47 protein-coding genes (1 of these 47 only partly in view) are annotated in these 57,671 nt (G+C 47.0%); 24 read left to right on the plus strand and 23 right to left on the minus strand.

Annotated elements, in window-relative coordinates; all coding sequences use genetic code 11:
* Positions 1-3: 3 nt before the first annotated feature.
* From H8K36_RS04805 to H8K36_RS04825, 5 genes are all read left to right on the plus strand, one after another.
* Complete coding sequence (locus tag H8K36_RS04805; protein ID WP_186914830.1) at positions 4-1,719, plus strand: tetratricopeptide repeat protein; 1,716 nt, start codon at positions 4-6, stop codon at positions 1,717-1,719.
* Between the two features lie 645 nt (positions 1,720-2,364).
* Positions 2,365-2,850 carry a DUF2059 domain-containing protein gene (locus H8K36_RS04810; protein WP_186914829.1) on the plus strand — a complete coding sequence of 162 codons (486 nt, stop codon included), beginning with the start codon at positions 2,365-2,367 and terminating at the stop codon, positions 2,848-2,850.
* Between the two features lie 92 nt (positions 2,851-2,942).
* Complete coding sequence (locus H8K36_RS04815; protein WP_186914828.1) at positions 2,943-3,515, plus strand: dihydrofolate reductase family protein; 573 nt, start codon at positions 2,943-2,945, stop codon at positions 3,513-3,515.
* A 69-nt stretch (positions 3,516-3,584) separates the two neighbouring features.
* On the plus strand, positions 3,585-3,797 hold the full coding sequence (locus H8K36_RS04820; protein WP_222611112.1) for a DUF4287 domain-containing protein: 213 nt from the start codon (positions 3,585-3,587) through the stop codon (positions 3,795-3,797).
* A 121-nt stretch (positions 3,798-3,918) separates the two neighbouring features.
* Complete coding sequence (locus tag H8K36_RS04825; protein ID WP_186914826.1) at positions 3,919-6,090, plus strand: prolyl oligopeptidase family serine peptidase; 2,172 nt, start codon at positions 3,919-3,921, stop codon at positions 6,088-6,090.
* 154 nt (positions 6,091-6,244) lie between these two features.
* Here H8K36_RS04825 and gcvA read toward each other — a convergent pair whose 3' ends face one another.
* Positions 6,245-7,147 carry a transcriptional regulator GcvA gene (gene gcvA / locus H8K36_RS04830; protein ID WP_186914825.1) on the minus strand — a complete coding sequence of 301 codons (903 nt, stop codon included), beginning with the start codon at positions 7,145-7,147 and terminating at the stop codon, positions 6,245-6,247.
* A gap of 150 nt (positions 7,148-7,297) precedes the next feature.
* On the opposite strand from gcvA, the gene H8K36_RS04835 reads away from it, so the two are divergent.
* The 10 genes from H8K36_RS04835 (at position 7,298) to H8K36_RS04880 (ending at position 16,861) form a co-directional block, all read left to right on the plus strand.
* A complete protein-coding gene (locus H8K36_RS04835) occupies positions 7,298-8,191 on the plus strand; it encodes a DMT family transporter (RefSeq protein WP_186914824.1) in 894 nt (297 codons plus the stop codon).
* Between the two features lie 131 nt (positions 8,192-8,322).
* Positions 8,323-9,201, plus strand: a complete 879-nt coding sequence (locus H8K36_RS04840) for a hypothetical protein (RefSeq protein WP_186914823.1) — start codon at positions 8,323-8,325, stop codon at positions 9,199-9,201.
* A gap of 314 nt (positions 9,202-9,515) precedes the next feature.
* Positions 9,516-10,541 (plus strand): OmpA family protein, encoded by a 1,026-nt coding sequence (locus H8K36_RS04845; protein WP_186914822.1) that lies wholly within the window; start codon positions 9,516-9,518, stop codon positions 10,539-10,541.
* Between the two features lie 293 nt (positions 10,542-10,834).
* A complete protein-coding gene (locus H8K36_RS04850) occupies positions 10,835-11,077 on the plus strand; it encodes a DUF4266 domain-containing protein (RefSeq protein ID WP_230404290.1) in 243 nt (80 codons plus the stop codon).
* 41 nt (positions 11,078-11,118) lie between these two features.
* Positions 11,119-12,231 (plus strand): DUF3570 domain-containing protein, encoded by a 1,113-nt coding sequence (locus tag H8K36_RS04855; RefSeq protein ID WP_186914821.1) that lies wholly within the window; start codon positions 11,119-11,121, stop codon positions 12,229-12,231.
* A 31-nt stretch (positions 12,232-12,262) separates the two neighbouring features.
* A complete protein-coding gene (locus H8K36_RS04860; RefSeq protein WP_186915723.1) occupies positions 12,263-13,150 on the plus strand; it encodes an FAD:protein FMN transferase in 888 nt (295 codons plus the stop codon).
* A gap of 51 nt (positions 13,151-13,201) precedes the next feature.
* A complete protein-coding gene (locus H8K36_RS19590; protein WP_186914820.1) occupies positions 13,202-14,341 on the plus strand; it encodes a DUF4214 domain-containing protein in 1,140 nt (379 codons plus the stop codon).
* A 158-nt stretch (positions 14,342-14,499) separates the two neighbouring features.
* Positions 14,500-14,904, plus strand: coding sequence for an SRPBCC family protein (locus H8K36_RS04870; protein WP_186914819.1), 405 nt, complete (start codon positions 14,500-14,502; stop codon positions 14,902-14,904).
* A gap of 278 nt (positions 14,905-15,182) precedes the next feature.
* Positions 15,183-16,106, plus strand: coding sequence for a methyltransferase domain-containing protein (locus H8K36_RS04875; protein WP_186914818.1), 924 nt, complete (start codon positions 15,183-15,185; stop codon positions 16,104-16,106).
* A gap of 194 nt (positions 16,107-16,300) precedes the next feature.
* Positions 16,301-16,861 carry a DUF4124 domain-containing protein gene (locus H8K36_RS04880; RefSeq protein WP_186914817.1) on the plus strand — a complete coding sequence of 187 codons (561 nt, stop codon included), beginning with the start codon at positions 16,301-16,303 and terminating at the stop codon, positions 16,859-16,861.
* Here the strand turns inward: H8K36_RS04880 and H8K36_RS04885 are convergent.
* Positions 16,858-18,204, minus strand: coding sequence for a sensor histidine kinase (locus H8K36_RS04885; RefSeq protein ID WP_186914816.1), 1,347 nt, complete (start codon positions 18,202-18,204; stop codon positions 16,858-16,860). The genes H8K36_RS04880 and H8K36_RS04885 overlap by 4 nt on opposite strands.
* 283 nt (positions 18,205-18,487) lie before the next feature.
* Here H8K36_RS04885 and H8K36_RS04890 point away from each other — a divergent pair, with 283 nt between their 5' ends.
* The gene (locus H8K36_RS04890) at positions 18,488-18,880 is read left to right on the plus strand and encodes a hypothetical protein (protein ID WP_186914815.1); all 393 of its coding nucleotides are present in this window, start codon (positions 18,488-18,490) and stop codon (positions 18,878-18,880) included.
* A 110-nt stretch (positions 18,881-18,990) separates the two neighbouring features.
* Here the strand turns inward: H8K36_RS04890 and H8K36_RS04895 are convergent, their stop codons facing one another.
* From H8K36_RS04895 to clpS, 8 genes are all read right to left on the minus strand, one after another.
* Entirely contained in the window at positions 18,991-20,775 is a 1,785-nt protein-coding gene (locus H8K36_RS04895; protein ID WP_222611114.1) for a DUF885 domain-containing protein, read from the minus strand.
* 167 nt (positions 20,776-20,942) lie between these two features.
* Complete coding sequence (locus tag H8K36_RS04900) at positions 20,943-22,031, minus strand: VCBS repeat-containing protein (RefSeq protein WP_186914814.1); 1,089 nt, start codon at positions 22,029-22,031, stop codon at positions 20,943-20,945.
* A gap of 204 nt (positions 22,032-22,235) precedes the next feature.
* On the minus strand, positions 22,236-22,586 hold the full coding sequence (locus H8K36_RS04905) for a YggL family protein (RefSeq protein ID WP_186914813.1): 351 nt from the start codon (positions 22,584-22,586) through the stop codon (positions 22,236-22,238).
* A gap of 176 nt (positions 22,587-22,762) precedes the next feature.
* Positions 22,763-24,031: an NAD(P)/FAD-dependent oxidoreductase gene (locus H8K36_RS04910; RefSeq protein WP_186914812.1), complete on the minus strand. Its 1,269-nt coding sequence runs from the start codon at positions 24,029-24,031 to the stop codon at positions 22,763-22,765.
* A gap of 127 nt (positions 24,032-24,158) precedes the next feature.
* The gene (locus H8K36_RS04915) at positions 24,159-26,576 is read right to left on the minus strand and encodes an alpha/beta hydrolase family protein (protein WP_186914811.1); all 2,418 of its coding nucleotides are present in this window, start codon (positions 26,574-26,576) and stop codon (positions 24,159-24,161) included.
* 149 nt (positions 26,577-26,725) lie between these two features.
* Positions 26,726-27,985 (minus strand): dicarboxylate/amino acid:cation symporter, encoded by a 1,260-nt coding sequence (locus H8K36_RS04920; RefSeq protein ID WP_186914810.1) that lies wholly within the window; start codon positions 27,983-27,985, stop codon positions 26,726-26,728.
* A gap of 257 nt (positions 27,986-28,242) precedes the next feature.
* Positions 28,243-30,543, minus strand: coding sequence for an ATP-dependent Clp protease ATP-binding subunit ClpA (gene clpA, locus H8K36_RS04925; protein ID WP_186914809.1), 2,301 nt, complete (start codon positions 30,541-30,543; stop codon positions 28,243-28,245).
* A complete protein-coding gene (gene clpS, locus H8K36_RS04930; RefSeq protein ID WP_186914808.1) occupies positions 30,540-30,848 on the minus strand; it encodes an ATP-dependent Clp protease adapter ClpS in 309 nt (102 codons plus the stop codon). The genes clpA and clpS overlap by 4 nt, the downstream gene beginning before the upstream one ends.
* Positions 30,849-31,301: 453 nt before the next feature.
* On the opposite strand from clpS, the gene H8K36_RS04935 reads away from it, so the two are divergent.
* Entirely contained in the window at positions 31,302-31,505 is a 204-nt protein-coding gene (locus H8K36_RS04935; RefSeq protein WP_162021162.1) for a cold-shock protein, read from the plus strand.
* 377 nt (positions 31,506-31,882) lie between these two features.
* Here the strand turns inward: H8K36_RS04935 and icd are convergent, their stop codons facing one another.
* On the minus strand, positions 31,883-33,136 hold the full coding sequence (icd, locus tag H8K36_RS04940; RefSeq protein ID WP_186914807.1) for an NADP-dependent isocitrate dehydrogenase: 1,254 nt from the start codon (positions 33,134-33,136) through the stop codon (positions 31,883-31,885).
* Positions 33,137-33,493: 357 nt separating this feature from the next.
* On the opposite strand from icd, the gene H8K36_RS04945 reads away from it, so the two are divergent.
* Positions 33,494-34,039 carry a pseudouridine synthase gene (locus H8K36_RS04945; RefSeq protein ID WP_186914806.1) on the plus strand — a complete coding sequence of 182 codons (546 nt, stop codon included), beginning with the start codon at positions 33,494-33,496 and terminating at the stop codon, positions 34,037-34,039.
* A 204-nt stretch (positions 34,040-34,243) separates the two neighbouring features.
* On the opposite strand, the gene rpsT is transcribed toward H8K36_RS04945, so the two are convergent.
* Positions 34,244-34,507: a 30S ribosomal protein S20 gene (gene rpsT / locus H8K36_RS04950; protein WP_186914805.1), complete on the minus strand. Its 264-nt coding sequence runs from the start codon at positions 34,505-34,507 to the stop codon at positions 34,244-34,246.
* 319 nt (positions 34,508-34,826) lie between these two features.
* Here rpsT and H8K36_RS04955 point away from each other — a divergent pair, with 319 nt between their 5' ends.
* The 3 genes from H8K36_RS04955 to parC all read left to right on the plus strand — a co-directional run bounded on the left by H8K36_RS04955 (position 34,827) and on the right by parC (position 40,726).
* Complete coding sequence (locus tag H8K36_RS04955; protein WP_186914804.1) at positions 34,827-35,996, plus strand: vWA domain-containing protein; 1,170 nt, start codon at positions 34,827-34,829, stop codon at positions 35,994-35,996.
* Between the two features lie 221 nt (positions 35,997-36,217).
* Positions 36,218-38,209: a DNA topoisomerase IV subunit B gene (locus H8K36_RS04960; protein ID WP_186914803.1), complete on the plus strand. Its 1,992-nt coding sequence runs from the start codon at positions 36,218-36,220 to the stop codon at positions 38,207-38,209.
* Positions 38,210-38,398: 189 nt separating this feature from the next.
* A complete protein-coding gene (parC, locus tag H8K36_RS04965) occupies positions 38,399-40,726 on the plus strand; it encodes a DNA topoisomerase IV subunit A (RefSeq protein WP_186914802.1) in 2,328 nt (775 codons plus the stop codon).
* Positions 40,727-40,854: 128 nt separating this feature from the next.
* Here parC and H8K36_RS19595 read toward each other — a convergent pair whose 3' ends face one another.
* The 6 genes from H8K36_RS19595 to hutU form a co-directional block, all read right to left on the minus strand.
* On the minus strand, positions 40,855-42,498 hold the full coding sequence (locus tag H8K36_RS19595) for a diguanylate cyclase (protein ID WP_186914801.1): 1,644 nt from the start codon (positions 42,496-42,498) through the stop codon (positions 40,855-40,857).
* Entirely contained in the window at positions 42,499-42,891 is a 393-nt protein-coding gene (locus H8K36_RS04975) for a response regulator (protein WP_186914800.1), read from the minus strand.
* 183 nt (positions 42,892-43,074) lie between these two features.
* Positions 43,075-44,286: an imidazolonepropionase gene (gene hutI, locus H8K36_RS04980; protein ID WP_230404291.1), complete on the minus strand. Its 1,212-nt coding sequence runs from the start codon at positions 44,284-44,286 to the stop codon at positions 43,075-43,077.
* Positions 44,273-44,899: a HutD/Ves family protein gene (locus H8K36_RS04985; RefSeq protein WP_186914798.1), complete on the minus strand. Its 627-nt coding sequence runs from the start codon at positions 44,897-44,899 to the stop codon at positions 44,273-44,275. The genes hutI and H8K36_RS04985 overlap by 14 nt, the downstream gene beginning before the upstream one ends.
* Before the next feature lie 100 nt (positions 44,900-44,999).
* On the minus strand, positions 45,000-46,541 hold the full coding sequence (hutH, locus tag H8K36_RS04990; RefSeq protein WP_186914797.1) for a histidine ammonia-lyase: 1,542 nt from the start codon (positions 46,539-46,541) through the stop codon (positions 45,000-45,002).
* Between the two features lie 19 nt (positions 46,542-46,560).
* The gene (gene hutU / locus H8K36_RS04995) at positions 46,561-48,252 is read right to left on the minus strand and encodes a urocanate hydratase (RefSeq protein WP_186914796.1); all 1,692 of its coding nucleotides are present in this window, start codon (positions 48,250-48,252) and stop codon (positions 46,561-46,563) included.
* Between the two features lie 322 nt (positions 48,253-48,574).
* On the opposite strand from hutU, the gene H8K36_RS05000 reads away from it, so the two are divergent.
* The 3 genes from H8K36_RS05000 to H8K36_RS05010 all read left to right on the plus strand — a co-directional run bounded on the left by H8K36_RS05000 (position 48,575) and on the right by H8K36_RS05010 (position 53,395).
* Positions 48,575-50,227 carry a methyl-accepting chemotaxis protein gene (locus H8K36_RS05000; protein WP_186915721.1) on the plus strand — a complete coding sequence of 551 codons (1,653 nt, stop codon included), beginning with the start codon at positions 48,575-48,577 and terminating at the stop codon, positions 50,225-50,227.
* A gap of 143 nt (positions 50,228-50,370) precedes the next feature.
* Complete coding sequence (gene hutC / locus H8K36_RS05005) at positions 50,371-51,087, plus strand: histidine utilization repressor (RefSeq protein WP_186914795.1); 717 nt, start codon at positions 50,371-50,373, stop codon at positions 51,085-51,087.
* Positions 51,088-51,127: 40 nt separating this feature from the next.
* Entirely contained in the window at positions 51,128-53,395 is a 2,268-nt protein-coding gene (locus H8K36_RS05010) for a patatin-like phospholipase family protein (RefSeq protein ID WP_186914794.1), read from the plus strand.
* On the opposite strand, the gene H8K36_RS05015 is transcribed toward H8K36_RS05010, so the two are convergent.
* From H8K36_RS05015 to H8K36_RS05035, 5 genes are all read right to left on the minus strand, one after another.
* A complete protein-coding gene (locus tag H8K36_RS05015; RefSeq protein WP_186914793.1) occupies positions 53,368-54,159 on the minus strand; it encodes a helix-turn-helix domain-containing protein in 792 nt (263 codons plus the stop codon). The two genes, H8K36_RS05010 and H8K36_RS05015, sit on opposite strands and share 28 nt — an antisense overlap.
* A gap of 9 nt (positions 54,160-54,168) precedes the next feature.
* Positions 54,169-54,945 carry a hypothetical protein gene (locus tag H8K36_RS05020; RefSeq protein WP_186914792.1) on the minus strand — a complete coding sequence of 259 codons (777 nt, stop codon included), beginning with the start codon at positions 54,943-54,945 and terminating at the stop codon, positions 54,169-54,171.
* Positions 54,946-55,101: 156 nt separating this feature from the next.
* Positions 55,102-55,488, minus strand: a complete 387-nt coding sequence (locus H8K36_RS05025; RefSeq protein WP_186914791.1) for a hypothetical protein — start codon at positions 55,486-55,488, stop codon at positions 55,102-55,104.
* 348 nt (positions 55,489-55,836) lie between these two features.
* Positions 55,837-56,121, minus strand: coding sequence for a hypothetical protein (locus H8K36_RS05030; protein WP_186914790.1), 285 nt, complete (start codon positions 56,119-56,121; stop codon positions 55,837-55,839).
* Positions 56,088-57,671, minus strand: partial view of a M14 family zinc carboxypeptidase gene (locus H8K36_RS05035; protein ID WP_186914789.1) — the 3' portion only. It continues 111 nt past the right edge of the window; the window shows 1,584 of its 1,695 coding nt (coding positions 112-1,695); its start codon lies off the right edge, out of view; its stop codon occupies positions 56,088-56,090. Before H8K36_RS05035 ends, H8K36_RS05030 begins: the two co-directional genes overlap by 34 nt.

Consider the following 57,671-nt stretch of genomic DNA (forward strand, 5'->3'; position numbering starts at 1 on the left):
AATATGCGCCTCCCTTTCAAGAACACGCAATCCCTACCTCGCCTCTCAGCCATCGCCGTCGCCATCACCGTGATGGCCGCTTGTTCATCGATTCCTTTCCTACCTGACCAACATGCAACAGCGCCGGTACTCGATGGCTTTGGCGGTGGAAATTTGATTCCCTCAAAAGGCAATCTGGCAGCACAGAAATTATTCGCCCAAGGGGTTTCGCAGATGTATGGCTTTAATGGTGATGAAGCGATCCGCGCTTTTAAAGCTGCTTTGGCCAAAGATCCGGAATGCGCCATGTGTGCTTGGGGTATCGCCAATCAAATGGGACCGAACATCAACAACCCTTCGCGAGGTGATTTGACCGAAGCCGTAAAATATGTGGATTACGCCCTCAAACATAGTGCTGGTTCCTCAGCGCGTGATCAAGCATTGATCGAATCGCTCGCACTACGTTATGCTCACGACAGCGTTAAACGCGAGGTGACGCCGTTGATGGGGCAAGTCTGTGCCGTTGCCGGAAAAAGCGTAGAACGTGCCAATCCGCTTGACGTCGCTTATGCCGATCGCATGCGCAAACTTGTGGAACAATTTCCGAACGATCCGGACGTGTTGGCGATCTACGCCGAAGCGGAAATGGTCGCTACCACCGAAGATTGGTGGGACAAACAAGGCAAACCCGGCGGTAGAATTGGTGAGCTCGCCACACGTATTGAAGCGGCCCTAAAGGCCTACCCCAACCACACAGGCCTCAATCACTACATGATTCATAGTGTCGACGCTGTACAAGTGGCGGGCCGCGCCGAAGCGGCTGCGGATCGCTTAGGTGCCCTAGCACCTAAGTCGCCACACTTATTGCACATGCCTTCGCATACCTATGCACAAATTGGGCGCTATGCCGATGCCACACGCGTGAATCAACTTGCGGTTGCCGCCGATGAAGCGATGATGGTCGAACTGAAACGTCAAAACTTCGCCGATACCAAAGACTGGCGTGGTCACAATCGTCACTTCCAATGGTATGGCGCGCTGATGGAAGGTCGTGGAGATCTCGCCATAGAAACAGCCAGAGCCGCTGCCGCAGCCTCGACAGGAGATCATGAATATGGCGAATACGTACGTAGCTTACCAATACTGACACTAATGTATTTACAACGCTGGGATACTCTGCAAACCGAGTCCATGCCAAGCGGTAATCATGGCGTAGCAACAGCCTTAGGCGAAATGGCGCGCGGCACAGCGTATGCGCGTAAAGGTGATATTGCCACCGCCAAAGCATCACTCGCCAAACTAGAACCTGCCGCTGCTGAATTAATTAAGAAGAATACGAGCAATGACTACGTCGGAAAACTAATTCGCAGTATTGCTGGAACAGCCCAACATCAACTTCGCGCGGAAATTGCATTGGCAGAAAAACGTTTTGACGACGCCATCAAAGAACAGAACGAAGCCGTCACCGCTTCGAATGATGCTGATAGTACAGAACCGCCAACACTCGGCGGTGCCACGCGCAGACGCCTAGGCATGATGCAGCTACAAGCAAAACGCTTTGCTGAAGCGGAACACAGTTTCCGTACAGATCTCAAAGAACACTTGCGCAGTGGTTGGTCACTGCAAGGTTTAAGCAACGCCTTAATCGCACAAGGTAAAACGAGTGAAGCACAGGCTGTGAAGCCTGAACTTGAAACTAGTTGGAAGCTGGCAGATGCCGCTTTGAGGCAGATGAAGTAGAAAGAAAGATCCAATGCCAAGATCGTATTGCGTTCGGTATTTCTCCTAATGGAAAATATTTGCCGAAATGCATAACAATGAAACACGCGCTTAATTAAATGCGGCTGTCTCGATCCAAATTCCAAATTTCTCGTTGGGATTTTCCTCAACGTTTAAAACAACTGTTTGAGGAAAATGATGCAAGTGATGCGCTATGCAGACTTCAAGCGTTTTGAAATCGAATTGTCTTTTTGAATATGCCAAGTTAAACTTCAAACTTAACTATTGAACGCCATGACTAGGACTTGGATTTTGATTTCTTTAAAAAAGGCGCAGGTAATAGTCCAAGAAGCGCTCGAATCATTGACGCATTCTTGTGGTCAACAATTCACGCTTCAAACAGAACAAACAATTGAGAGGCCACTTATCTTTGTTTTTCTGCGAGGGCCAGCAATCCCTTAGCGAGGCTTGCGGGTAATACGCGACTACTGGTGGTCGGATCACAAGTGAAGTTCATATTGTAGGCAGTGCTCACCCCCCTGAACATTACATACAAGCGTTAGAGACCGAGCTCGCCGCAAGAATTCAGCTCAAGCAAAGAATTCGGGGTCCCACACGTCGGGCTAACATTTTTAAATACCTTAGATCAAACAGAGGGAATCAACAATGCAATCATTCAAAACAACAATCAGTGCTGCCATTTTGGGTTTGGTTATTTCTTTTAGTGCACAAGGCCAAACTAAAGAAGTGAAAACACCTGATCCGCAAAAAGTCGCCGTCATCAAAGAGCTAATTACCCTCTCTGGCTCGACAAATCTTGGCAATAAAATGGTGACCCAGTTAATTAATTCCTTTAAGCCAGCCTATCCTGGTGTTCCGAATGAAGTGTGGGACCGTTTCGCAAAAAAATTGAATGCAGAAGAATTAGTTGATTCGATCATCGTTGTTTACGACCGCCACTTCTCGATAGAGGATCTTCAAGCAGCAGTTGACTTCTATCGAACTCCATCTGGGCAACGTCTGCTCAAAGAGCTCCCACTTGTCATGTCTGAAGGGGCAGCAATTGGACAGGAATGGGGCAAGAAAAAGGCAGCTGAGCTGATTGAGGAGCTTAAGGCAGAGCGCGCTGCATCGAAAAACATTAAGCAGTGAATATTTTTGTAAAGACTCCTATGGGCATTTTGGATTGATGAGACCCCATAATTCAAACCGTAAACCATCACAATTACATCGAAAAAATCCACATGAGAAAACTCAAAATCATCGAACACATCTCACTCGATGGCATCATCCAACATTCAGATGATGGTGACGGTTTCCCGTTTAGTGATTGGACTGCGCCCTACCGTACACCAACCGGACGAGAAGCGATGTTGGCCGCCTACGGTTCAGAATTAGATTTACTTTTAGGCCGACACACCTACGATATTTGGTCTGGATATTGGCCGACGATGCTAGTAAACCCTATGGGTGACCTGCTGAATGCAGCGACCAAGTATGTCGTAACACATCACCCGGAAAGCCTCTCTTGGGGGCCAGTCGAAGCAGTCGAGGGTGACATTATAGAAAGCGTGCGCCAGATTAAATCACGACCAGGACCCGATATTATTCTAGCGGGTAGCTCAAGCCTTACCTCAAGCTTACTCGAACACGGGGTTGTCGATGAAGTGTGGCTAGCAATCTACCCAGTGCTACTCGGTACAGGAAAACGTTTTTTTGTGGAAGGCACGACAGCGCAAAAATTCACACTCATCAAAACCCTGGCTACTCCTTCTGGCATTGTGTTTAACACCTACCAGGTCAATGGACCGTTGTAAGCCGCAAGAGCGATACTATTCGAAGCCAAGCCATGTAGCCCCCTCGTTCTCCCTCAATTCAAAAGGAAATTGAACATGACAGAAAAAGTAAAAGGCCCCGCCTCCTATTTTCCATCTATCGAAAAAAAGTACGAGCAACCCATGGATCATTGGTTCGCTATCGTTGAAAAACATCTCCATTTAAAACACATGGAAATCGTCAACGTCCTCAAATCTGAGCATGCCATGGGGCACGGACATGCCAATGCGATTGTTGCCTATGTGTTAGCGCAGAAAAAGTAATCCATTCTGGCAATTTAAGAGATACGCCAGACGTGGGTTTGGAAGTCATTTCATTTGATGCATCCGATCTCACGAACATATCACCTACCGCGAGCAAGCTATCGAAAATTGGAGAAAAACCATGACTTATTCGATCACCCGACGACAATTGATTAGCTATGGCATTGCGGCCAGTTTCACTCCAAGTCTTGCCATCGCAGGTTCACAAATTCGTCGCCAGTCAACATTAAATTTACCACCAAAAGCAAGGATTAGCGAAGTCACTGATCAATATTGGGGAGTATCGGTCACAGATCCTTATCGTTGGATGGAAGCGCAACCCAAAACTGCAGAATGGGAAAATTGGCTCAAAGCCCAAGACGTTTATGCGCGTGAAATACTGGCCGCAATGCCGGAACAAAAATCCATACTCAAACGACTTGAATATTATTCATCCGATGTAGATCAACTCCGATATGTGATGCCAGCAGGTGGCAAACTCTTTATCTATAAGAGTCTCAAAGGAGAACAAACGTACAAAGTGTTCATGCGCGATTCGGCAACTTCTTCTGATCAATTACTGATCGATCCAAGTGTGGGAAGATCACCAAGCGAGGCGCCGGCTAGCCTTGACTTTTTTTCTCCTGCACCGAATGGCAAGCACATCGCCTATGGCATATCGATAGGAGGCTCGGAGAAGTCCACCGTTTTCATCAAAGATATAGCGTCGGGAAGTTCTGTCGAAATCACTAGTTTGTTTTCTCGCGGTACTGGGTGGAGTGCTGACGGCAAATACTTCTTTTACTTTAGAGTGAGGGAAGATGCAGTGGCGACGAACGCCGATTTCACCCTGCATTCATCGTGCTGGATGCATGAACTGGGCACCAATCCCAAAAACGACCTTGAAGTTTTACGTGCCGGTCAAACGCCAGATGGTGCGAGTATGCCAGACGATCTACCGATGGTCACAGGAGCCGTGGGTAGTGAGTGGGTGCTCGGTCTGTGCGTATTGAACGAATTCGATATCAACCTCGTTTATGTTGCCAAAGCAGTTGATCTGTACGCGGGTAAACCACAGTGGCGACAAATCGCCGGCAAAGAGGATGGCATCAAAGATGTGGAGCTACATGGTGATCATGTCTATGTCTTAGCCAAAGGCAAGCAAAGCAACGGTGAGATTATCAAGATCAAGGCCGCAAAGGAAAACATAAACACGGGCAAAGTCGTGTTAGCGGCCAGTGATCGCGTGCTCAATAGTATGAGTTGTGCTCGCGACGGCATTTACGTGATTGACCTGCATCATGGAAAGGCGGGACTACACCGTATTGCCAGCAACGACCAAGTGCAAGCAGTGAAGTTGCCGCAAACAGGATCGGTGTGGGGACTCTATACTGCCGCAGATGAGGCTGGCGCATGGTATAACATGGATGAACTGAGTTCACCTGGTATCACCTACAAGGTCGACGCTCGAGATCTCAGTAGTCGCCGTTACGATTTTGTTAGACCTTCCGCTCGTGATTTCTCAGCCTATACCACAACCCGCATACAAGCTCCTAGCCGCGACGGTGTCAAGGTGCCACTCGATATCCTGCACCACCGAAGTATCCAACTGAATCGCCGTAACCCTGTGTTAATGATTGCCTATGGTGCCTACGGGGACATGCTCGACCCTGGCTTCAATCCGAAGAACATGGCGTTTCTCGATGCCGGCGGCGTGATTGTCTATGCACACGTACGAGGAGGTGGCGAACTAGGACGAAGCTGGCACGAAGCTGGAAAAAAAGCGCGCAAACACAATACGTGGCGCGATGCAATTGACTCGGCTGAACATCTGATTAAGCTAGGCTGGACTAACAAAAAACATCTTGCTCTATGGGGCACCTCAGCCGGCGGCATTATGGTCGGCCGAGCTATCACCGAACGCCCCGACCTCTTTGCTGCAGCCATTGGCGAAGTGGGAATATTCAATGCACTGCGTTTCGAACTCACGCCTAATGGGGCTGGCAACGACGCTGAATTTGGCACAATAAAGAAAGAAGATGAGTTTCATGCCTTACTTAACATGGACGCCTATCATGCCTTGAAAGATGGTGTACGATATCCTGCTTGCATGTTACTTACCGGTGCAAACGATATGCGCGTCGAGCCCTGGCAAGTTGGAAAATTTGCGGCTCGCCTGCAAGCAGCATCAACGCATGCTCCCGGTGCGATACTGAGAGTTGACTACGAATCTGGCCATTTCGCAGCCTCGAGGAAAAAAGGCCTAGAGAAAACCGCCGATATTTTTTACTTTGTGCTTCACTCTACAAAGTAAGCCGGCGCTCAAGTTTGCAAAGAGATTGAAGGTTGGTCTGGCTAGCACTCCAACAGGCAAAACGCATGATCTATTGCAGGGCCCCTTCTATACATTTTCAAACGCTAATCTTCGTTTCAAATCAGAAATCGTTGATTGCTCACAAATATTTAGTCTACAAGACTCTCTTGCTCGATCTTACAAAAGCCTTCGCTTCTTTCTTTAGCCAATCGGCGAAGGCTTGTAAGTCATCAGACTTTTGCAAGCCTATCGGAGTCACCAGATAGTAACTGTAGTCAGACGGCGCGACGATGTCGAATAGACGGAGCAAATTACCTGCCGCTATTTCCGCGGCGACCAGACTATGACGGGCGACGGCAATTCCCTGCCCTGCCATGGCTGCAGTCAACATTAAATTACTGTCGCTGAGATGCGACTCAAGTTTGAATTGATGAATATCGATGCCGGCATGATGGCCCCAGTTTTGCCACTCGCGCCCATGTTCGACGCACAGAATGCGATGCTTCAACAGTTGCTGTGGCGTGCGTGGGAATCGACCTTGATTAAAGTTAGGACTACAAACTGGGTAGAGCTGATCGTCGAGTAGCTTCTCTGCATCGTAACCATCCCATTTACCCAAGCCAAAACGAATCGCGATATCGGTTTTCGTTTTTTCTAAATTGACGAGTCCAATCGCCGCTTGAATATGAATCGGTAAATCAGGATGTAAAGCTTGAAACTTGCCGAGACGAGGCAACAGCCAAAAAGTGGCGAAGGATTGCAAGGTCGCCACCTTGATGCCCGGTGAGCGTTTCTCGGTCTGAATCTGACCAAGAGCTCGTGCGATTTGGCGCAACGCGGGTTGAATTTGCTTGAGCAGTTGTGCGCCATCGGCTGTCAACTGCATCTGCCTGCTTTTGCGCTCAAACAGAGCAACGCCTAAGGCTTGCTCCAAGCCACGCATCTGCTGACTGACAGCACTATGCGTAATGTTCAGCTCTTGCGCTGCCAAGGAATAGCTTTTATGGCGCGCCGCCGTTTCGAAGGTTTGCAGTGAATTTAACGATATTGTACTCATGACGTATTGTTAGAAAAACTTACAGCGGATGTCAATAAGTATCGTTGGCTTTTTTTTGTGTTGAGGTCTAGCATGCCAACCTGTTCAGCATATTTACTGCCTTATTTGCACCATTATTGATACTCCATTCCCTCAAATAGCGAAAAATCTATGTCAACTACCAATCTGATCCGTCTACTATCGCTGGCTTTAATATGGGGCACAAGCTTCATGTTGATGCGTATTGCTTCGCCTGTGTTTGGGCCGTTCCTGACGACTTTCGGGCGCGCTAGTCTTGGCGCACTCGCCATTTATTTGTATGCACGCCATCGCCGTATAGAGTTTCAATGGAAGCGCAACGCAAAAACCTATTTGATTATCGGTTTAGGGAATACCGCGATTCCTTTCAGTTTATTTGCCTGGTCGGCCTTGCATGTGCCTTCTGCTTACATGGCAACCATGAATTCTCTGGCACCAATCTTTACCGCGGTGTTTGGCTTCATCATGCTCGGCGAACGTTTGAGTTGGTTGCGCATCTGTGCTTTTATACTTGGTTTGTTTGGTGTCGCAGTTTTGGTCGGAATAGGCCCAGTTGATGTCACGCCTTGGGTGATTGGTGGCGTCTTAGCGGGCATGGGTGCAGCGGTGGGCTATGGTTTCGCAGCCACTTACACTCGTATGTACGCCAAAGAGATTCCTGCCTTAGCGACTGCCACAGGTAGTCAATTTGCTGCGGCGCTTGCCCTATTGCCTTTAGCTGCACCAGCGATCCCACATGCGATTACCCACGGCACGGGCACGGCCTTACTCGCTGTTGCCATCTTGGGCGTAGTCTGCACAGGCATTGCTTATGCCATGTTCTTCCAATTGATTTCAACTGAGGGGGCAAGCAAAGCGATTACGGTCACTTTCTTGATTCCGGCTACTGCCTCCATTTGGGCTTGGCTATTACTGAACGAGCCAATCACCCATGGCATCATTGCTGGCATCTTGATTGTGTTGTGTGCGACAGCGATGTCTTTGGGTTTAATCAAGTTACCTAAACGGACTCAAAAAATCGCATAAAGATTAGACTTGTTGGAAGGAGGTCACAAGAGCCTCCTTCGCTGCTCTCCCCGCACTTGTCAAACCCTTACACAGCACACCGCTCGTTTGTTAAAATAAAGGCATGATGGCAAAGCCTTAAACGAACACATATGCGCGTCCTCAAACAGGTTATCTTAAGCTGTATCGCTGCTTTAATCAGTTTTCATGCTCACGCGCAACTGCGCTCACATCTTTTCGAGCTCTCACGACAATCGATTGAATACACAACGGCGGGAAGCGATAGGAAAGCTGCAGCTCGCATGCTGGTATTCGATGCACTGGCGCAGGATCTTCCTTGGTCAAGACCCTCTTTCAATCATGCCGCGGTTATTTTTCAGCATACGAACACAGAGCACGAACCAGATGACGGTGAACTCTACCGTTCACAAGAAATGCATTTACTGACTTTTTTCTTATTGAAGGAAGAAGCGAGACTTAACAATAGCCTACCACGTGGCTTACTTGGCACCTATCGTTACGTTCGCGTAATGGACTTACCTAAAGAATTGAACCTCGAATGGGTTGACGATCCATTGACCCAAATCCTTGTATTAGCTGTCGATAACATCAGCGACGAAGAACGCTTAAGGCGTGGCTTCCCTTTCGCTCTACTCAAATCATCCAACACCCTCAATCCAAATCCACTCGACCAAACTCTTCGCACTCACAAGCGCGAGCAAGAGACCGAACAACTGTATATCGCCGATCAGCAAACCAGAAGCTTGTTCAAAAAAGAGGAGATGATCTTTAATCGCTATATTGAACGCGTTGGAGATGCTCAACGTCGTGCGCGTCTATACGAGATGACGTCGGAAGATGTGTTATGGGATGCCAAGACACTTTATCGTGCTGCCGTGGTCTTAAATGACACGCCCAGCACCATCAAAAGAAAAGCTAAACCACACTATCAATTGCAGGAAAATCACCTACTCGCTTTTTTCTTTGCACGACAAGCTTTTCTCAAGGGTGAACATAAGCGGCACCATTAGTCGTTAGCAGTCTCAACACTTATCTGAGGGTCAGCCAGATGCCAGACAACTTCGGACTTAAAATCGAAAATACCAATCCTTCGAGAGTCTGCCAAAAAGAGTTACATGTGAGCGTGGAACAATGGGGAAAATACGAATTTCCATTTCATCTTGGGCGCTTGATGAAAGCATTATGCAATCCTGTTTAGATCCTGAAAAACCAAATGCAAAGTGTCATCAAGGACCATTTTCAGGACAAAAAAAATTTGATTATCATCACATCCTTTGGCCAGATTCAAAATTAAAATTATGACTCCTCATCATTTTTTTGAAATATGAAAAAGCAATCTCTCACTTTCATTACCAAACTCATTTCGTCGCTGACGATCACGGTATTTAGTTTATCAAGCCTTGCGCAAAGCAAAGACCTTCCAAATGCTCAAGATCACCCTTTAATTCAGCGCTTCCAAGGATCGTGGATGTCCGGCTACCTGCAAACAGATTGGACTGAAGCAACGCTGCCGCAAGCGAAAACGATTAAACAAGATGGTGCGAAAAGCGTGGAATGGAAAGTCGTTGAAGGCAAAGAAACTCGTCTGCACTATCTATCTCCAGTAGGCAAAACGACTTTAGAGGTACATCGTAATTACCGTGATGCCTTGCTCAAGGCAGGTTTGCAAGTAAGCATGAGCTGCGACCAAAATTGTGACGATCTGTTTAGAGCTTGGCGGGACCAGGCAAAGCCATTTAAACGCCAATTCAAATGGGACGATGGCCACCATAAAGGTTTTAGTCACAATGGGGCTCCAGACAATGAAGAAGGCAGGCTCATCGTCGGTGCTTTCGCGGCAAATGGAAAACATTCCAAAACCTATGTTCTGGTCTATAACTCCATGGCGTTTGGCGGTGGCAGAAAAGTAGACCCCATGGTCTCTACCTTTATCCAGATTATCGAGGAAAAAGCACAGCCCACAGGACAAGTAAGTGTCAACGCCGACTCGCTCAATCAAAGCCTTGATTACTCAGGCCATGTCTCGCTCTACGGTTTATTGTTCGATACCGGCAAAGCAGAATTGAAAACTGAAAGCCAAACACAGCTGGCCGAACTCACCAAAATGCTGAAGTCGCAAAATAATTTGAACGTTATCATTGTTGGCCACACTGATAACGTTGGCAGCATCGACAGCAATCTTAGTTTGAGTCAGGCGCGCGCTCAAGCCATCGTTCAAGGATTGGTTCAAGCTGGCATCGATAAACGTCGCCTCATCGCCAAAGGCGTCGCTAACTTCGCACCGATTGCGACCAATAGCAGCGAAGAAGGACGGGCACTCAATCGACGCGTTGAAATTGTGGTGCAATAAGCTGACATCGCATTATTATTCCCGCCTCTTTGCGCTGTCTTCTCAAAGTCTTCGGCCACAATGCCATGTGGCACGAAGACTTTTTTACTAAAATCTATATTTATTAACAACTACCTCAACTGTGAGCACAAACTAGTGAGCGATGGCCTCATTTGATAATTTTTTTCTCAGATCACGAAAGGATTTGGAAAATTTTTAGACTAAGGTGTAATTCTTTGTAACCACAGTGGCACAGTATTAACTCTTCTGGCACTTTTCCGTTTATGATGAAATTTTTGCGGCGGGAGAATCACTTGAAAACAATAAAAGTCCTTCGTCTGAGCGTAAGCCTTAGCATCATTAGTCTCTCTTTGACATTGAGTGCCTGTAGCACAATACAGACTGTGCAACCATGGGAAAAAGGCAAATTAGCGCGCCAAGACATGCGCTTTGACCGAGACAATCTCGATGCGCGATTTGTCGATCATACCTATTTCAGCAAAGAAGCTTCTTCAGGCGGCAGCGGCGTCGGTGGTGGCGGATGTGGTTGTAACTAAGTGACAACTCAACTTACCAGCAAGATTGAAGAAGACGGACAATGAGCACAAATAGCAAATCCCACGCAAAATTTCTATTGGCAACCTTAGCTGTTCTTAACACTCAAGTTTGTCACGCCGAAGACCCACCCGAAAAAGCTTCGATCGCGGTCAAATATCTCGATTACTTCGATAAACAACCGAACAAAGACAGAATTCGTGTCAAAGCTAGCGCGATCGGTGTGGTTGCGCCAATTTCCCCTGAATGGTCAATGACAGCTACGGCGACAACTGACGGCATCTCAGGTGCATCACCGGCCTATCACAACTCAGCTATCACTAAAATGCATGACAGGCGCAATGCAATTGACGCCGGACTGACACGTTACTTTGGCGATGGCAGCATCACACTTGGTAGTGCTTACTCTAATGAATCTGACTACGTGTCGAAGGCAATTACATTGCAAGGCTCATTAAGCTCAGAAGATCGAAATACCACCTGGTCTGCCGGGATCGGCCTGAGTTTCGACAGCATTAATCCAAACAATAAAATCGTACAAGATCAAAGTAAGCATGTAACTGATTTCTTGTTTGGTGTCTCTCAGGTACTAACTCCAGTCGATATCGTGCAAGTGAATGTCGGTTTAGCGAACGCGACGGGATACATGTCCGATCCATACAAAATTTTCGACAATCGCCCTGATCGTAAAAGCCATACGATGACAGTACGTTGGAACCATCATCTTGATAAGCTCGATGCGACGACACGCTTTAGTTATCGTTACTACGGTGATGACTGGTCGGTGAAGTCACATACTTTCGGTCTCGAGTATGTACAAAACTTAAGTGCCGGCTGGAGTATCACTCCCTTAGTGAGGCTCTATAGCCAAAGTGCGGCCAAGTTTTATGTCGATGCCGGTCCAGTTGGTTTCCCTTTCCCGCCGAATCCGCCTGAAGGTGCGATTTATTTCTCCGAAGATCAACGTCTTTCCGCTTATGGCGCGCACACACTAGGTTTTAAGATTGTCAAGAACCTTGGTGATGATTGGGTGGTCGATTTTAAATATGAGAAATACGAACAGCGTTCAAACTGGCGTCTATTTGGCGACGGCAGCCCAAGGCTCTTACCTTTTTCAGCGCGTAGTTTTCAGGTTGGTTTAGCACGTTCGTTTTAAGCGGCTTGATGTCGATGGATGATACTTTTTGATGGAGATTTTTCGCTTCCCATTCAAGGCTATGGGTTCGGCTTGTGAAATTGTAATTGCTGATATTGATCGGACTATCGCACAAGTAAAAGCCGCTGAAGCAGCACAAGAGGCCTTGAGGATTGAAAAAAAGTATTCCCGCTACCAAGCTGAAAGCGTCGTATCAAGAATCAATGCAGCGGCGGGGAAGCAGAAAGTTGAATGTGACCCAGAAACTTGGGAAATGTTGAACTATGCTGAACAGTTGTACCAGATGAGTGAAGGCTTGTTTGATATTAGTTCGGGTATTTTGCGGCAAGCTTGGAATTTTAAAGAGCCTCGCTTACCCGAAAAAGCACAGCTTGATGCACTATGCGAAAGCATAGACTGGCCTAGTATCGAACGTGAATGCAATCACATCTACCTTCCGAAAGTCGGGATGGAAATCGACTTTGGCGGATTTGGTAAAGAATATGCAGCGGATAAAGCTGGTGCAGTACTTGAACGTTTGAAGGTAAGACACGGATACGTTAATCTTGGTGGCGATATCCGCGTTTTGGGACCTAAACCCGACGGTCAATCTTGGGTTATTGGAATTCAGCACCCTCGTGAGTTGTCGAAAATTATTGCGACCATTCCGTTAAAAGAAGGTGCACTCGCAACCAGCGGAGACTATGAAAAATACTTTGAGCTTAATGGCAAACGGTACTGTCATATTCTTAATCCACGGACTGGAATGCCAGTTGAATATTGGTCATCGATAAGTGTTTTGGCACCGCTCAGTTTAATGGCTGGTAGCTACACCACTATTGCGATGCTAATGGAAGATCGAGGACTGGCTTTTTTGGAAGAGGCAGGTGCGAGTTACTTTACGACCGATTTACAATGCAATATTCGCTTTAAAAAGTAAATGTTACGCACACGGCTAAATATTTAATTTTCATAAATAAGAGGAAGAATCATGCCTACCGTTATTGGAACAAATGGGAACGACAGTTGGAGTGTTGGCGAAGGTGGCACCTACGTCGTTGATGGCTTGGGAGGGATTGATACGCTCAATTTCGGCACATCTCTGAGAAACGAATATACCTTTAAGCAATTAGCGGATGGCGCGATCCAAGTTGATTCCGTGTCGGGTGCGAGTAGCCCATTCCATGCCACGTTATACAACATGGAAAAACTGGTCTTCAATAACAATCGAGACACATTCGATCTGACTCTTGCCTTTCCAGGAGGTATCAATGGCACCAGTGGTAACGATACGCTCAATGGCACCGCCAACAATGACAAGATTAATGGTTTAGCGGGTAACGATACAATTACTGGCGGTGCTGGCAACGATACAATAGACGGCGGCACTGGGACTGATATTGCAGCGTACGCCAGCAAGTTATCGAACTACACTATCACTAAGAGTGGCGCGACTTACACGATCAAAGCGAAAACAGGAACTGATGGTACTGATACGACCACAAATGTCGAGAGTCTCAAGTTCAGTGATATGACAGTCAACCTAGATGTCCATACTGTGGTCGCTAGCGCACCAAGTGCCAATGTGCAAAGCATCATCGAACTCTATGTCGCATTCTTCCGTCGCGTCCCGGATGCTGATGGTTTGGTCTATTGGATAGAGCAAATGAAGGCTGGTCAAACTATCAATCAAATTGCTGATAATTTCTACAACGCGGGTCTGCTCTTCCCAACTTTGACGGGCTTCGATGCCAAAATGAGTAACGCTGATTTCGTCAACCTGATCTACAAGAACGTCTTGGGCCGCACCGATGGTGCAGACGCTGGCGGTTTAGCTTATTGGACCGATCAATTAGCGACTGGCAAGGCTACTAAAGGAAAATTGGTAACCGATATTTTGTTCGCTGCCCATAGCTTCAAAGGTGACGCCACCTTCGGCTGGGTAGCAGATTTATTAGACAATCGCATTGCGGTGGCGAAGACTTTCTCCATCGACCTTGGCTTAGGCTACGTGCTGCCTGATGACTCTATTTTGCATGGTATGGAAATCACAGCTGCAGTAACTCCGACCAATACCAGCACTGCCATCAGCTTGATTGGCATTTCAGCTGCGGACATCATCTTGGTTTAGTTTATCTCTATCACGGGTAGCGAAGTCGTTTGCTACCCGCGCCACTTTTCAAACTCCCATTTTCCTCGCTAAGTTCGATCGACGATTTGTTGATTTGCCTATTATTGAACTTAAAATCCGGTGTAGGATAAACACTCTTTTACTTTAAGCGGACCGTCATGAAAATCACCGTCAAAACCTTAATATCTGCACCTATTTCCAAAGTCTGGAGCTATTACACGACACCCGATCATATCGTGCAATGGAATGCTGCTTCAGACGATTGGCATACAACCCGTGCCTCTGTCGACCTACGTGCCGGCGGTGCATTCTCTTCACGAATGGAAGCCAAAGATGGAAGTATGGGTTTTGACTTTGCTGGAACCTATGACCAAGTCATTGAGCCTTCCTTGATCGAATACAGTTTCGGTGAACGCAAAGCTGTAGTTGAATTCAAAGAAACAGAAGCTGGTATCGAAGTCAGCGTCAGTTTCGACCCCGAAACGGTGTATCCGGTCGAACAGCAGCAACAGGGTTGGCAAGCGATTATCGATAACTTTAAGCGACATGTAGAAACGAATTGATCACGATTTGATCACTTCATATCCCTGCAAGCAACCGGCCCTATCTTGCCCCCGAGCTAAAACCGGTTGCTAGAATCGTTTTTAGCGCAGCGCTCACGAACACCTGCAAACACAGCCACATCGAGAAATAACAGGCAAACACCCCTTTCCTCCGAGCTTCACATTTCACTAGCTCTATCATAATCAACGCTCATGCTCAGACCTTTGCCGCTGATGGAACGCAGCTCGCAAAATAGATGCTTTCCAATGTGAATTAACGCTGAACGAAAGGAATTGTGATGCTGATTGAACGCGAAGCCGAGAGTTGCTATTTAGGGCAATTCATTCCACTGCAATACCATCACAATATGCTGATGGACTCCAATCGTATGGACAATTTCAAAGCAGCGATTCAATACCGCGTATTTGAAGGGGCAAAAGTGTTAGAGCTCGGCGGGGGCACTGGTGTGCTTTCTTGGTTTGCAGCGCAAACAGCGGAAAAGGTCTACTGCGTTGAATTTAACCCGGACATGGTTGCGGAAGCGCGCCGCTTACTTGCATTGAACCACAGAGGTGAACGCGTACAGGTGATTCACGCCGATGCCTTCGAATATCTTCCACCCGAACCTGTCGACTTTGTTATCTGTGAAATGATTCATGTTGCGATGCTGCGCGAAAAGCAGGTCGAGGTCATCGAGAATTTCAAACAGCGCTATGCGGAAAAATTCCCAGGTCATATGCCTATCTTCATTCCCGAAGCAGTAGTGATGGCAGTCCAACCCTTACAGCAGCGTTACGATTTCTTGGGATTTCAAGCGCCGATCATTCAATTCCAATTACCTGGGGCATTTACTGCCGACACCACTGAACTAGGTCAACCGGCCTTATACAAAATTATCGATTTCACTCAAACCAACGAGAAACTGATCGAATGGGAAGGTCAAATTGCAATCGAGCATAGTGGTCAGTTAAGCGCACTTCGTTTTATCACCAAAAACATTTTAGCGATACGCGGAGAAGACAATAGCACCATCGATTGGCTTAACCACTATATGGCCTTGCCTCTCGCACGCCCTATTTCCGTGCGTGCTGGAGATCTCATTCATATTCGATTCGCCTACCGTACGGGTGCTTCAATTGACTCTCTACAAAATGCGATCGAAGTCGAAGTCGATCAAGTACAAAGCCCTTCTCGCTCACAGCCTATTCTGGCGAGCGTCTAAAAAGCACAGTCGCGAGGTCGACGAAGACCTCGCTGTGCTTGTCTATACATGCCAACAATGAGGTTTCAACGCCCAGAACGGCGGCCCATAAACGATCGTACCGAAATCGATGAATGTCAGTATAATTTGCCTTCACGCAATTCAGGTGCAGACAAACACTAGACTGTCTTTTCACATTTTCAAACGCCGACAAAATGGATAAACGATTCTTTACAGCTGCGATCCTTGTACTATCCGCCATCTCGGCAAACGCCAATGCGCAACTACATAAGTGTGTCAATGCTGAGGGGAAAGCGACCTACACTGATCAACCATGCGCCATTAAGTCGGGAGAGAAAAGTGCCGACGCCAATGATGCCGCGATTCGAAAAATTACGGCCATCTCCAAGTTTAAGGACGTAGGAAAGACCTGCTGGCAATTTGAGCATAGGGCGACCCAATGCTACGACGTTCAGAGTCAAGACTTGCGTACGGTTTTTCGCGAAAACTGCACGCTGCCTGCCAAGAAATTCGAAGAAGAGCAATACAAAGATCAACGTCGAACAAAGAAATACAACCAAGAAAATGAAGATGGTGATGATCTGGAGTACTCACATCGATATACAAGAAAGAGTCGTGCCGTCTTGCGTTGTGAATCACTCGACCGTGAGATATGGGATTTTTTAAACCAACAGTTCCCGAACAAAATTACCGACGCCGATCGCAAGATTATTGTCCATCAATTACAAATTACGCCGACAAAATCGAAATACTAGGTACACATTTCACTAGGAATTACTAGGCGCCAACTAGTACCACGTCCTATTTTTGTATCGACCGATATCGTGCCCCCCAATAACTGGGTCACGATATTGTAGGCGATATGCATTCCCAACCCGTTGCCCCCCTGTCCCAATTTCGTCGTAAAAAATGGATCGAACACATGCTTGACGACATGCTCGGGCATTCCACATCCATCATCTGAGAACACAATTTCAATGTGATTCTCTTGATTGACACTGGCGTCCAAGACCATATGTCCTTCAGTCCGTCCCTCAAACGCATGAACAAGCGCATTATTAATAAAGTTCACGATAATCTGGGTAAGTGGACCAGGGTAACTCTTCATCTTCAAATCGGCTGGAACTTGAATATCCAATTTAAATGGCGATCGTCGCAAGGTTGGCCCCATTGCTAATAGAACTTCATCGATCACTTCTACCAATACAAACACGCGTTGCTGCTCAGTCGCTCGATCAACGGCAAGTTGTTTAAAGCCCTGCACCAGTTTTCCAGCACGCTTGAGATTCGAGACTAAGACATCACTCCCCTTGGTCACAAAATCGACATGTTTGTCGAGCAAACTACGCGTCACTTTTTGTGATGAATGGATAGAAAAATGTTCGATCTCTTCACGTAAAGAAGTTCCAACCAAGAGAGCATTTCCAATTGGGGTATTAATTTCATGTGCAACCCCTGCCACCAAAAAACCAAGGGAGGCGAGTTTCTCGCTTTGTACCAGTTGACGCTGCGCCCCACGTAATTCGCTCAAAGCTTGCTCTAAATTTTGATTGGCGAGTAATAAATCATGGGTGCGCTCTTTCACCTTTTGTTCCAATTCAGCGGTACCTCGCATTTCCGTTTCGGCTAATAGCTTTTCAGCACGCTTTCGTTCGCTAATATCTAAACGAAAACCAATCACACCACCATCGGAGGTTTTGCGATCAGATGCCAATATCCACGTATCAGGGCCCATCAAGTATTCATCATCACATTCGTCAGGATTGAGATGCTGTGTCACCCTCGCATTAACATAGGCATCTTCACTCAATTCGGTGCGGCGATGAAATTCACGTCGATAGAAGGTCCGCGCGATTTCGCTATACGGAGTGCCTGGAGTAAGGATATCTGCTATCTCTGGATAAATTTCGCGAAAGCGACGATTACAAAAAACGAGGACGTCGTCTGGGCCATACATCACCAACCCCGATTGCAAATGGTCTAAAGCTTGCAAAATACGTGTTTGCCATGCGCGAGTCTGTTGAAGTTCGCGTCTTAATGTTGCGATCAGTTCGGCGTCTGATTGGGGCACCTGTGAGTTCGAATCTGGTTGCGACATGATCGGTTCCCGACATCTCAACTTTGAATTCACCAATCTGAGCTGAGCCAACAATTGAGCCGCAGATGGTATGATTCGAGTATGCATCAAAATCAAGAATGTCAGGTGATAAAATTTGGAGAATGTCGGTTTTTGCCAATCCCAAGTAGCGATAAACGCAGCAATACCGTAGAAAATCGTGCTGTCTTAAACATTCTAAAAATGTAAATTTTCTTTTTGAAATGCTTTTATATCAATCACCTCAATCGCGCGAGTCCCACCGTATTTTCTAACTTTATCAACCATGCTAAAACGTCTTCTTCTGATCATTTGTTTCGCTGGGATTGCAGTCTATTCAGTCAAGATCTATCAACTAAAAGATACGATATCGTTTCAACCATCCGGCAAAGCAGACTCGCCTTCGATTGTAAAGAAAGCGAGTTTGCTACGATTGAATTTCTATATCGAATCAGATAATGCCGAGTTGCTGCAGCGCTGCCAAAATATGTTCGCGGCAAGTACTGACAAGATCACAATGGAAGCGCACGCCACCAATCCTAAACTCGCGATCCTGCACGTGGTACGTGATTTCGCTCCAGAGAAATTACCTGAAATAGTGCAACTTCAAACTAAAGTAAAAGAGGCAGGATGTCTTGCGGGTCCACGCAATACTTTTATTTACGCACCACTAAGATAATTCGCGTGTAAGCATGGGCGAGAAAAGAAAAACGGCGACTTCAAAATGAAGCCGCCGTTTTTCTTGAATGAATCAAGCGCTCAACTTGCCCTAATTGGCGCTAATTGGCCTTATTTGGAATGCGCAGGAATGAACTCTTGTTGTACCGCTTGACGCAATACTTTTGCTGGCACCAAGCCTTGCGCTAAAACGAAATCGTTAAACGCCTGACGATTGAATTTTTTACGCAAAGCGACCTCTGCTGCCTGACGCGTTTCCATCAACTGCTGATAGCCATAGAAGTAGGAAGTTGCTTGACCTGGAGCGCGGAAAGTATAGCGTTGCATTTCTTGGGTTGCCATCCCTTCAGACAAACCTACCTCATCCATCAAGAAGGATTTCACCGCTTCTGGCGTGATTTGACCTAAGTTGACCATAGGATCGAGGAAGGCACGAGCCGCACGCTGAGCGCGCGCTTGCAAAGCAAATAACTGACCATCGCTAGGTTCAAATGGTTGCATTTCTGCTTCTGCATACAATGCCCAACCTTCAACGTTGACGCTATTAAAGGCAAACACCGCGCGCGCTGTCGATACACCCGCTTCGATCATTTTGGCAAATTGCAATTCATGGCCTGGACGCGCCTCATGTGCAGTCAACGTCCATGTACCGCCTTCGTGCGTAAAGTCGTCGAATGCCAAGGATTTTCCTCCCGCACCTGCGGGAATACCTGTGGTCAACACGAATTCACCATATTCACCAGTATTGCCAATCAAACGTGGTGGGCTCATATGCGGTGCCGGTTGTTGGGCATTTTCTGCATCTGTTGCTAAACGAATTTTCGCTTTGCGATCTGGCAGTGACACAATATGTTGCTGGCGAATTGTGTTTTCTATTTGCAGCAAGCGATCTTCGTACAGAGGCATGACTTTGTCTTTAGCAATTTGCTGCTTCTTCAATTCACGAATCACTGCACGATAGTCAGCGTCTGGCAAGCCACGTTCCTTAGCGATAATGCCTGCCGTGATCTGCATTTGATTACGGATTTCTGCAAACGACGTAAGCGCTTTGCTGATCAATTCTTCTGGACCAATATCCACGCCGAACTGATGCAGATTGTCAGCGTACACCTCGGCTGGCAATTTGTGATCAGTCCGCGCGCGAGGCAAGACTTCTGCTTTGATCATGGCGTTATAGGCATTCAATTGCTGTTCGATCGCAGCAAACGATTTTTCCCAGCCTTTCAGTTCGCTCTTGGTCAGCAAATCTTTCATCCCTGCGATTAAGGCTGGTGCATCACTGAGCGCCTGCTCAACTTCACCTTTAAATGGGCCGATTAATTTTGGATTTGCCTTCAAGCGTTCAAACATGCGCTCTTTCGCCAATTCTGTAAAAGGACGATGCCCCTTCGCCAATCCCGCATATTTATCGATTCGAACTAACAGCGATTTTTGACGATCCTTAGGGACACGTGGGTCCAAGGTTTGACGCATCACGCCGAACAACATGCCAGTGACATCCATATAAGGCAAAAAGTATTTACGGCGCAAACCCTCGCTACGAATACTATCTTCAGCGCTCGAGATCAAAATCATCAAATCCTGCTTGATCTTAGGATCCGTTTCATTGCGCAAACGTTTTTGGTATTCAGCGATCACCGCACGCGTTTCTTTGATATTGATATCGAAGGTGTCACGCGACAAATCGGTGATTTGCTCATCCAAGCCGTCTACACCTAAGGCACCAGCGCCTTCTGGCGAATACTTACCCATCAGATTGAGCAAGATTTTGGCATTGTCATTACTCTTGGCCACCCACGTTTGTTCAGCCGCATACACAGGAGCCACGCTCAAACTGCAAAAGGCGCTTACAGCAAGCGCACCTAGAACGGCGCGCAACATTGTTTTTTTCTTCATGTATTTCTCGCTATTAAATGTAAAAATTAAGGGTGAGATCAATCACCTGCACGATGCAGGCATAGCAGCGAGTATCCACTCAAGCATGGTGAGCGTCAATTACCAAAGGGGTGAGCCGTCAAAAACGCGGCATCAAAGCCTATTTTGGAGGAACGAACGTAAAATGACTAAGCGACGAGGTCAATTTGCTGCAAGCTATGGGCCTGCCCGGCCTCGCTTAACCAAAGTCCACTCGAGCGCAGTTGGGCGAGTGGTTTATTTTGAGTATCATTCATAGAAAAACTGGTATTCACATTACCAAGGAAAAGCGCTCCAACATGCGCTTCTTTCAAGCTGGCGAGATGGTCCTTACCTGTCGCATTTTTTGTCCACACTTGCAATTGTTGATACACGGGATCGTTTTCGTCGATCCAACCGTTATGGTCAATATCGTACTGTTGCAACTCTCCGAAACCATTACCCGACTGTGGCCCGAATAACTCTTTGCCATCATCAATTTTGCCGTTCTTATTTTTGTCCAACGCTAAAAAACCAGCTCCATTGACGAATGAAATATTCTCTTTCTTTCCATCCGCATCCAGATCGAAAGAAAATTGTTGATCACTCAACTGCAAGGGCGATGCTGAAAAATTTAACACCAAAGGGTCAACTTTTTTTGCACTACTCGCAACGATGTCCGTGCTCGACACTTGTTGAAACTCACGCTGTAGTTCAAAGCTCAAATTGAATTTAATTTCGCGATTATCCGACGTTCGCACTACACCACTCGATTGAAATTGGACTTGCTCACTTTCCTTCACTGTCGTGCGCGCGTGATATTCTAATTCCCATGCCTGCGGCGACGGTCTAGATGATCGCACTTGTGGCTTTCTTTCTTCTGCCACATTCGATGCTGATTCACATTGATTGCATGTCGCTCTTGTACCACCAAACAATTTGATGTTTTGCCCCAACATGTATTCGATCAGCGTTTTAATGAGCTGCACACGAGGATCACTGCTTTCCTCTTCCGAGAGCTGCTCTACGTTGGTAGTGGGAGGTGGCGCAGTGAGCGATTGCTCATACTGCTGAAAAATTCTAGCAAGCTCTGAAATAGAGACATCGAGATCAAGATTTCGATTTTCCGCTAGCGAGTTCGGGTTGATTCTTGATTCGGGATTTTTGGTAACTTCAAGCTTCAGACTTTCCTCCACCGTTTTCTGGTAGGAATAGGAGGAGCTCGATGCCATCACAACATCGGACGATGCGATTTTCATAGTAAACCTCCGAACGAGCGGTCTTTAGCTTATCGGAAGCTTTCCAAATTCCTTTAATAGCTTTTTTTGTGGATACTTCCCTCCATCACAGGGAAAAACTATAAGCGAAAAAAAACCGCAAGCTTCTCGCGAAGTTGCGGTTTAATTTGGCGAGAAAAATTAGAACGAATTCAACAGCCCAGTTTTCCTCGACCTCATTTTGTCTTATGCGAATTCAGTATTCATTGGTGAATACCAGGCATCTTTCAATGCACCAACTTGTACGTTTTTGAATTCTGGACGAGCTTCCAACCATGATTTCAATGCAGCACGATCTTCATCTGTTGCAGAACCAGGGCCAAAACGGCAGACGAAACCACTATCAATCCAGCCGCTCAAAGCGAGATCGCGTTTTTCGATGACCTCATCGAGAAAAACGTGAATCAATTGTGCTTCTTGATCTGGGCTCAATACTTCTTTCAACTCAGCGACATATTCGAAACCGAACTCTTGAAATGCACCAACATGCATTTTCTTTTCTTGACGTGGCTTACGGGATTTTTTTGATGGAATCATTTTTTGCTTTCTTGGGAATGGGTCATGAATAGAAACGAAAAGCTGAAAACTCTTCCCCATTCATGATGTGAGGGCCCCATTGTAGTCAGTGTTGGGACATAAAACAAATATAGAAAGCAAAAAAGCATGCATTAAGAGTAACTATCTACCAAATCGATTCCCGATCACAAGAAATTTTACTGTCTTAGCCAATCGCGCAACTCGTAATACCAATAGGTCATCTGCGCACCAAGTAGCCCCAAATAGCCAAAGGTAGTTGGCGAACGATAGCGCTCTAAACCATCAGGAAGGCGCTGAGCGCCAAGAATCGCGCTGGCCAATACTTCCCCTGCCAAAGTCGTTGGCGCAACCCCATGGCCTCCAAAACCCAGCCCATACCAAACCCCATCCGCGAGTTGTCCAATCTGCGGCATTTTATGTCTGCCATAACTCATCAAACCACTCCACGCAAAATCGACACGTGTTCCTGCTAGTTGCGGATAAACCTTCAGCATATCTCGATACAGGAGCTCTTCTACTCGCTCAGGTGTACGCTGGGTTATCGAGATTCGACCACCCCACAAAATACGAGTATCAGGTAAAGGACGATAGTAGTCGAATGCGAAACGTGTATCGTAAACTGCTGCCTGCGTTTGCATGGCGCTGGCCAAGATCTCACCTAAGGGTTCAGTCGCCATCGCGTAGGTCGCAATCGGCAATACCGCACGACTCAACTGCGGATAAAGCTGCTCGATGTAACCACCACATGCGACGACGACATGTTTTGCTCGAATACTCTGCCCCGCATCTGTTTCCACAATTTTCATTGCGCCTTGATGTTTAATGGATCGCACGCGAGTCTGCTCGAATACTAAACCGCCCTGCTTGCTCATCACGCGCGCCAGACCTTGAGCGTATTTAAGTGGATGAAAGTGAAAAGCATTTTTCTCATGCAAGGCGCCGAAATAGCGATCAGTATGTAGCAGCTCACGCAATTGTTCTCTCTTAATCCAATCCCATTCGACGTCGAACGCGGAACGCATAAAGTCACGTTGCGCCAAGAGACTGCGATCATCATCGAACCAATTGGTCAATAAGACACCACTTTCATTCTTATCACAGGCAATGTCATAGCGTTCAATACGCTGGCGAATTAGATTTACCGCATCGATCGTCAATTGATATAGGGCACTCGCTTTCTGAGATCCCAACTGGCGCACAAGGTCTTTGTTATCAAGACTAAATCCGCCGAATACAAAACCACCATTACGACCCGAGGCACCATAGCCAACGTTTTCCGCTTCTAGGATCACGAGGTTTTTTATCCCTCGCTCCAATAAACCTAAGGCAGTTGCCAGACCAGCGAAGCCCGCACCAATAATGCAAACTTCGATATCGAGATCCGTTTCAAGCGGTGGATATGAATGCACATCTGCAGTTGCTTGATAAAAGGTCTGAGAAGTCATACGAAAAAACCTAGCCTGAGAAACTTTGATTGTCGCTCTTTGCTAGTTTCCTTTCAATGAAAATTGATGTAAAAAAAGCGATCATCAGAGACGATCGCTTTTTTCCATTAACGTCGAAATGCCTAAATCACTTCGTTTTCAAATCACGACCTTTCACTTCTTTTTCCATCAATTTGAAAATGCGGCGATATTCATCGAGCCAGCTGGTAGGCTCACGGAAACCATGAGGTTCAATCGGATACACTGCAAACTCAAAATTAGGATTCTTCAACTCGATCAACTTCTGCACCATGCGCACGCTGTCTTGGAAGAAAACATTGTCATCCAAAATACCAGAGCAAATTAAGAGCGGACGTTTCAAACCAGCGGCGAACTCGATTGGTGAACTGCGCAAATATGCATCAGGATCTACGTCTGGCGTATTCAAGATATTCGAGGTATAGCCATGGTTGTAATGCGCCCAATCAGCAACTGGACGTAACGCAGCCCCAGCTGCAAAAGCGTCGGTTTTAAACATCGCCATAAAGGTCATAAAACCACCGTAAGAGCCTCCATAAATGCCTACACGCTGCCGATCAACGTTGGCATTCTCGACTAACCAATCGATACCGTCGAGATAGTCTTCCAGCTCAGGCGTACCCATGCGTTGATAAATCGCATTGCGCCAGTCTCGCCCATAACCAGCCGAGGCACGGTAATCCATATCGATGACCACATAACCTTCTTGCACCAGCAAATTATGGAACATCATTTCGCGGAAATAATTCGACCACCCATAATGCGCTGCTTGCAAATAACCAGCGCCGTGAACAAACATCACGGCAGGTTTCTTCTCTCCAGTTTTTTTAGACGTATCTTGATAAACACGTGAATAAATTGGCGCGGCGCCGTGTTTAGAAGGAACGGCAACCACATCTGGTACGATCCAATTGATTTGCCCAAATTCTTTCGATGTGGAATCAGTCAAACGAGTTGCTTTAGCTTGTGGGCTCGTCGCTTGCACAAATAGGTCAGGTTGACGTGTGATGCTTGAATGCGTCAACAACAAGCGATCTTCGTTTGGAGACAATTCGTAATCGGTACCACCGTTCATATCGGTCAGTGCTTCATCAATTTTGCCATCGGTGGAGAGTCGATAAATTTCATGCTTACCAGGATGTTTTTTATTCGCACGGTAGTAGACCCAACGACCATCGCGACTGGCTTGGATGCGGTTCATCTCATATTTTCCGCTGGTGATTGCACGTACCTGCGCGTCTTGATAGGTGTAAAGTTGGCTATAGCCAGTTTCTTCAGACAAAAACCATAAAGTCTTGTGGTCGCGACTCCATAGCATTTCATTGAAATCACCGTCGTTCACCCATGCTTTATCAGTTAAACGATGTACCAACTGCCACTGATCTTTTTCTTTATTTTGCGTGTCGATTTGCAAGATCCAACGATCTTTGTTGTCCGCACTGAACAGTTGGAAGGCGACTTTCTGACCATTGAGTGACCAACGCGCGCCACGGAAGCCCACATACACTGCACGAGGTACTGCGGCTTTTGGCTCGGCCTTACCTAAGCGTTTTGCCGCATCTTTTTTCAGATCGAGTAAAGGATCTTCGTTAATGCCGGCCAATTTTTCCAGATTCAGTTTTTGCGCTTTATTTGCGGCGATGTCAATCAAATACACAAATTCATTGGCGTCTTCGCCTGTGCCCACTTTACTGCGAACATCATCAATTTTGGTGTAACCATCTGCGCTGACATAATGCGGCATTTTGTCATTACGGCCATCTTTGCGAGGTGCGGAAGTACTCAACAAGATATGTTTACCATCGGGTGACAAACTAAAACTACGGAATTCTCGCCCTTTACCTAAGTAAATTGGCAGGGGCGCACTACTGCTTTGTGAGGCCAATTCATGTTGTCTCGCCTCTACTTCCTTCTTATCAGTTTCGCGCTTCTTAATGATGTCAAACAAACGTGTTTGTTGCAGGGTCAAATAATCGGCATTGTCTTTTTTCGCAGCCGGATCATCATCATTCTTGATATTGACCAAGGTCACGGTCTCGCCGCTACGTAAGTTAAATAGATTTACCTTGCCATCTTGGCGGAAAGCGAGTTGTTCATGACCGACAAAGCCCAACAAGCCGGACATATCACCCGTGCGGCTTATTTGTGACTTCTTACCGTCTTTGATTACAAACAAATTGCCATTTCGCAGCCATGCCGCATAGCTACGATCAGGGCTAAAGAAAACTTGTTCACTTTCGACGCTAACACGCTCAGAAGCTGATAGCTTTACAGCGGGACCACCAGCAACCGGCACACGATAAGTATCACGCACTTCACTCCCATCAGCTTTACGCAGGAAGTAGACATATTTGCCATCGGCGCTGAAATAGGACCGTTCTGGCGCAATTCCCATCCAATCAGTGTTGGACATGATTTTCTCAAGGCTAAGCTGGGTCGGGGCCTGGGCAGCGACATTCGCCATGAAACCCATTTGCATGAGGCTTCCAGCAATTAACAGACAAGCACTTATTTTCTTAATTTTCATTATTTTCGCCCTTGAAGAAAATTGAGACGCCGACACGTTCAACGTATCCACCTCTCTCGAAATCTCACAGCACATAAAAAAACGCTGAGTTCTTTACAAAATTCAGCGTTCATTTGGACAAGTTATCGTAGGAAAAATTCCCGAGAATCTTAAGGAAGTTTTTGATTCGCTAAATCACCATCAACATGCTCACCTAATTCACCCTCCCACTTCGCCACAACGGCAGTTGCTAAGCCGTTACCGATGACGTTGGTCGCAGAACGTGCCATGTCTAAGAAATGGTCGACACCTAACAATAACAACAAGCCAGCTTCTGGGATATTGAATTGCGCCAACGTTGCTGCAATCACCACCAAGGAAGCACGTGGCACACCTGCCATCCCTTTTGAAGTCAGCATCAAAATCAACATCATTGTGATTTGGGTACTCAAAGACAGCTCAATGCCATAAGCCTGGGCAATGAAAACGGTCGCGAATGTGCAATACATCATCGAACCGTCGAGGTTGAATGAATAACCGAGTGGCAAGACGAATGAAGCGATACGATTCTTCACGCCGAAACGTTCCAAACCTTCTAACGTCTTTGGAAACGCTGCTTCTGACGATGCGGTAGAAAATGCCAATAAAGTAGGCATGCGCAACTCGCGCAGCAAGGCACCGATGCGCTTACCTAAGAATAAGTAACCGATGAAGATCAGGGTCAACCACAGTACAAAAATGGACAAATAGAATTCGCCCATGAATACGCCATAGGTTTGCAACACACCTAAACCACTCTTTGCCACGACGCCAGAGACAGCAGCGAATACCGCGATTGGGGCAAAATTCATGACGTAAGCAGTCACCTTCAACATGATGTGAGCCACACCATCGACAGTGTCGATCAAAGGCTTGCTGCGCTCACCAACCGCTGCTGCTGCTGTACCAAAGAAGATTGAGAACACCACAATTTGCAGAATCTCATTCTTAGCCATACCGTCAACGATCGAGGAAGGCACCAGGTGCGTGACAAACTCTTTCATGCTTAAATTCGAAGTGACGATTCCAGAAACCGCATCAGTCGCTGGCAACATCGCATGCATGGCGTCGCCAGGGCGGAAGAAGTTCACCATGACTAAGCCCAGTGTTAATGAGATCAAGGAAGCGAGAATAAACCACCCCAATGCCTTACCACCCACGCGTCCAACCTCCTTAGCATCGCCCATCTTCGCAATACCCACCACCAAAGTGGCGAATACCAAGGGCGCGATAATCATCTTAATTAAGCGCAGAAACATGGTCGTAATTAACGACATTGCATCGGCAAACTCGACGGGCTTTGCCATGTGTGTGTTTACGATGTAACCGACACCAATCCCGAGTACCAGTCCGATCAAAATATAAGTGGTTAAATTAAGGCGTTTTAGCATTTTGAAATCCTGTTTTGGAGTTGTGCTCTGTTGCACTTGTTATTGCTTTATTTACTGCTTCACTTGCGAGATTTTACACATAGTTTCGCGCTAGGTCTTAATACCAGACCACCAATTACAAAAATCGACCCGAGTATACTTGAGTCAGCAACGACAAACCACTTTTTCTTCTCAGCGGCAAAAATATGCCTGTCGAAGGCAAAAAAAAACCTGAATCGGAATTCAGGTTTTTTCAAAGCATGGGTCACGAACAAGATTTATTCAACCTCGACCACTTCTTGTGAAGCGTTCGATGGAGGTGTGTCTCCTTCTGAGAATTCTAACTTGATCTGATCTTTCTCATCCAATTCAACGATTACTCGTCCACCAGTCACCAGGCGACCGAACAAAAGCTCATCCGCCAAGGCTTTACGTATCATATCTTGGATCAAACGCGCCATAGGACGTGCGCCCATCAATGGATCAAATCCTTTTTTCGCTAAGAACTTACGCAAACCATCGCTAAACGTGGCTTCGACTTTCTTCTCATGCAACTGCTCTTCTAGTTGCATCAAGAATTTATCGACCACACGTAAGATAATCTCTTCATCAAGGGCACGGAAACTGATGATGGAATCAAGACGGTTACGGAATTCAGGCGTGAACATACGCTTGATGTCAGCCATCTCATCGCCAGCCTGTTTGCTATTATTAAAGCCGATAGAAGCCTTTTGCAAACTCTCTGCACCAGCATTGGTCGTCATGATAATGATCACATTACGGAAGTCCGCTTTGCGTCCATTGTTATCCGTCAAAGTGCCATGATCCATGACTTGCAACAAGATATTGAACACATCCGGATGTGCTTTTTCAATTTCATCAAGCAACAACACAGCATGCGGCTTCTTGGTGATGGCTTCGGTTAATAAACCACCTTGATCGAAACCAACATAACCCGGCGGCGCACCAATCAAGCGGCTCACCGCATGGCGTTCCATGTATTCGGACATGTCAAAACGAATCAACTCGATACCCAAAGTAAAGGCTAATTGTTTAGCCACTTCTGTCTTACCTACGCCGGTTGGGCCTGAGAATAAGAAAGAACCGATAGGTTTATCTGTTTTACCCAAACCAGCGCGAGACATCTTGATCGCGGAAGCCAATGCTTCAATTGCTGGGTCTTGACCAAACACGACATTTTTCAAATCGCGATCAATCGTTTGTAACTTGCTGCGATCGTCTTGATTAACCGTTTGTGGCGGGATACGAGCAATCTTCGAAATGATGTCTTCGATATCGGCCTTGCCTATCGTTTTCTTTTGTTTGGACTTCGGCAAGATACGTTGCGCAGCACCTGCCTCATCAATCACGTCGATTGCTTTATCAGGTAAATGACGGTCGTTGAGGAAACGCGCAGACAACTCAGCAGCCGTCGTCAAGGCAGCAGCAGAATACTTGACGTTGTGGTGTTCTTCGAACTTGGTCTTCAAGCCACGCAAAATCTGCACAGTTTGTTCAACTGTCGGTTCATTGACATCCACTTTTTGAAAACGACGTGCCAAAGCATGATCTTTTTCAAATACACCACGATACTCAGTAAAGGTCGTCGCGCCTATGCATTTCAATTGGCCATTTGACAGAGCCGGTTTTAACAGATTGGATGCATCCATGGTGCCGCCCGAAGCGGAACCAGCGCCGATAATCGTATGAATTTCATCGATGAACAAGATGGCATCAGGCGTGTCACGTAATTGCTTCAAAACGCCTTTCAGGCGCAACTCGAAGTCACCTCGATATTTGGTACCAGCTAACAATGCACCCATATCCAACGAATACACCACTGCTTGATTCAAAATATCAGGAACATCATTTTGCGTAATACGCCATGCCAAACCCTCTGCAATAGCCGTCTTACCGACGCCGGCTTCACCGACTAGCAATGGATTGTTCTTACGGCGGCGGCACAAGATTTGAATCACTCGTTCGACTTCGCTCTCGCGACCGATGAGTGGATCGATCTTACCTTCAGCCGCTGCTTTATTCAGATTTTGTGTAAATTGTTCGAGCGGATTTTCTTTCGCCTGATTTTCACCTTGCGCATCTTCCGCGCCTTCAGGAGACTTCTGCGGCTCACTGTGATTGTCTTTACGCACACCATGTGAAATGAAATTCACGACATCCAAACGAGTCACGCCTTGCTGGTGTAAGTAATAAACGGCATGCGAGTCCTTCTCGCCGAAAATGGCAACCAAGACGTTGGCACCGTTGACTTCTTTCTTTCCGTTTGACGCAGACTGTACGTGCATAATCGCGCGTTGGATTACGCGTTGAAAACCCAAGGTTGGCTGGGTATCGACTTCGCCGGTCCCTTGCACAGTAGGCGTATTGTCAGCAATAAAGTTCGACAAGGTTTTACGCAAGTCTTCAATATTAACTGCACAGGCACGCATAACTTCTGCCGCCGATGGATTATCGAGCAGAGCTAATAACAAATGCTCTACTGTGATGAACTCGTAACGTGCTTGCCGCGCCTCGACAAAGGCCATGTGCAAGCTTACTTCTAATTCTTGGGCAATCATACTTCCTCCATCACACATTGAAGCGGGTGTCCCGCCTGTTTCGCGTGTGCTAAAACGAGTTCAACCTTGGTTAACGCTACATCTTTTGTGTAGACCCCGCAAACGCCACGTCCTTCAACGTGAACCTTTAACATAATTTGCATCGCGGTCTCTTTGTCCTTATTGAAGTACTCCTGAATGATCGCCACCACAAACTCCATCGGAGTGTAGTCGTCATTGAGCAATACCACTTGGTACATCGAAGGTGGCTTTAACTCCAGAGCCTGCTTTTCGAGTACCGTACTATTTTCATGCTTTATTCCCATACGTCTATTCTAGTACGTTGATCATGCTCGAAGTCGAAAATTAAGCAAATAAAAGTGCTTCTGTTCATTTTAAGTCGCATCGCGTTTTCTTGCAGAGAGTGCTTCAAACTGAATTTGTGACTTTTCGTCAAATTGACTTAAAAACCAGTCGCGCGCCCATCCTGCAAACACCAAAACAACAGCATGTGCATCACTGTCCTATTGGGGCTAGATGGCGCTCTTTTGATAAACATCAATAGGGAAAAGCGTTAATTTCACGTAAAAAAACAACAATGCCACATGGGCAAGCAAATTTTCTTGACTTTAGTTTTTTTTCCGCCAAGAATGATATTTATTGATACTTAACTTAAGTTTTTATTATCAATATGAAGTGGGCAGGTTAAGAAAGGTAGCTTTACAGAGTTTTCTTGCTTTTTCGGCTCGTGTGATTAGTTTATATTTGAAAGATGTATTATGGCAACAGGTACCGTAAAATGGTTCAATGACTCCAAGGGCTTTGGTTTTATCACTCCTGACGATGGCGGTGAGGATTTGTTCGCCCACTTCTCCGCGATCCAAATGAATGGCTTCAAGACTTTGAAAGAAGGTCAAAAAGTAACATTCGAAGTGACTCAGGGTCCAAAAGGCAAGCAAGCTTCTAACATCCAAAATCCTTAATCCGATTTTGCAATGTTTTGAAAAAACCCGCTTCGGCGGGTTTTTTTATGAGTGATTAAAAGATGAGGGCACTTACCCAATTCTCCAAACGCAAAAAAGCCGACAACAGTCGGCTTTTTCAGTAAAACTCACACACCTCTTTAAGCTTTGGAAAATTCAATTATAGGGATGCAGCGTTAGGCGCTTCCCGCAGCAATACACGAGTATTGCGAGGACCGCATTTATAACACCTACAACGCGCCGCGCCCGAAAATTGGATATAACGACGCTTAAACGCAAATTCAATTATGGGGATGCAGATCTAGGCGCAAAGCACAGCCATACAAGAGTATGGCGCGCATTTGCAACAACGAGCTGCGCCCCAGAATTGGATTTGCTTACATGTTTTCGATCATTACATCGCCAAATCCGGAGCAAGATACTTGAGTAGCACCTTCCATCAAGCGTGCGAAGTCATAAGTCACCTTCTTCGCTGTGATTGCTTTCTCTGTTGAAGAAATCAACAAATCAGCTGCTTCGAACCAGCCCATGTGACGCAACATCATTTCTGCGGACAAAATCAATGAACCTGGGTTCACGTAATCTTTACCTGCATACTTCGGTGCTGTACCGTGAGTTGCTTCGAACATTGCGATAGAGTCAGACAAGTTTGCACCTGGAGCGATACCGATACCGCCAACTTGCGCTGCCAATGCATCAGAAATGTAATCGCCATTCAAATTCAATGTCGCGATAACGCTGTATTCCGCTGGACGCAACAGGATTTGCTGTAAGAACGCATCAGCGATGGAATCCTTAACGATAATGTCTTTACCTGTTTTCGGATTCTTGAATTTGCACCATGGGCCGCCGTCAATTAATTCTGCACCGAATTCTTTTTGTGCCAATGCATATGCCCAATCACGGAAGCCACCTTCGGTGTACTTCATGATGTTACCTTTGTGAACGATAGTCACGGATGGCTTGTCATTGTCGATTGCGTATTGGATTGCTTTACGTACCAAACGTTCTGTACCTTCGATCGAAACTGGTTTTACACCGATGCCAGAAGTTTCTGGGAAACGGATTTTCTTCACGCCCATTTCGTCTTGCAAGAACTTGATCAATTTTTTTACTTGATCAGAGCCTTGTGCGAATTCGATACCTGCGTAGATGTCTTCAGAGTTTTCACGGAAGATCACCATGTCTGTTTTTTCTGGCTCACGTACTGGAGATGGTACACCTTTGAAATAACGTACTGGACGCAAGCAAACATAGAGATCCAACTCTTGGCGCAGAGCCACGTTCAAAGAACGGATACCGCCACCAACTGGTGTTGTCAAAGGGCCTTTGATCGATACAACGTAGTCTTTTAATGCAGACAAAGTTTCTTCAGGCAACCAAACGTCTGGGCCATACACTTTTGTGGATTTCTCACCAGCAAAAATTTCCATCCAGCTGACTTTGCGCTTGCCGCCGTAAGCTTTTGCAACCGCTGCATCAACTACCTTGATCATGACTGGGCTGATATCAACACCAGTACCGTCACCCTCAATGTAAGGAATAATTGGATTTTCTGGAACATTCAATGAGAAGTCAGCATTGACGGTAATTTTTTGACCTTCTGCAGGTACTTTAATATGTTGATACATCGTTTTCTCCGTGGATACGTGCAATCAAGCGTTGAACTTTGGGTTGCGCTTTGCGTGCTATTAACATGCCTTGATGTCTTAATTGAGCAATATTTGAGGCAACTTCCCTTACAAACAAAAAGCAATGTTCGCTGTGGTGAAATCATCAAAAATAGAGTCTTATATAAGACAGAAGACCACCATTTCGTATTATGCACTACTATTTTACTTGATGCCATCATTTTGCGACACTCGCAAACAGTGATTTATCAAGCATAATCTCGACTTTATGCGTTCTTATTGACCTGTTCGATACAAGATCAACGATGAACGCTATCAATATTGCATCAACTCACTTTTTTCTCAATAAAGTTTTCAATGAAACTGATTTTATTCAACAAGCCATTTGATGTGATGTGCCAATTTTCAGAGCATCCAAGCCGAGCGACCTTGGCTGATTACATCAAAATTCCCAAAGTATATCCAGCCGGCCGCCTCGACGCCGATAGCGAAGGCCTGATCCTACTGACCGACGACGGCAAGTTACAGCACAAAATCAGCCACCCAGACTGGAAGGAAAATAAAACTTATTTGGTGCAGGTTGAGGGCGCCGTGTCGTCTGAACAACTCGAAAAGCTGCAAGCACCGTTAAATCTCGGCGACTTCATCACTCTACCCTGCAAAGCCTTTGAAATTACAGAACCCGATTGGATATGGGAACGCCATCCACCGATACGCCAACGCGCCAACATTCCTACCAGCTGGTTATGCATTATTTTGTCAGAAGGAAAAAACCGCCAAGTTAGGCGCATGACTTCGGCGGTGGGTTTGCCAACTTTGCGCTTAATTCGCAGTGGTATTGGTGATTATTCGCTGGCCAGCCACCCAATTTTGCCCGGGGAACTGATCGAGCTAAAAGTATAGTTCAGTTGCCGATAAAGGCCCGGGGCAGTGGAAGGCAGGAGGGCCACCTACCCTACCGCATCAAAACGGGAAATAAAAAAGACAAAAACCGCAATAACAATTGCGGTTTTTCATTGTCGCGATGATTTGCCAAGTATTAAACTAACTAAGTTTACCCTTGACCGATCAACACAGCGCCGGTTTGACAGGCGCTAGCAAAAACTATTAAGCCAATGCTTTCAAAGCAGAAGCTAAACGGCTCTTATGACGAGCTGCTTTGTTTTTGTGAATGATTTTTTTGTCAGCAATACGATCGATCGTAGAAACAGAGTTTTGAAAGATCAATGCAGCAGCTGCTTTGTCGCCTGCTTCGATAGCCTTACGAACAGCTTTGATCGCTGTACGCAAAGTCGAACGTTGACTAGAGTTGTGCGCATTTTGTTTAACTGCTTGACGAGCACGTTTGCGTGCTTGTGCGGTATTTGCCATGAGATTTCCTAAACGTGGTCAACGCGACGGGTTCAAGATGTAAGTCAACATACTTACATGGCCTCGCCGCAAAATTCTGTACAGCTTTGCAGTATAACCCGTTTTGAAACCTCATGCAAGCACCCTGTTGATTTATCTCAGAAGCTTGCTATCCAGTAAATTAAAGCCTTAAAAATCAAACAATAAGCCAATAGCGTAAAGATGGGGCTAAACTGTCCCTACTCATGACCTCAGCTTTTAGGGGATCTACTCTGACCGCAATATTTCACTCAGTGCTAGACTAAGCACATCATAATTGCAGCTTTTTTCGACAATCACCGTGCTTATCGACTTTTTCTTCATACTCAAGGACGCCAAGGTTCCCGTTTCAATCAAGGAATTTTTGCTCCTACTTGAGGGCTTACAACGAGGTGTCATTGGCACCTCAGTTGATGATTTTTACGTCATTTCTCGCACCATCTTGGTCAAAGACGAGGCCAACTACGACAAATTTGATCGTGCTTTCGGTCTGTATTTCAAAGGCATCAACACGATTTTCGAGAAGAACCCTGAAATCCCGCTCGAATGGTTGAAGAAACGCCTAGAGCGCGAACTCACGCCAGAACAGCGCGCAGCAATCGAAAAGTTCGGTTACGAGAAGTTAATGGATAGGCTCAAGCAACTACTCGAGGAACAGAAAGAAAGGCACGAAGGCGGCAATCGTTGGATCGGTACCGGTGGCACCTCTCCTTTCGGTAATGGCGGCACGAATCCAGAAGGTATCAGAATTGGCGGCCAAAGCCAGCGTCGTTCCGCGGTAAAGGTGTGGGAAGCGCGGGCTTTCAAAGATTACGATACTGAACGCGAACTCGGCACGCGCAATATTAAAGTTGCCTTACGTCGCTTGCGCCGCTTCGCTCGACAAGGCGCAGCTGAAGAGCTCGCCCTCGACGCCACCATCAAAGCAACGGCCAATAATGCAGGCTACCTTGATATCAAGATGCAGCCAGAACGCAAAAACAATATTAAGGTGCTGATGCTGCTCGATGTCGGCGGCACCATGGATGATCATATTGAACAAGTCGAGGAATTGTTCTCGGCGGCAAAGACCGAATTTAAGAACATGGAGTTCTTCTACTTCCATAACTGCGTCTATGATTACTTATGGAAGAACAACCATCGTCGCCATTCGGAAAAATTCCCCACTTGGGACCTTTTACGCAAATATCCCGCCGATACCAAGATCATCTTCGTTGGCGATGCAACGATGAGTCCGTATGAAATCCTGCAGCCGGGTGGATCAGTGGAATATAACAATGAAGAAGCCGGAGCGACTTGGATACAACGTTTCACCTCGCATTTCCCCAAATATGTTTGGCTGAATCCTGAACCGGAAGGCATTTGGCAATATCGCCAATCGATCGATATCATGCGGCAGTTAATGAGCAACCGTATGTTTCCAATCACCTTATCGGGACTGGAACAAGGCATGCGACTATTAAGTAAATAGCTATTGAATGTCACAATTCAATAGAACATTCGCACAACAAATTCGAAGCAAAGCCGAAACCGAACGCAAATAACTGTATGCATGTTCAGTATTTCTCTTTACAATTATTCGTCAAAGCAGCCCTTTTCCGTGTAGGATAAAAAAAGAGCGTTGATGGGCAATACATGATTTAACATCAACTGCAACCTAATTTCATTACTTTATTCACCGATTTACATCGCATGGCAACTAAAAAAACGACGACTCCATCCGACTACAGCGAATCATCGATCCGAGTCCTCAAAGGACTGGAACCGGTCAAACAAAGACCAGGGATGTATACCCGCACTGAAAATCCACTCCACATCATTCAAGAAGTGATCGACAATGCCTCCGACGAGGCCTTGGGTGGGCATTGCAAGAATATTCAAGTCACTCTCAATACCGATGGCAGCATCAGTGTTGAGGATGATGGCCGCGGTATTCCAGTTGGCCTACATCCCGACGAAGGTGTACCTACAGTTGAGATCGTCTTCACTCGCCTCCACGCAGGGGGTAAATTCGACAAAGGCTCAGGCGGTGCTTATGCCTTCTCTGGTGGTCTGCACGGTGTTGGTGTATCGGTGACAAACGCTTTATCCAAACGCTTGGAAATTACGGTATGGCGCGAAGCTGGCTTACACAACCTCACCTTTGCGAATGGCGATGTGATTGAACCATTGCGCACGCAACCACTCGGTCGTGGCGACAAAAAGAATGGCACACGCGTTACGGTTTGGCCAGATGCAAAATATTTTGATTCGCCGAATATTTCGATTCCAGAAATGCAGCGCCTACTGCGCTCCAAGGCGGTCTTACTACCTGGTGTCAAAGTTACTTTTACGAATGCGAAATCAGGTGAAAGCCAAACTTGGCAGTACGACCAAGGTTTGCGTGGCTATTTAACCGAAGCACTAGCACAAGCTTCACACGGTGAATTAGTGATTCCGATGTTTGAGGGCGAACAGTTTGCCAGCGCTGATGCTGATGGTTTCGCCGAAGGTGAAGGCGCTTCATGGGTAGTCGCTTGGACTGAAGATGGCGCCGTGGTACGTGAATCTTATGTGAATTTGATTCCTACGCCAGCAGGCGGGACACACGAATCAGGATTGCGCGAAGGTTTGTTCGGCGCTGTGAAAAGTTTCGCTGAAATGCATTCCCTATTACCAAAAGGCGTCAAACTTCTGCCTGAAGACGTGTTTGCGCGAGCTTCTTTTGTGCTCTCAGCCAAGGTGTTAGACCCGCAATTCCAAGGCCAAATTAAAGAACGTTTAAATTCGCGCGATGCTGTGCGTTTGGTCTCTAGCTTTGCTAAGCCGCCACTCGAATTGTGGCTCAACTCGCATGTTGAACTGGGCAAAAAACTCGCCGAATTGGTGATCAAACAAGCGCAATCACGCTTGCGCTCTCTGCAAAAAGTGGAGAAGAAAAAATCTTCTGGTGTTGCCGTTTTGCCTGGCAAATTAACCGATTGCGAATCGAACGACATCAGCCGCAATGAATTATTCTTAGTCGAAGGTGACTCCGCCGGTGGTTCTGCCAAGATGGGCCGCGACAAAGAGTTCCAAGCGATTTTACCTCTACGCGGTAAGGTTCTGAACTCATGGGAATCTGAACGTGATCGTCTATTTGCTAATAACGAGATTCACGATATCGCCGTTGCCATCGGTGTAGATCCACACAGCATCAACGACAATATCGACCTCAGCAATCTGCGTTACGGCAAGATCTGTATTCTGTCCGATGCGGACGTTGACGGCTCTCACATTCAAGTGTTGCTGCTAACTTTGTTCTTCAAGCATTTCCCGCAGTTGATTGCCCGCGGCCACATCTGCATCGCACGTCCTCCGCTATTCCGCGTGGACGCTCCTGCTCGCGGTAAAAAACCTGCGCAGAAAATTTATGCTTTAGATCAAGGCGAATTAACTGCGATCGAAGACAAATTACGTAAAGACGGTGTGAAAGATGGTGCTTGGGCGATTTCCCGCTTTAAAGGTCTTGGTGAGATGAACGCCAACCAATTATGGGAAACTACCATGAACCCTGATACGCGTCGTTTGTTGCCAGTGGCTCTCGGCGAATTCGACCAAGAATTTTCGGAAGCGCGCTTCAATATGTTGATGGGTAAGAGCGAAGCGTCGGCGCGGAAGGCTTGGTTAGAGGAACACGGCAATGAGGTTGAGGCCGACATTTAATTGGGAGGCTTCGCAAACCGCATACTTGGGCGAATTGCGGCGTTGCTTTTCCTCGCAATACGCCTGTATTGCTCCGGGAAGCGCCTTGCACTTCATCCCAACTATGCACTTTGAGAAGCTCCCAAAATTCATTTTTTCAAAGCCGAGAAAAAACATTTTGAATGAGCATCAAAAACACAAACAAAGATTATGAGCGAACAAGCAAATTTATTTGATGAAGCACCGGATAACGGTGGTGGTAATGGTGGCGATAGCGAGAGTTTGACGCTGGCCACTTTTGCTGAGCGTGCCTACCTCGACTACGCTATTTCAGTCGTCAAGGGTCGAGCCTTGCCGGATGTCAGTGACGGGCAGAAGCCTGTACAACGTCGGATTCTGTATTCGATGAATGAACTCGGGTTGAATTCGACCGCAAAGCCACGTAAGTCGGCAACCGTGGTGGGTGACGTACTCGGTAAGTTGCACCCGCACGGTGATCAATCAGTGTACGACGCGATGGTGCGTATGGCACAGGACTTCTCTCTGCGCTATCCCCTGATTGATGGTCAAGGTAACTTCGGTTCGCGCGATGGCGACGGCGCTGCGGCGATGCGTTATACCGAAGCGCGCTTAACACCAATTTCGAAATTACTGCTCGATGAGATTGATCTCGGCACAGTCGATTTTCAACCGAACTACGATGGTTCCTATGAAGAACCCACCCTACTTCCAGGCCGTCTACCTTTTGTCTTATTGAATGGTGCTTCGGGTATTGCGGTGGGTATGGCGACTGAAATTCCTTCGCATAATTTAACCGAAGTAGCGAAAGCCGCAGTTGCTTTGATTCGCAACCCTAAGACAAGTCACGCGGAATTGATGGAATATATTCCGGGCCCAGATTTCCCTGGTGGCGGTCAAATCATTACACCGCCTGCAGCGATCAGCGATATTTATGCCGCGGGTCGCGGTAGTGTCAAAGTGCGCGCGCGTTGGAAAATTGAAGAACTCGCTCGCGGCCAATGGCAAGCTGTCGTCACTGAACTGCCACCGGGTACGTCAACACAAAAGGTCTTGGAAGAAATCGAAGAGATTACCAACCCTAAGGTCAAACTCGGTAAGAAATCTTTGTCGCCTGAGCAGATTAGCCAGAAGCAAGTCATGTTATCGGTGCTCGATGCGGTGCGCGATGAATCTGGCAAAGATGCGGCAGTACGCTTAGTGCTGGAACCGAAGTCGAAGAACCAAGATCAAACTGAATTCATGCAAATGTTGTTGGCGCATACCTCGCTCGAAACATCGGCATCCTTGAACTTAGTGATGATTGGTGGTGATGGACGTCCACGTCAAAAATCATTGACCGAAATTCTAACAGAATGGATTAGCTTCCGTTTCGAAACAGTCACTCGCCGTACGCGTTACAAGCTGAAGAAAGTCGATGATCGCATTCATATTTTGGAGGGCCGTGAAGCGGTTCTTTTGAACATCGATAAAGTAATCAAGATTATTCGTGAATCAGACGAACCAAAACCAGCCTTGATCGAAGCTTTCCGTTTATCAGACCGTCAAGCTGAAGATATTTTGGAAATTCGCTTGCGCCAATTGGCTCGTTTGGAAGCCATTAAGATTCAACAAGAATTGGCTGAGTTACGCAACGAGAAAACGAATCTGCAGAACTTGCTCGATGACCCTTCAGCGATGAAGAAATGCATTATCAAGGAAATCGAAGCCGATGCGAAACAATACGGTGACGCACGTCGAACTTTGATCGAAGAGGCGCAAAAAGCTTCGGTCGAAACGAAAGTGATCGATGAACCAGTAACTGTGGTTGTTTCCGAAAAAGGCTGGGTGCGTGCGCGTACCGGTCATGAACACGATCCTGCGCAATTTAGTTTCAAAGCGGGCGATAGCTTGTATGGCACCTTTGAATGCCGCACTGTTGATAACCTCTTAGTATTCGGTTCCAATGGTCGGGTCTACTCTGTTCCGGTATCCGCCTTGCCTGGCGCTCGTGGTGACGGTGTCCCAGTGACGACCTTGATTGATTTAGCTGCTGGTACACGCATCTTGCATTATTTTGCAGGCAAAGCTGAAATTTCCATATTACTTGCCTCAACTGCTGGCTATGGCTTCACCGCCAAACTAGGGGACATGGTCGGTCGTATGAAAGCGGGTAAAGCCTTCATGACGCTCGACGATGGCGATGAGCCTTTAGCACCAACAGCGGTTGCCGATGATGCGAGCGCGATTGCTTGCCTCTCCGAAAAGGGACGCTTGTTGGTGTTTGGTCTGACTGAGATCAAACAATTATCGAGCGGCGGTCGTGGTGTAATCTTGATGGAGCTTGAGTCCAAAGAAAAACTCTTGGCGGCACAAGCGATAAGCCAAAAAGGAGTCAAAGTCAGTGGTATTGGACGAGCTGCAAAAGCGCAGGAAGTCGTTTTGAGCGCGAGTAGCCTCGCTGTACATATTGGCAAACGCGCTCGTAAAGGCAAAGCTTTGGAGTCAAAAATCAAAGCGCAAAGTCTGACAAGAAATTAAAGTCTAAGTTAGGTGAACAAGAAAAAAGCCCTGATGTATCGCATCAGGGCTTTTTTTATTTGGATAACATTAAGGCAAAGAGAACGAAACTTGTGTGTTCAGCGATATTGACACCGCGGCTCAACAAATTATTCACCCAAGAGCACTTGGTTCTTACCACTCGCTTTCGCTTTATATAAAGCGGCGTCAGCGATAGTTAATAGTTCTTCAGGATTAGCCGTCTGACGAGAATCTGCGATCCCTGCAGAAAATCCAACTTTAAATTCACCGTGCTCAGAAACGTGAACCACGCGACTAAACGCAACTCGAATTTTTTCTAAGACCATGCGCGCGACATCGGCCGTGGTATTCGGAAAGATCACGATAAATTCTTCACCGCCATAACGCCCTACAGCATCACTTTTACGCAAACGCTGCTTAAGCATGTGCGATAAGGTACGTAAAACTTGATCGCCCATTTGATGTCCATAGGTATCATTCACAAGCTTGAAATTATCAAGATCGATCATGGCGACCGCCACACAAGTCACGGTGCGGCTTGCGCTTGAGATCTTCGCGATCAAATCTTCTTTGATGGCGGTATGGTTATACAAACCGGTTAGACCATCGCGCATTACCAAGGTACGCAGAGAACGAAAACGCTCCGCACGAGAAGACAAAGATGAAATCAACAACTCTGGCGCGATTGGCTTACACAAGAAATCATCTGCACCGACTTTCACGGCGGCGATTTGCTTCTGTTCGTCCTGTTCGCTTGACAAAAAGATGATAGGCACATCGAGATAGGAATGATCTTGCCGAATCACTTTTGAGAGCTCTACGCCATCGCAATTTGGCATGTAGATATCCATCAAAATCAACTCGGGTCTAAAGCTCGACATATGTTCCAGCACTAACTCAGGGTCATTGAGTACCTCGACCACCATGCCAGCTGATTTGAGCATACTGCTATACGCCTGTGTCAAATCGACGTCATCATCGATAATCAAAATTCGATATAAACGCGGTTCGGGCAAGGCAATAATTTCTTCCAGGCGCTCGGTCAAGGCGAGTACATCGACTGGTTTGAGGAAGAAGCCATCGCCGCCAGCACGCACCGCACGTAAGCGACTTTCGAAGCTGTTCAAGTTAGACATGAACAAGGTTGGTGGTAGCTGTCTTCCTTGACTTTTTAATCGTTCAATTTCATCGCCACCGGCGTGATATCCGTGTTGGCAATCTAGATCAATCACCAAGAAGGACGGCATCTTTTCATCAAGTGCCTCACCTAAATGTTCAAGACATTCAATATGGCAAACATCGAAAGCGAACTGCTCAAGTTGCTGCACCATTTCAGCGGTTTTTTCGAGGTCGCTATCAACTAGATAGATTAACTTACGCTCGGCCTCAACAACAGCTGGTTTGGCTGGTGCTAAAGTTTCGGACTCAGCTTCGGGCTCAGCGACGCGAGACTCCTGAATGTATTTTTCAACATGCTGACAAAACTCTTGGATTTGCGAGGAATCCCATGCTTCGCCCTGCATATATGACTTGAGTTGCGACTCAAGTGCACGCGCCTTGGTGCCCATATCTGGAAAGCCAAATGTACCAGCAGAGCCTGCCATCGTATGTAGCAGGCGGTGCAATAGCGCTTCGTGTTCCTTGTTATTTGGATCGCGCAAAAAGGCATCTTTGGCATCTTCAATTTCTGCCAACTTGCCCGGTAATTTCGAAATAAAAACTTGCCCGAGCGCGCGTATCGCGGCCTCGAGTTCCTCGTCTGCAGAACTCACTTAGCTTACCTTTTCCCACAAAGTGCGAACCTGTACCGAGAGGCTCATAGGATCAAACGGCTTGGCGATTACACCAATCGCACCTAAAGTGAAGTAATAGTCTTGTTCACTCGACTGCACTTTTGCAGTCATAAAAATCACTGGCGTATTTGCGGTCGTCGCTTTTTTACGAAGTTCTGCCAAGGTGGTTGGACCGTCCATATTCGGCATCATCACATCGAGTAGCAACAAATCGGGTAGAAAACCACTATCTATTGCTGCAATGGCTTCCGCGCCTGAACTACACGTTTTCAACACAAAGCCACCGACTACCTCGAGGGCAATTTGGGCAACGGCTTGAATATCCAGATCATCTTCCACATACAAGATATTGGTGAGTGATTTAGCGGACATAGTTTTCCTTTGATAGCACTGCCAATTTCACTAAATCAGCAGGAAATAGAATCGAGGCACAAGAAGTGCTTAGTCGATTGTAATCATATCGCTGCAAGAGGTGATGTCAAAGCAAAATTGTTGTTTTAGTGAATTTTTTCCAACAGGCAACACTTATTCAACGCAAAACAAAGAGGAATCGACTCAAAACGCACGAACTTGACCACTAAAAACGGTCAGGAAATGAGGGTTAATTCCGATTAAGTAAGACAGGTCCGCTGGTCGCATAATCTTCCACAGCGCAAAGTCGGCCGCTTTTCCGATTTCTAGATTGCCAATTTCATGCGCCAGACCAAGTGCCTTCGCTGCATGTGTCGTCACCCCTTGCAAGGCCTCTAATGGAGTGAAGCGGAACAAAGTGCAAGCCATGTTCATCGTCAACAACAGCGATGTCATCGGCGAAGTACCAGGATTACAATCGCTGGCCAAGGCCATCGCTACTCCCGCCTGACGAAGACCTGCGATCGGTGGTAGTTTGGTCTCGCGTAAAAAGTAAAAAGCACCAGGCAAAAGAACGGCCACGGTACCCGATGCACGCATCGCCGCTATTCCCTCTTCACTCAAGTATTCAAGATGATCAGCGGAGAGGCCTTGATACTTCGCGGTCAATGCCGCACCGCCTTGATCGGATAACTGCTCGGCATGTAGCTTGACTGGTAAACCCAAACTCTGAGCTTTCTGAAATACACGCTCGGTCTGAGCTGGGGTGAAACCAATTTTCTCGCAAAACACGTCAACCGCATCGGCTAAATTTTCTGCTGCGATGGCTGGCAACATCCGTTCACACACTTCGTTGATATAGTCATCAGCACGCCCCGCGAACTCCGGTGGCAAGGCGTGAGCCCCTAAGAAAGTCGTGCGTACCCGCACAGCAAATTGTTTAGGTAAAGTACGAGCGACACGCAAAATTTTTGCTTCAGTCTCGGTATCGAGCCCATAACCCGATTTAATTTCGATGGTTGTTACACCTTCACCAAGGCTACTGCGCAGACGCGGCAAACTTTCAGAAATCAACTGCGCTTCACTGGCGAGTCGTGTTGCCTTGACGGTCGAGACGATGCCCCCACCTTGACGAGCAATCTCTTCATAGGCCACACCATTCAAACGTGCTTCGAATTCGTTACTGCGATTGCCGGCATACACGAGGTGCGTATGGCAATCGATGAAGCCTGGTGTCAGCCATGCGCCTTGCCCATCATGAATGACATTGGCTTGATAATTATTCGGTAAATCTACGTATGCACCTAACCAGGCAATCCGGCCGTCTTTCACCGCAATCGCGGCGTCGCGGATTTCGCCATAGCCATCGACCATGGTAGCCAAGTGCACGTTCATCCATAAACTATCCCAAGACATGCTGTGCTCCATGATGATCGAGGTGATTCAAAAACGTGATACGCATCAGATACAAAATGCTGTCTTCATCCGCTTGAATATGCAAGCTGATGCCCTGTCCTTCATGCTCTTCTTCCAACAGCAATAGGTCGCCAGCCTCCAACTCTGTGTGCTTGCTCACCTTCGCACTGCCTTTTTCACAGAACAGCAAAACCTGCTGCGCATCTTCTGCACGCACTTGATGATCGCCACCACACAAGCGTTGCATAAAATGTTGACAGGCGTCGCGCCGCGTCATCAGGTTCAGATCGACGATCGTTCCCTCTTCCAATTCAGCATAAATCGGATCTTCGCCACCAAAGCGATACGGGATGCTCTCCTGCGTCAGGCGTTGTCCACTCGCCGCTTCTTTCGACGACTTCAAGATCATCGCTTGTCCTGACAAAATTGCCAAGCTACGATCAATCTGTGAGAAATGCGAAAACGGGCCGTCTTGTGCCACCGTAGCGGTACTCAAACGCCAGACAAAAGAATCGATGCTGGCTTGCTCGGGGAAAATCGCTAATTCCGTCGTGCTACCACCACCATTTTTCCACGGCATGGTGCGATAGTCTTTTGCTGTCCATTTACGCATGGGGATCTATCCTGAATCTCATTTTAAGCAAGCTGTTCGAGATCGAACAGCTTGGGTTTCTTCGTCTTAATTTCTTTTGAAGAAGGAATGAATCATTCGATTAATCGAGGTACAAGTGTGAATACAAATCAGCACATTGTGCGCTCAAAGCACCATCTACTACCAAGTTTTTCGCGGCTTCGATATCAGGTGCAAAGAAACGATCTTTATCATAGAACGCCACTTTTGAACGCAATAAGGCATGCACCGTACTGAGGCTAGAAGAGGTTTTCAGCGGCGCATGGAAATCCACACCTTGCGCCGCTGCCAATAATTCGATACCAACGATGGTTGCCGTATTGTGCGCCATCTCATGCAAGCGACGTCCCGCATAGGTCGCCATACTGACGTGATCTTCTTGATTCGCGGATGTCGGAATCGTATCGACACTGGCTGGATGCGCATGAGATTTATTTTCTGACGCCAATGCAGCTGCAGTCACGTGAGCAATCATGAAGCCAGAATTCAAGCCAGACGACGGCACCAAGAACGGTGGCAAGCCCGAAATTGAAGAGTCGATCAACAAGGCGATACGACGCTCAGAAATCGAGCCGATTTCAGCAATCGCCAAAGCCAAGGTATCGGCTGCAAAAGCTACTGGTTCGGCATGGAAGTTACCACCCGAAATCACTTCATTGGTATCGACAAACACCAAAGGATTATCCGTCACCGCATTCGCTTCCGTGAGCAAAGTACGTGCTGCATTATTGATGATATCAAGACAGGCGCCCATCACTTGTGGTTGGCAACGCAAGCAGTATGGATCTTGGACACGTTCGTCGTTGACCAAATGCGATTGGCGAATTTCGCTACCACTGAGCAATGTGCGATAAATATTTGCAGTCGCGATTTGACCTGGCTGACCACGCACGGCATGAATGCGTGGATCAAATGGCGCATCGCTGCCTTTCGCAGCATCGACTGACAAAGCGCCAGTGATCGTCGCGGCCTCTAATAAACGCTCGGCCAAGAACAAACCATTCAAAGCCAAAGCGGTAGAGACTTGAGTGCCGTTAATCAACGCTAGGCCTTCTTTCGCTGCCAATACTACCGGCGTGATGCCTGCCTTCGCTAATGCTTCTTTTGCATCAACCATTTTGCCATCGACACGTACTTGGCCTTCACCCATGATGGCCAAAGTCATATGCGACAAAGGAGCCAAATCGCCAGAGGCACCAACTGATCCTTTGACTGGAATCGCAGGCATGATACCGGCGTTATACGCTGCAATCATGGTATCGATGACCGATGCACGAATACCAGAAAAACCACGCGCCAAACTGGCAATCTTCATGGCGATAATCAAACGCACGACTTCGTCCGAAATCAATTCGCCAGAGCCGACAGAATGCGACAAAATCAAATTCTTCTGCAAGAGTTCTAGATCTTCATCTGGAATGCGTGTCTTGGCTAATTTGCCGAAGCCCGTATTGATACCATAGGCTGCGTCACCTTTAGCAACGATGCGATCTATCGTTGCCGAAGATTCATTGATCGCAGAATAAGCAGATTCCGCCAATGCGAGTTTAAAAGGCTTTTGCCAAATAGCGCGTAAGTCAGCGAGTTTGAATTGGCCTGGTTGAATGGTGAAAGTTGTACTCATGTTTTGTCCTTTATTTTAATTATTTAATCATCGGCAAATTCAAGTCATTGCGTTTCGCACAGGCGACTGCCTGCTCGTAACCGGCATCGGCATGACGCATGACACCAGAACCGCAGTCGTTGACTAACACACGTGCTAGGCGTTTCGCGGCAGCGTCAGTACCGTCCGCGACAATCACCATGCCGGAATGCTGGGAATAACCCATGCCCACACCGCCACCATGATGCAAAGACACCCAACTCGCGCCACCAGCCGTGTTCAACAAAGCGTTCAACAAAGGCCAGTCAGACACCGCATCGGTACCATCTTTCATGCCTTCAGTTTCACGATTTGGGCTAGAGACTGAGCCGGTATCCAAGTGATCACGACCGATAACGATAGGCGCTTTCAACTCACCGTTCTTCACCATTTCATTGAAAGCCAGTCCAGCGATATGACGCTCACCCAAGCCCAACCAACAAATACGGGCTGGCAAACCTTGGAAGGCAATGCGTTCGCTTGCCATATCCAACCACTTATGTACGCCTTTGTTTTCTGGGAATAATTCTTTGATTTTGGCATCGGTCTTACGAATATCTTCCGGATCGCCAGACAAGGCTACCCAACGGAATGGGCCTTTGCCATCGCAGAATAAGGGACGAATATAAGCTGGAACAAAACCTGGAAAATCAAAAGCATTCTTTACACCTGTATCGAAGGCCACTTGACGAATATTATTGCCGTAGTCGACCGTTGGAATACCCATCGCATGGAAGTCCAACATTGCTTGTACATGTACGGCGCAGGCTTGTGCAGCATCTGCGGTCAATTTCGCATGTTGACTTGCGTCTTTTTGCGCTTCTTTCCATTGCTCGACAGTCCAACTGATAGGCAAATATCCATTGATCAGATCATGTGCAGAAGTTTGGTCCGTGACGAGATCAGGCTTCAAGCCGCCGGCTTTGGCGCGTTTCACTAACTCGGGCAAAATTTCGGCGGCATTACCGAGCAAAGCAATCGAGATCGCATCTTTACGCGCCGTGTGGAATTTAATCAGTTCGATCGCATCGTCGAGATCTTTCGCTTGCTTATCGACATAGCGAGTACGCAAACGGAAATCGATACTCGATTGCTGGCATTCGATATTCAAAGACACCGCGCCTGCGAAGGTCGCTGCTAACGGTTGCGCACCGCCCATACCACCCAAGCCCGCCGTCAAAATCCAACGTCCGCCCCAATCACCACCGAAGTGTTGGCGGCCTGCTTCAGCAAAAGTTTCGTAAGTACCTTGCACGATACCTTGGGTACCGATATAAATCCAGCTACCGGCAGTCATTTGCCCGTACATGAACAAGCCTTTGCGGTCGAGTTCATTGAAATGTTCCCAATTCGCCCATTTTGGTACCAAGTTGGAATTGGCGATCAAAACACGTGGGGAATCTGGTGTCGTTTTGAATACACCGACTGGCTTACCCGATTGAATCAACAGCGTTTCATCTTCGTCGAGCTCTTTCAAGCTGGCGAGGATTTGGTCAAAGCATTCCCAATTGCGTGCAGCGCGGCCAATGCCGCCATACACCACTAAATGTTTTGGATTTTCCGCGACTTCTTTATCAAGATTATTTTGCAGCATGCGGTAAGCCGCTTCGGCCACCCATGTCTTACACACTTTTTCAGCACCGCGTGGCGCACGGATTTCGCGACTCGCATCCCAGCGTGGATCTTGATTCATACACTTCTCCCTCAGATAAAGAATGAATTTCAAACGCCATAGGGTCAACACACGAAGCAAAACAAGAAGCAAAGCAAACGACAACTTCGTACCACTATAGCCGACAGCAATTAGTTTAAGTTGTATATACAACTTCTGCAAGCAGTATTTTTGCGTTTTCTGATCAAGAAGATAAAAGATAGATTTTTCGTCAATGATATGCCGCAAACTAATGCCGAAGAGAAACAATTCGTACCAAAGTATGCACCTTTATCGCGCAATTAAAGCCTAGACTCATCTCGCTAATTTGGGTTTCCCTTTTGCTTTCCAAACGGAGAATATGATGCGTTTGAATACACCAGTTACCAACACCGAAATATTTATCGCAGAAGGCCAATCCATCGTTTCCGCCACCGACCTAGCCGGCAATATCACCTATGCCAACCCCTACTTTGTAGAGATCAGTGGCTTTGATGTCAGTGAATTGATGGGTGCCCCTCAGAATGTTCTGCGCCATCCCGATATGCCCAAAGAAGCTTTTGCTGACATGTGGAGCACCATCAAGACTGGAAATCCATGGACAGGCCTTGTCAAAAATCGGACAAAAAATGGTGACTTTTACTGGGTACTGGCGAACGTCACTCCCGTCATCGAAAATGGTCGTCCCATCGGTTACATGTCGGTGCGTACCCGCCCTTCGCGCGACCAAGTGAGTGCTACATCAAAGATATATGAAGAGATCCGCAATGGTAACCCTCGTCAACTCAAGATACGGCATGGCGCAGTGATTATTCCGAGCCTTCTGGGTCTGATCAAAAGCAAAATGCAACTGAGTCTGAACGCGAGCTTGACTATCACAATGAGCTTGGCGATCTTGAGTGGGCTATTGAGCTTTTCAAACACCATGAACGCATCGATTCCAACGTCATTAATTGCCGCAAGTGCCCTTGCGTCTATGTTGAGCGCCGGTGTACTTTGGTGGAAGCTTGCCCATACTTTGGGGTCAATTCGCATCGTTACCAAACAAGTACAAGCCATTGCCGGTGGCGACTTAACTGTCGATATTGAAACGACAGGCAACGATGAAATTGGCATCCTCACACGATCCTTACGCCAGCTAAAAATCAATCTGTACTCTGTGGTCGGCGATATCCGCATGAATTTCGGCAAAATGAGTGAAGCGACCAGTGAGATTGCGAATGGCAATATGGATTTGTCCGCTAGGACTGAATCTCAGGCCTCTTCGTTGGAAGAAACCGCATCGAGCATGGAGGAACTGGCTTCGACCGTGGAACAAAATTCAACTAATGCAAAGCAAGCCAATAGTGTTGCTGATACTGCATCTGAGCAAGCTATCGCTGGAGGGCGCATTGTCAGCAAGGTCGTCGATACGATGCGAGGTATTAATGACTCATCCAAGAAAATCGTCGACATCATTAGTATCATCGACGGCATCGCGTTTCAAACCAATATCTTAGCTTTAAATGCCGCCGTCGAAGCGGCAAGGGCTGGAGAACAAGGCCGTGGTTTTGCCGTGGTTGCAAACGAAGTTCGCACCCTAGCGCAACGCAGTGCCGCAGCAGCGAAAGAAATTACACAGCTGATCCACTCTTCTGTCGATCAGATTAACAATGGCAGCAAATATGCTGACCAAGCAGGGACCTCGATGGAAGACATTATTGAATCAGTGCAAAAAGTTGCCACTATCATGGCAGAAATTAGTTTTGCTTCACGAGAGCAGAGTCAAGGAATTTCGCAAGTCAACGATGCCATTACCCAAATGGACAATGTTACGCAGCAGAATGCAGCCATGGTAGAAGAAGCTGCTGCCGCAGCAGGTAGTCTGCAAGAACAAACCCAAACTGTGACCAATGCCTTAGCACTTTTCAAACTTAGCTCGACTCGCACCGCGAGCGAGGAAATAGCTCGATCAGTTCAACGAGAAACCAGCGCCAAAAGGGTAAATTCTGGCCGCAAAGTCGCATTACTCAACTAAACTCATCACGCCACTCTCCGATCTGAAGCTAGGCAGCCAAGGGTCGGAGTCCATGTCCAAATAGACTTTGGTAACTTTGTACCAAGCTCGTGTTACCATTCGTGGCAAGCTAAATCTGAGTTCATTTAACCACGAAATCGCTCATGAGCCACGACACACCCTTGGAAGCCGTTCCGGTTTTCCAGCGCATCAAAAATTATTTACTAAAAGAAATCCAAACTGGAACATGGAAGGAAGGCGACGCTATCCCCTCGGAAGCCGCTTTGGCACAAAAATTTAATGTTTCACGCATGACGGTGAATCGTGCAGTAAGGGAATTAACAAGCGAACAGATTTTGCATCGAGTTCAAGGCTCAGGCACCTATGTCGCCCAGCAAAAATATCAAGCGACCCTGGTAGAAATTAAAAGTATTGCGGAAGAAGTGCGCTCGCGTGGCCACGTGCATCGCAGCGAACTACATGAGCTGATCGCCTATCCCGCCGATGAAAAATTAGCGGCCCAGTTTCAAGTCAAAGTTGGGCACCAACTATTTCACTCTGTTATCGTTCATTTCGAAAACGAACAAGCGATTCAAGTTGAAGACCGCTGGGTTAATTCGAGCTTAGCGCCCGATTATTTACAGCAAGATTTTATTCATAAAACGCCCAACGAATATTTAGTCGCTGTCGCTCCCTTGCAGGGTGTCGACTATCGTATCGAAGCTGTACTTCCAGATCGTTCTATCGCCGATATGTTGCATATTTCAACCAAGGAAGCGAGCCTAGTCTTGCATCGTAAGACCCGTTCGCAGAATCAAATCGCTACCATCGTCACGATGTGGCATCCAGGCAATCGCTATCAATTTACTGGCAGCTTCTAATTCATCTCTTTCTTTTGTTGCACCTGACAGGCATGGCACGATGATGTTTCAAGTATTCACGCAAGCGCTCCTCAAACCTCTGACTTCTCGTACCAAGTCACTCCTTCTATGCGCCGCTGCATTGAGCTTATGGCCGCTCACTGGTCTTGCCCAAGAGAACAATGCGTCAGCACCAACTGCTAGCCATGAACGCCCACGCGTTGCCTTAGTCTTATCCGGTGGTGGTGCGCGAGGTTTTGCGCATATTGGCGTTTTGCGCGTACTTAAAGAAATGCGGATTCCTGTCGACTATGTCGTTGGTACCAGTATGGGGGCCGTAGTCGGTGGCGCCTATGCGGCAGGTCGCTCGGTGGAAGATATCGAGCAAATTGTGAGAACAACGTCTTGGGATAGCGTCTTAGCTGACCGCCCAGCACGCGATGCCATCGATTTTCGTCGCCGTGAAGAAGATGTCTTATTACCGTCTCGTATCGAACTCGCAGTGACCAAGTCCGGCATTAGCTTACCCCCTGCGGCAGCCGGCAATGCGGCTTTGGAACAAGCACTTTTGCGCTTATTGCCAAACGGGATGAAAAGTGAACATGTAAACCATTTGCCGATTCCTTTTCGGTCAGTCGCATCTGATCTCGTCACCGGTGAATTAGTCGAACTGAGTGACTCTCCCCTGTTTATCACCATGCGTGCCTCACTCGCGGTCCCTGGTATGTTTGCACCGGTTCGCGTCAATAATCGACTGGTCGTAGATGGCGGCCTCGTGCGCAATTTACCTATCGATATGGCTCATAAGATGGGTGCTGACATCATCATCGCGGTCAACGTCGGCACACCACTAGCTCAAGAAAAAGAGCTCGGAAGTGCGATTAGCGTTGCCCAACAAATGCTGCAAATTTTGACCGAACAGAATGTACAGCGTTCACTCAAAGAATTAAAAGCACAAGACATCTTAATCGCACCCGACTTAAGCGGCATTAATTTTTTGGATTTTAGTGAACATCATAATGCGATGCTAGCGGGCGATATCGCTGCACGTCAATTGGAGCAAAAACTCAAGTCTTTAAGCGTAAGCAAAGAAGAATATGCGCGTTTTGATCAACTGCGCATGGCAGAAGGCATCATTCCTGATAAGACGCTGCGCATTGCTAAAATCGAGGTCGAGGGCACACAGCATATCAACCCGGAAATCTTGATTCGACAATCTGGCATCCAAGTGAATGAACTGGCGAGTGAAGAAAAAGTGCGTCAAGTCAGTACAAAACTGTATGGCCGCGGCGACCTCGACCACGTTGAAATTGAGATGCAAGACCGACTTGATGAACGCGATGTGACCATCAAGACGCATGAAGCTGCGTGGGGTAAAAATCGCTTACGTTTAGGCTTGGAGCTATCTAGCGATTTTCGCGACACACATAATTTTTCGATCGGCGCGATGAATGTCTCAGCATCTCAAAATGACTGGGGTGGTGAGATTCGTTTACTCGGAAAAATAGGTTCAAATCGTGTCTTCGCAGCACAATTATTTCAACCAATGGGGCCGGGCAGCCAATGGTATGTGGCCCCCATGTTGGAGAGCGGTGCTTCTACGATTGATCTATTTAAGATGGAAAGAAAATCTGCCCGCTTTGGTTATAAAAGTACAGGCATCGACTTACCTATCGGCTACCAACTTGGCAATTGGGGAGACCTACAGTTAGGCTTTCGCAGAGAGCGTGCGCAAGCGGAGCAGACCTTACCTGAAATTCCAGGCAATATCATAAGCACTGTACGCTCTTCCGAATATGCTCGACTGCGAATCGACACGCTTGATTCCTTGGCGTTCCCAACACGCGGTAAATTTATGACATTGGGCTGGGAACGCACTTTGGCGGAACAACCGGGCGAAAAAGCAGTGCTTAATTCTTCGATTATCGGCATGTCGGCATTCCAGAGTGGAGATTGGGCAGGTCACATCTATGGCGAATGGGCGCGTTCACAAGGCAATACAGCTCCACTCTCACTAGGCGGATTCCTGCGACTCTCCGGCACCCCTGCAGATTCGCTTTCCAACAAAACGGTCGCGCTTGGTCGTGTCGTCATCGCCAGAAAAATCGGGGGCATGCCAGCCGCGCTTGGCGGCGCGGTACGCATGGGATTCTCTGCTGAACTTGGAGGAGGATTCGGTGAAGGAGAAGCCGTAAAATTCAGTAAGATTAAACGCAGCGGAAGTGCCTTTGTCGCTTTTGATACGCGATTTGGCCCACTATATTTTGGCGCGGGCGCAACGCAATCAACGGGCTCTACCTTTTATTTATTCTTGGGTCCAATTTGGTGAACCACACGAGTCTTGGTTGAAGCCATTGTGCTAGGACGACGTAAAGCCGTGAATGCCGAGAATTCCCAAGAGCGGAACCCTAACATCAAGGTAAACCCATCACGGTCTTCTGGAAGCAAGCGTCTATCTTCTTGCTGAAGCCGCGCAATTTCTGCCGCCAACTGTTGGATTTTTGTTTGAATTTCACGTGCGCTATTTTGTGACAAGCGTGCCGGCACACACATCAAAGTTTCACCATTCCCATCGAAACGGCCATCAAAATAATCTGAAACAACTTTCTCCTTAAAGAAAGTTTGAATTGGTCCATCTGCACGCCAACGGAATGCCGGCGAAACACGAAGGCGATAACGATTCATCGGCTTTAGCTCGATCACTTCATGCTTATCTAGCTCAATCAAACATAGAACGCATTCGGCTTCGGTCAAATTATAGGTTTCGATGATTTGTTCGAAGGTCCAGTGTCCTAAGCAAGAAATCGCCACCAACAACAATTTGGGGTTTTCCATCAACGCTTTTTCTTGGGCTAGCGTCAAATTGTCTGCCTGCGGTGTCACATCGGCTGCTTGTCGCAATACATCTTCTAGGGAAATGTCGGCGACTTTGCAAATTTGAGCCATACGTGACAAGGTCATATCCTTTTGCCCAAACATGCGTTTGATGCTCGACTCGCTCATATCAATCAAGTTTGCTAACTGCTTATACGTCATGCCAACTCGGCGCAACTCTGTACGCAATACATCGAGTAATAATTCTGGAGAACTCATGTTAAACCTCTATTCTTTTGCTTTAGGCAAGAAATTAATTTCACGCGCCGTTTTTTGACCTATGGTCACCAATTTCAAACTTTTAGGGATCACCGCATCGCTTTGCGAAATCACGATACGCCCCCCCATAATCTCGGCAAACCTTTGCGGCAACAATGGGCTACGATCGGGTTCGGCATAGCCATCAGGAAATTGTGGTTGATCAGTGGCTAAATCATATTTGTCGCTTGCGCCCAAGGTATGCAAGAACTCATGTGCAATTATGACATTATTCGTCTGACTAAGTTCCGCGTCAGCGAAGACATTCACGCGACCAATCAGGCCCTGCTGCAGCGCCGTCGAATGATGAACGGATTTATTCTTAGGATCAAAATAGAGCACAAACAAACGCACTTGTGGGTCTGGACCCACAATTTTGGCATGACGATACGCCCACCAACGAAACTTCAAGCTCCACCACATGACGTCCAAGGCGTTTTGCTCAGGCGGTGGCGCCGGAGGGGCTTCTGCCAAACTCGATTTCAAACGAATCTCAACACCCGCACTCGCCTGCTTGCCGTAGGAATCTTTTTCTCTCTGTATGAATTCTTCGATGGGACGAAATTCTTCGACGTTCAATTGGCGAATATACTTGTCGGCAGCGGCACTACCATCACCATTAATCGGATAAATATTGATGGGTAAAGTAAATTGCCACTCGACTGACTTGGTTCGCGAACGATAGGTCGATGTCGCAACCAATGCCAAAATGAGCAGCAGAATACTGACACGAATGGTTTTAAACATAGAGGACCCATCAGTTTGAATGCGCCGATTGTACCGCATCCAGTCACCAGAACTCGAACGCTAGCCATCTCAAGTTAATTATCCGTTTCGGTACGAATACAAAATCACAAGACGAAAAAAAAGCAGCCTAAGCTGCTTTTTTGAAATTACTTGAGATTATTTTTTAATCTTCTTACCTGCAGCTGTCGCTGGCAAGTATGTCAATGGGTCGTTTAAACCACTTTCGTATGCAGTCATCACTGTTTTTGGACGCATGCATGTCGCGCCTAAAGAAGATGAATCAGCAGCAACAGAGTTAACGCACACTTGTAACTTCATGATCTTGCTTTGTGGGATGCCTGCTGCAGCTGCAATTGAAATGACAGAATGATGATCTGCACCGTTAGCAATCAATTGATCTACCGTTTTTTGCAAATTACGGCTGGTCGACAATGCATTGAAAATGCCGTCAACTGAAGTGTCTACTGGTTTTGGAGCTTCTACCGCAAAAGCGCTACCAACCATTGCCAAACCCAAGCATGCACTAACAATCATCTTTTTCATAACAATCTCCAAAAATTGACAAACCATTTTGCCGAACGCATTGATACTAGCGATTTTTCCAGCAAACGCAAAGGATTTCTCAACGCAGAAATCAAAATTTTTTCAGAAGTTAGTAAAGCGAAAACACTATGTTATCGATTTACGACAAAAACAGATAATAATGACAATTTCATGCCATAAAGCAGTGTTTTCACAGTGAAATAAGCGAACTTGACTCAAAACAATATAAACAAAAAACATCATCCAATTCGTTTAGATCGAGTCGACAACTATCCATGACTGAGCGCTTACTTAAATGCCAAGTAAGATCAAAATTCAGATCATCACAGCCATGTATCACAGGCCATCTCACTCACGCCCTTTTGACTTCTCTGGGAATAGAGTGTCGGCTGAGAGAGGCAGCCCAAGATTTACGGTTATTGGTTCTTTAACGCGACGAAGCTCAGGAACTCGTCCTACGAACATTTCACGCTCGTGCCATCCCTGCGCCCTCACCGGCACCAACCAATAACCGTCTTCATCGTGCGCAATCCAATAGGGTGGCTGCTCTAAATATTCGTAGAAAACAATCATATTGGTGTCGGTGGGACTAAAGCGGATTAACGAATCGCGAATACAGGATAACGGCGCCATTCTGGTTCGTGGAAGCGCTTACCGTTGGCAAAAATAAAATCGAGCACCGCTGTTTGATTCGAGAGCAATTCAGGATGCGCAGTTTTCCATGCCTCAAACTTCGCGGCTAGCTCTGGCTCCGTTTGCAACATGTCATAGGCGCTGTCTTCAAATACGTAATCGGAAAATGCTTCTTTCTTCTCCAACACACTATTGAAGAATCCCCAACGGAAGAAACTGTCGTGCGCCAGCGGTTCGAGAGTCTCGACTGCGTAACGCGCATTGGCTTGATTCAAATACACCAAGACATCGCCTGCTCGTGCTTGCACACTTTCGTTTTTGGTTTCTAACTGCATATCATCATGGAACATATGGCCTTCGTAGGCCTGAGGACGGCTGGTCACGCTCTTTACGTGATAGACCTGCACCTGCATCGCTTGATCTGCTTCCAAGGTTTTGAGCTCGACCCCATTCCAACGCAGACGCTCGATCGCCTCCCGCCAAGCTTGCGGGATCAAATACGCTTTGGGAGTCTGCACCACTACATCAGCGACGAAATTATCGTAGTAGGCGATATCTTTTTCCCAAGACTTACTACGGTCATAGGAAAGGCGTGTGTAGTTACCGATCTTACTTGGAGAATAAACAGCCTCGTAACCTTTAAAGCGGAAAGTCGAAGGCTTGGTGTGATCAGCCTTCCAAGTGACTGGCCATTGTGTCTTGCTTTGAGCAGCAGTGCGTGCCGCCGCACGTAATCCTTGAATCTGCCCGGCGTTCGCAATCGTAAAATCAAGGACGACTTCCACCAATGCACGCATCGATGCATAACGATCGGCATAAGGCTTCAACATATGCGTTTCAGGCATGAAACCAATGGTGTGATGAAGTGCGGCAAAGCCGGTTGAAAAACGCGGCACTTCGAGGAAATCTTCAATACCATCGTCTGGTGTCTCTTTGACTGGATTCACGTAAGGGCAAGTTGGCCAGCCACGCTTTTCCATCTGCGTGTAAATCTCGGGCAGCATGGTGTTGCGGAGGTAAGGCCCCAAACCATCACCGAGTTTATCTGCCTGAGTTTGAATCAAGGTCATGGTGTAGCTATAGTCAGCACCATTCGAGGTGTGGGTATCGACCATCACATCGGGGTCCCACTCAGTAAAGAAGCGGTTGAACACGCCAGCCGCCAAGCTATCGCATTTAATGAAGTCGCGATTCAAATCCAAGTTGCGGCCATTGGCACGGAAGCCGAACATTTCGGGGCCATCTTGGTTCACACGCGAGGTGTTTTGACGATTCAAACTACCATCGACGTTATACACAGGAATAAATAAGAAAACTGTCTTTCCTAATGCCGCACGACGTTCTGCTTGCAAACAAAAATCACGCACCAAGGCCATGCATGAATCAATGCCTTCTGGTTCGCCTGGATGAATGCCATTATTGTTGAAAAAGATCGGGCGCCCTGCTGCTTTCAAACGATCACGATCAAACTCACCATCGGTGGTGATCACACCTGCATGCATAGGCACGCCGCCATCGGACACGCCGATCTGAAAAAATTTCAGTACGTT

The organism is Affinundibacterium nitidum (assembly GCF_014284155.1).
GTDB classification, from domain to species: domain Bacteria; phylum Pseudomonadota; class Gammaproteobacteria; order Burkholderiales; family Burkholderiaceae_D; genus Undibacterium; species Undibacterium nitidum.

Bases quoted from the DNA above. Each gene is read 5' to 3' on its own strand.
- rpsT (WP_186914805.1), bottom strand. From the start codon at position 34,507: ATGGCAAATACCGCACAAGCACGCAAACGTGCTCGTCAAGCAGTTAAA.
- H8K36_RS04855 (WP_186914821.1), top strand. From the start codon at position 11,119: ATGAGCACAAATAGCAAATCCCACGCAAAATTTCTATTGGCAACCTTA.
- H8K36_RS04885 (WP_186914816.1), bottom strand. From the start codon at position 18,204: ATGTCGCAACCAGATTCGAACTCACAGGTGCCCCAATCAGACGCCGAA.
- H8K36_RS05015 (WP_186914793.1), bottom strand. From the start codon at position 54,159: ATGAGTTCTCCAGAATTATTACTCGATGTATTGCGTACAGAGTTGCGC.
- H8K36_RS04880 (WP_186914817.1), top strand. From the start codon at position 16,301: ATGGATAAACGATTCTTTACAGCTGCGATCCTTGTACTATCCGCCATC.
- H8K36_RS04945 (WP_186914806.1), top strand. From the start codon at position 33,494: ATGAAACTGATTTTATTCAACAAGCCATTTGATGTGATGTGCCAATTT.
- hutH (WP_186914797.1), bottom strand. From the start codon at position 46,541: ATGAGTACAACTTTCACCATTCAACCAGGCCAATTCAAACTCGCTGAC.
- H8K36_RS04835 (WP_186914824.1), top strand. From the start codon at position 7,298: ATGTCAACTACCAATCTGATCCGTCTACTATCGCTGGCTTTAATATGG.
- parC (WP_186914802.1), top strand. From the start codon at position 38,399: ATGAGCGAACAAGCAAATTTATTTGATGAAGCACCGGATAACGGTGGT.
- H8K36_RS04935 (WP_162021162.1), top strand. From the start codon at position 31,302: ATGGCAACAGGTACCGTAAAATGGTTCAATGACTCCAAGGGCTTTGGT.
- H8K36_RS04860 (WP_186915723.1), top strand. From the start codon at position 12,263: ATGGAGATTTTTCGCTTCCCATTCAAGGCTATGGGTTCGGCTTGTGAA.
- H8K36_RS05025 (WP_186914791.1), bottom strand. From the start codon at position 55,488: ATGAAAAAGATGATTGTTAGTGCATGCTTGGGTTTGGCAATGGTTGGT.
- H8K36_RS04810 (WP_186914829.1), top strand. From the start codon at position 2,365: ATGCAATCATTCAAAACAACAATCAGTGCTGCCATTTTGGGTTTGGTT.
- H8K36_RS04960 (WP_186914803.1), top strand. From the start codon at position 36,218: ATGGCAACTAAAAAAACGACGACTCCATCCGACTACAGCGAATCATCG.
- H8K36_RS19590 (WP_186914820.1), top strand. From the start codon at position 13,202: ATGCCTACCGTTATTGGAACAAATGGGAACGACAGTTGGAGTGTTGGC.
- H8K36_RS05030 (WP_186914790.1), bottom strand. From the start codon at position 56,121: ATGGCGCCGTTATCCTGTATTCGCGATTCGTTAATCCGCTTTAGTCCC.
- H8K36_RS04845 (WP_186914822.1), top strand. From the start codon at position 9,516: ATGAAAAAGCAATCTCTCACTTTCATTACCAAACTCATTTCGTCGCTG.
- H8K36_RS04825 (WP_186914826.1), top strand. From the start codon at position 3,919: ATGACTTATTCGATCACCCGACGACAATTGATTAGCTATGGCATTGCG.
- H8K36_RS04910 (WP_186914812.1), bottom strand. From the start codon at position 24,031: ATGACTTCTCAGACCTTTTATCAAGCAACTGCAGATGTGCATTCATAT.
- clpA (WP_186914809.1), bottom strand. From the start codon at position 30,543: ATGATTGCCCAAGAATTAGAAGTAAGCTTGCACATGGCCTTTGTCGAG.
- H8K36_RS04815 (WP_186914828.1), top strand. From the start codon at position 2,943: ATGAGAAAACTCAAAATCATCGAACACATCTCACTCGATGGCATCATC.
- H8K36_RS04905 (WP_186914813.1), bottom strand. From the start codon at position 22,586: ATGATTCCATCAAAAAAATCCCGTAAGCCACGTCAAGAAAAGAAAATG.
- H8K36_RS05000 (WP_186915721.1), top strand. From the start codon at position 48,575: ATGCGTTTGAATACACCAGTTACCAACACCGAAATATTTATCGCAGAA.
- H8K36_RS04890 (WP_186914815.1), top strand. From the start codon at position 18,488: ATGCTAAAACGTCTTCTTCTGATCATTTGTTTCGCTGGGATTGCAGTC.
- H8K36_RS04870 (WP_186914819.1), top strand. From the start codon at position 14,500: ATGAAAATCACCGTCAAAACCTTAATATCTGCACCTATTTCCAAAGTC.
- H8K36_RS04975 (WP_186914800.1), bottom strand. From the start codon at position 42,891: ATGTCCGCTAAATCACTCACCAATATCTTGTATGTGGAAGATGATCTG.
- H8K36_RS05020 (WP_186914792.1), bottom strand. From the start codon at position 54,945: ATGTTTAAAACCATTCGTGTCAGTATTCTGCTGCTCATTTTGGCATTG.
- H8K36_RS04840 (WP_186914823.1), top strand. From the start codon at position 8,323: ATGCGCGTCCTCAAACAGGTTATCTTAAGCTGTATCGCTGCTTTAATC.
- hutC (WP_186914795.1), top strand. From the start codon at position 50,371: ATGAGCCACGACACACCCTTGGAAGCCGTTCCGGTTTTCCAGCGCATC.
- H8K36_RS04985 (WP_186914798.1), bottom strand. From the start codon at position 44,899: ATGCGTAAATGGACAGCAAAAGACTATCGCACCATGCCGTGGAAAAAT.
- H8K36_RS04900 (WP_186914814.1), bottom strand. From the start codon at position 22,031: ATGAAAATCGCATCGTCCGATGTTGTGATGGCATCGAGCTCCTCCTAT.
- hutU (WP_186914796.1), bottom strand. From the start codon at position 48,252: ATGAATCAAGATCCACGCTGGGATGCGAGTCGCGAAATCCGTGCGCCA.
- H8K36_RS04920 (WP_186914810.1), bottom strand. From the start codon at position 27,985: ATGCTAAAACGCCTTAATTTAACCACTTATATTTTGATCGGACTGGTA.
- clpS (WP_186914808.1), bottom strand. From the start codon at position 30,848: ATGGGAATAAAGCATGAAAATAGTACGGTACTCGAAAAGCAGGCTCTG.
- gcvA (WP_186914825.1), bottom strand. From the start codon at position 7,147: ATGAGTACAATATCGTTAAATTCACTGCAAACCTTCGAAACGGCGGCG.
- H8K36_RS04875 (WP_186914818.1), top strand. From the start codon at position 15,183: ATGCTGATTGAACGCGAAGCCGAGAGTTGCTATTTAGGGCAATTCATT.
- H8K36_RS05010 (WP_186914794.1), top strand. From the start codon at position 51,128: ATGATGTTTCAAGTATTCACGCAAGCGCTCCTCAAACCTCTGACTTCT.
- H8K36_RS04895 (WP_222611114.1), bottom strand. From the start codon at position 20,775: ATGAAGAAAAAAACAATGTTGCGCGCCGTTCTAGGTGCGCTTGCTGTA.
- H8K36_RS04805 (WP_186914830.1), top strand. From the start codon at position 4: ATGCGCCTCCCTTTCAAGAACACGCAATCCCTACCTCGCCTCTCAGCC.
- icd (WP_186914807.1), bottom strand. From the start codon at position 33,136: ATGTATCAACATATTAAAGTACCTGCAGAAGGTCAAAAAATTACCGTC.
- hutI (WP_230404291.1), bottom strand. From the start codon at position 44,286: ATGTCTTGGGATAGTTTATGGATGAACGTGCACTTGGCTACCATGGTC.
- H8K36_RS04915 (WP_186914811.1), bottom strand. From the start codon at position 26,576: ATGAAAATTAAGAAAATAAGTGCTTGTCTGTTAATTGCTGGAAGCCTC.